Origin of the sequence: Dictyobacter arantiisoli, assembly GCF_008326305.1 — a bacterium.
Classification (GTDB): Bacteria; Chloroflexota; Ktedonobacteria; order Ktedonobacterales; family Ktedonobacteraceae; genus Dictyobacter; species Dictyobacter arantiisoli.
The window spans coordinates 12,246-69,916 of record NZ_BIXY01000009.1 but is presented as its reverse complement, the minus strand read 5'-3'; the positions used below and the strand labels follow the sequence as shown (position 1 = coordinate 69,916).

Annotated in this window: 54 protein-coding genes (1 of these 54 only partly in view); 17 read left to right on the top strand and 37 right to left on the bottom strand. The window is 47.9% G+C overall.

The window, feature by feature from the left end:
• The 7 genes from F1593_RS04760 to F1593_RS04730 all read left to right on the top strand — a co-directional run.
• Nucleotides 1-283 carry the 3' portion of an FAD binding domain-containing protein gene (locus F1593_RS04760; RefSeq protein WP_149400403.1) on the top strand. It extends 584 nt beyond the left edge of the window, so the window shows 283 of its 867 coding nt (coding positions 585-867); its start codon lies off the left edge, out of view; its stop codon occupies nt 281-283.
• A 205-nt stretch (nt 284-488) separates the two neighbouring features.
• A complete protein-coding gene (locus F1593_RS04755) occupies nt 489-1,592 on the top strand; it encodes an aminopeptidase (RefSeq protein WP_149400402.1) in 1,104 nt (367 codons plus the stop codon).
• A 96-nt stretch (nt 1,593-1,688) separates the two neighbouring features.
• On the top strand, nt 1,689-2,624 hold the full coding sequence (locus F1593_RS04750) for an AAA family ATPase (protein WP_216368778.1): 936 nt from the start codon (nt 1,689-1,691) through the stop codon (nt 2,622-2,624).
• Nucleotides 2,624-3,982, top strand: a complete 1,359-nt coding sequence (locus F1593_RS04745) for a vWA domain-containing protein (RefSeq protein ID WP_149400401.1) — start codon at nt 2,624-2,626, stop codon at nt 3,980-3,982. Before F1593_RS04750 ends, F1593_RS04745 begins: the two co-directional genes overlap by 1 nt.
• Before the next feature lie 89 nt (nt 3,983-4,071).
• Nucleotides 4,072-4,389 (top strand): XdhC family protein, encoded by a 318-nt coding sequence (locus F1593_RS04740; protein WP_149400400.1) that lies wholly within the window; start codon nt 4,072-4,074, stop codon nt 4,387-4,389.
• 51 nt (nt 4,390-4,440) lie between these two features.
• The gene (locus F1593_RS04735; RefSeq protein ID WP_149400399.1) at nt 4,441-5,187 is read left to right on the top strand and encodes an XdhC family protein; all 747 of its coding nucleotides are present in this window, start codon (nt 4,441-4,443) and stop codon (nt 5,185-5,187) included.
• 284 nt (nt 5,188-5,471) lie between these two features.
• Nucleotides 5,472-6,860 (top strand): LCP family protein, encoded by a 1,389-nt coding sequence (locus F1593_RS04730; RefSeq protein WP_149400398.1) that lies wholly within the window; start codon nt 5,472-5,474, stop codon nt 6,858-6,860.
• 224 nt (nt 6,861-7,084) lie between these two features.
• Here F1593_RS04730 and F1593_RS04725 read toward each other — a convergent pair whose 3' ends face one another.
• Nucleotides 7,085-8,290, bottom strand: coding sequence for a S53 family peptidase (locus F1593_RS04725; RefSeq protein WP_149400397.1), 1,206 nt, complete (start codon nt 8,288-8,290; stop codon nt 7,085-7,087).
• A gap of 493 nt (nt 8,291-8,783) precedes the next feature.
• On the opposite strand from F1593_RS04725, the gene F1593_RS04720 reads away from it, so the two are divergent.
• On the top strand, nt 8,784-9,107 hold the full coding sequence (locus tag F1593_RS04720) for a ferritin family protein (protein WP_149400396.1): 324 nt from the start codon (nt 8,784-8,786) through the stop codon (nt 9,105-9,107).
• A gap of 59 nt (nt 9,108-9,166) precedes the next feature.
• On the opposite strand, the gene F1593_RS04715 is transcribed toward F1593_RS04720, so the two are convergent.
• Nucleotides 9,167-10,210, bottom strand: a complete 1,044-nt coding sequence (locus tag F1593_RS04715; protein ID WP_149400395.1) for a homoserine dehydrogenase — start codon at nt 10,208-10,210, stop codon at nt 9,167-9,169.
• A gap of 13 nt (nt 10,211-10,223) precedes the next feature.
• Nucleotides 10,224-12,581 (bottom strand): murein biosynthesis integral membrane protein MurJ, encoded by a 2,358-nt coding sequence (murJ, locus tag F1593_RS04710; protein WP_149400394.1) that lies wholly within the window; start codon nt 12,579-12,581, stop codon nt 10,224-10,226.
• A 508-nt stretch (nt 12,582-13,089) separates the two neighbouring features.
• On the opposite strand from murJ, the gene F1593_RS04705 reads away from it, so the two are divergent.
• From F1593_RS04705 to F1593_RS04690, 4 genes are all read left to right on the top strand, one after another.
• Nucleotides 13,090-14,145: a mannose-1-phosphate guanylyltransferase gene (locus F1593_RS04705; protein WP_172631860.1), complete on the top strand. Its 1,056-nt coding sequence runs from the start codon at nt 13,090-13,092 to the stop codon at nt 14,143-14,145.
• A gap of 808 nt (nt 14,146-14,953) precedes the next feature.
• A complete protein-coding gene (locus F1593_RS04700) occupies nt 14,954-15,946 on the top strand; it encodes a glycosyltransferase family 2 protein (RefSeq protein ID WP_149400392.1) in 993 nt (330 codons plus the stop codon).
• Between the two features lie 476 nt (nt 15,947-16,422).
• A complete protein-coding gene (gene pepF / locus F1593_RS04695) occupies nt 16,423-18,219 on the top strand; it encodes an oligoendopeptidase F (RefSeq protein ID WP_149400391.1) in 1,797 nt (598 codons plus the stop codon).
• 250 nt (nt 18,220-18,469) lie between these two features.
• On the top strand, nt 18,470-18,700 hold the full coding sequence (locus tag F1593_RS04690; protein ID WP_149400390.1) for a CsbD family protein: 231 nt from the start codon (nt 18,470-18,472) through the stop codon (nt 18,698-18,700).
• Between the two features lie 101 nt (nt 18,701-18,801).
• Here F1593_RS04690 and zwf read toward each other — a convergent pair whose 3' ends face one another.
• The 4 genes from zwf to F1593_RS04670 form a co-directional block, all read right to left on the bottom strand.
• A complete protein-coding gene (gene zwf, locus F1593_RS04685; RefSeq protein ID WP_149400389.1) occupies nt 18,802-20,382 on the bottom strand; it encodes a glucose-6-phosphate dehydrogenase in 1,581 nt (526 codons plus the stop codon).
• A gap of 203 nt (nt 20,383-20,585) precedes the next feature.
• A complete protein-coding gene (locus F1593_RS04680; protein WP_149400388.1) occupies nt 20,586-21,683 on the bottom strand; it encodes a hypothetical protein in 1,098 nt (365 codons plus the stop codon).
• Nucleotides 21,684-22,000: 317 nt separating this feature from the next.
• On the bottom strand, nt 22,001-23,056 hold the full coding sequence (locus F1593_RS04675) for an alpha/beta hydrolase (protein ID WP_149400387.1): 1,056 nt from the start codon (nt 23,054-23,056) through the stop codon (nt 22,001-22,003).
• A gap of 212 nt (nt 23,057-23,268) precedes the next feature.
• Complete coding sequence (locus F1593_RS04670; protein ID WP_149400386.1) at nt 23,269-24,786, bottom strand: phytoene desaturase; 1,518 nt, start codon at nt 24,784-24,786, stop codon at nt 23,269-23,271.
• A 452-nt stretch (nt 24,787-25,238) separates the two neighbouring features.
• On the opposite strand from F1593_RS04670, the gene F1593_RS04665 reads away from it, so the two are divergent.
• Nucleotides 25,239-26,645, top strand: a complete 1,407-nt coding sequence (locus F1593_RS04665) for a nicotinate phosphoribosyltransferase (protein WP_149400385.1) — start codon at nt 25,239-25,241, stop codon at nt 26,643-26,645.
• 187 nt (nt 26,646-26,832) lie between these two features.
• On the top strand, nt 26,833-27,609 hold the full coding sequence (locus F1593_RS04660; protein ID WP_149400384.1) for a hypothetical protein: 777 nt from the start codon (nt 26,833-26,835) through the stop codon (nt 27,607-27,609).
• A 69-nt stretch (nt 27,610-27,678) separates the two neighbouring features.
• Here F1593_RS04660 and F1593_RS04655 read toward each other — a convergent pair whose 3' ends face one another.
• The 18 genes from F1593_RS04655 to F1593_RS04575 form a co-directional block, all read right to left on the bottom strand.
• Complete coding sequence (locus F1593_RS04655; RefSeq protein ID WP_172631858.1) at nt 27,679-28,449, bottom strand: CPBP family intramembrane glutamic endopeptidase; 771 nt, start codon at nt 28,447-28,449, stop codon at nt 27,679-27,681.
• Nucleotides 28,450-28,663: 214 nt separating this feature from the next.
• Nucleotides 28,664-29,830 (bottom strand): site-specific integrase, encoded by a 1,167-nt coding sequence (locus F1593_RS04650; protein WP_172631857.1) that lies wholly within the window; start codon nt 29,828-29,830, stop codon nt 28,664-28,666.
• 16 nt (nt 29,831-29,846) lie between these two features.
• On the bottom strand, nt 29,847-30,284 hold the full coding sequence (locus F1593_RS28870; RefSeq protein WP_216368777.1) for a helix-turn-helix domain-containing protein: 438 nt from the start codon (nt 30,282-30,284) through the stop codon (nt 29,847-29,849).
• Complete coding sequence (locus tag F1593_RS04640) at nt 30,248-31,198, bottom strand: TOTE conflict system archaeo-eukaryotic primase domain-containing protein (RefSeq protein WP_149400381.1); 951 nt, start codon at nt 31,196-31,198, stop codon at nt 30,248-30,250. Before F1593_RS04640 ends, F1593_RS28870 begins: the two co-directional genes overlap by 37 nt.
• A gap of 304 nt (nt 31,199-31,502) precedes the next feature.
• On the bottom strand, nt 31,503-32,840 hold the full coding sequence (locus tag F1593_RS04635; RefSeq protein ID WP_235932487.1) for a hypothetical protein: 1,338 nt from the start codon (nt 32,838-32,840) through the stop codon (nt 31,503-31,505).
• Nucleotides 32,841-32,991: 151 nt separating this feature from the next.
• Entirely contained in the window at nt 32,992-34,167 is a 1,176-nt protein-coding gene (locus tag F1593_RS04630; protein ID WP_149400380.1) for a tyrosine-type recombinase/integrase, read from the bottom strand.
• 246 nt (nt 34,168-34,413) lie between these two features.
• Entirely contained in the window at nt 34,414-34,659 is a 246-nt protein-coding gene (locus tag F1593_RS04625) for a helix-turn-helix domain-containing protein (protein ID WP_149400379.1), read from the bottom strand.
• A 660-nt stretch (nt 34,660-35,319) separates the two neighbouring features.
• Entirely contained in the window at nt 35,320-35,517 is a 198-nt protein-coding gene (locus F1593_RS04620; protein ID WP_149400378.1) for an MptD family putative ECF transporter S component, read from the bottom strand.
• A 641-nt stretch (nt 35,518-36,158) separates the two neighbouring features.
• Complete coding sequence (locus F1593_RS04615) at nt 36,159-36,413, bottom strand: hypothetical protein (protein ID WP_149400377.1); 255 nt, start codon at nt 36,411-36,413, stop codon at nt 36,159-36,161.
• A 45-nt stretch (nt 36,414-36,458) separates the two neighbouring features.
• Nucleotides 36,459-36,896 carry an ASCH domain-containing protein gene (locus F1593_RS04610; RefSeq protein ID WP_149400376.1) on the bottom strand — a complete coding sequence of 146 codons (438 nt, stop codon included), beginning with the start codon at nt 36,894-36,896 and terminating at the stop codon, nt 36,459-36,461.
• Nucleotide 36,897: 1 nt separating this feature from the next.
• Complete coding sequence (locus F1593_RS04605) at nt 36,898-37,086, bottom strand: hypothetical protein (RefSeq protein WP_149400375.1); 189 nt, start codon at nt 37,084-37,086, stop codon at nt 36,898-36,900.
• On the bottom strand, nt 37,086-37,727 hold the full coding sequence (locus F1593_RS04600; RefSeq protein ID WP_149400374.1) for a glucosaminidase domain-containing protein: 642 nt from the start codon (nt 37,725-37,727) through the stop codon (nt 37,086-37,088). The genes F1593_RS04605 and F1593_RS04600 overlap by 1 nt, the downstream gene beginning before the upstream one ends.
• Nucleotides 37,728-38,135: 408 nt before the next feature.
• A complete protein-coding gene (locus tag F1593_RS04595) occupies nt 38,136-38,372 on the bottom strand; it encodes a hypothetical protein (protein WP_149400373.1) in 237 nt (78 codons plus the stop codon).
• A 201-nt stretch (nt 38,373-38,573) separates the two neighbouring features.
• A complete protein-coding gene (locus F1593_RS04590; protein ID WP_149400372.1) occupies nt 38,574-38,756 on the bottom strand; it encodes a hypothetical protein in 183 nt (60 codons plus the stop codon).
• A 20-nt stretch (nt 38,757-38,776) separates the two neighbouring features.
• Nucleotides 38,777-39,019, bottom strand: a complete 243-nt coding sequence (locus tag F1593_RS04585) for a hypothetical protein (protein ID WP_149400371.1) — start codon at nt 39,017-39,019, stop codon at nt 38,777-38,779.
• A 164-nt stretch (nt 39,020-39,183) separates the two neighbouring features.
• Nucleotides 39,184-39,336, bottom strand: a complete 153-nt coding sequence (locus tag F1593_RS28180) for a hypothetical protein (RefSeq protein WP_172631856.1) — start codon at nt 39,334-39,336, stop codon at nt 39,184-39,186.
• Between the two features lie 96 nt (nt 39,337-39,432).
• A complete protein-coding gene (locus tag F1593_RS04580) occupies nt 39,433-39,654 on the bottom strand; it encodes a hypothetical protein (protein WP_149400370.1) in 222 nt (73 codons plus the stop codon).
• Between the two features lie 84 nt (nt 39,655-39,738).
• On the bottom strand, nt 39,739-40,545 hold the full coding sequence (locus tag F1593_RS04575) for a 3'-5' exonuclease (RefSeq protein ID WP_149400369.1): 807 nt from the start codon (nt 40,543-40,545) through the stop codon (nt 39,739-39,741).
• A 329-nt stretch (nt 40,546-40,874) separates the two neighbouring features.
• On the opposite strand from F1593_RS04575, the gene F1593_RS04570 reads away from it, so the two are divergent.
• Entirely contained in the window at nt 40,875-41,750 is an 876-nt protein-coding gene (locus F1593_RS04570) for a hypothetical protein (RefSeq protein ID WP_149400368.1), read from the top strand.
• Nucleotides 41,751-41,863: 113 nt separating this feature from the next.
• On the opposite strand, the gene F1593_RS28175 is transcribed toward F1593_RS04570, so the two are convergent.
• From F1593_RS28175 to F1593_RS04515, 12 genes are all read right to left on the bottom strand, one after another.
• Nucleotides 41,864-42,037: a hypothetical protein gene (locus F1593_RS28175; RefSeq protein ID WP_172631855.1), complete on the bottom strand. Its 174-nt coding sequence runs from the start codon at nt 42,035-42,037 to the stop codon at nt 41,864-41,866.
• Nucleotides 42,038-42,049: 12 nt separating this feature from the next.
• Nucleotides 42,050-42,775 (bottom strand): hypothetical protein, encoded by a 726-nt coding sequence (locus F1593_RS04565; RefSeq protein WP_149400367.1) that lies wholly within the window; start codon nt 42,773-42,775, stop codon nt 42,050-42,052.
• Nucleotides 42,775-43,968, bottom strand: coding sequence for an MFS transporter (locus F1593_RS04560; RefSeq protein WP_149400366.1), 1,194 nt, complete (start codon nt 43,966-43,968; stop codon nt 42,775-42,777). Before F1593_RS04560 ends, F1593_RS04565 begins: the two co-directional genes overlap by 1 nt.
• A gap of 192 nt (nt 43,969-44,160) precedes the next feature.
• On the bottom strand, nt 44,161-44,487 hold the full coding sequence (locus F1593_RS04555; RefSeq protein ID WP_149400365.1) for a hypothetical protein: 327 nt from the start codon (nt 44,485-44,487) through the stop codon (nt 44,161-44,163).
• A gap of 142 nt (nt 44,488-44,629) precedes the next feature.
• Nucleotides 44,630-46,831: a DNA polymerase gene (locus F1593_RS04550; RefSeq protein WP_149400364.1), complete on the bottom strand. Its 2,202-nt coding sequence runs from the start codon at nt 46,829-46,831 to the stop codon at nt 44,630-44,632.
• A complete protein-coding gene (locus F1593_RS04545) occupies nt 46,828-49,647 on the bottom strand; it encodes a bifunctional DNA primase/polymerase (RefSeq protein WP_149400363.1) in 2,820 nt (939 codons plus the stop codon). The genes F1593_RS04550 and F1593_RS04545 overlap by 4 nt, the downstream gene beginning before the upstream one ends.
• Nucleotides 49,644-51,050, bottom strand: a complete 1,407-nt coding sequence (locus F1593_RS04540) for a DNA cytosine methyltransferase (protein ID WP_149400362.1) — start codon at nt 51,048-51,050, stop codon at nt 49,644-49,646. The genes F1593_RS04545 and F1593_RS04540 overlap by 4 nt, the downstream gene beginning before the upstream one ends.
• Nucleotides 51,047-53,311, bottom strand: coding sequence for a DNA methyltransferase (locus tag F1593_RS04535; protein ID WP_149400361.1), 2,265 nt, complete (start codon nt 53,309-53,311; stop codon nt 51,047-51,049). The genes F1593_RS04540 and F1593_RS04535 overlap by 4 nt, the downstream gene beginning before the upstream one ends.
• Complete coding sequence (locus F1593_RS04530; RefSeq protein WP_149400360.1) at nt 53,308-53,793, bottom strand: DUF488 domain-containing protein; 486 nt, start codon at nt 53,791-53,793, stop codon at nt 53,308-53,310. The genes F1593_RS04535 and F1593_RS04530 overlap by 4 nt, the downstream gene beginning before the upstream one ends.
• Nucleotides 53,790-54,158: a hypothetical protein gene (locus F1593_RS04525; RefSeq protein ID WP_149400359.1), complete on the bottom strand. Its 369-nt coding sequence runs from the start codon at nt 54,156-54,158 to the stop codon at nt 53,790-53,792. The genes F1593_RS04530 and F1593_RS04525 overlap by 4 nt, the downstream gene beginning before the upstream one ends.
• Nucleotides 54,158-55,855: a DEAD/DEAH box helicase gene (locus F1593_RS04520; RefSeq protein ID WP_268907012.1), complete on the bottom strand. Its 1,698-nt coding sequence runs from the start codon at nt 55,853-55,855 to the stop codon at nt 54,158-54,160. The genes F1593_RS04525 and F1593_RS04520 overlap by 1 nt, the downstream gene beginning before the upstream one ends.
• Entirely contained in the window at nt 55,849-56,550 is a 702-nt protein-coding gene (locus F1593_RS04515; protein ID WP_149400357.1) for an RNA polymerase sigma factor, read from the bottom strand. The genes F1593_RS04520 and F1593_RS04515 overlap by 7 nt, the downstream gene beginning before the upstream one ends.
• A 376-nt stretch (nt 56,551-56,926) precedes the next feature.
• Between F1593_RS04515 and F1593_RS04510 the strand changes: the two genes are divergently transcribed.
• Together F1593_RS04510 and F1593_RS04505 are read left to right on the top strand one after the other, a co-directional pair.
• Nucleotides 56,927-57,325: a creatininase family protein gene (locus tag F1593_RS04510; protein ID WP_149400356.1), complete on the top strand. Its 399-nt coding sequence runs from the start codon at nt 56,927-56,929 to the stop codon at nt 57,323-57,325.
• 129 nt (nt 57,326-57,454) lie between these two features.
• Nucleotides 57,455-57,671 (top strand): creatininase family protein (locus F1593_RS04505; RefSeq protein ID WP_216368776.1); only part of this gene is annotated, 217 nt, incomplete at its 3' end.

Sequence of the window (57,671 nt, the reverse complement as noted above, 5' to 3'; positions counted from 1 at the left end):
CATCGCTGGCTGCGCAGCAGTGCTGACCATCAACAAAAAAGGTCTTTGTACAAGCGCCAGTATCGCAATCACCGGAGCCAGTACGCGCATCATACGTGCCAGTGAAGTCGAAGCAGCCCTTATCAGTAAAAAACTCGACGACGCAACGATTACGAGCGCCAGCAGCCATGCAGTCGCGAATGCAGACCTTATCTCCGATATTCATGGCTCAGCAGAATATCGTCAGCAGATGGCCGCCGTTATCACCAGAAGGGTTATCATGCACGCCCTTGAGCGCGCCTGATCTGGTGATTGAAAAGGGAAAAGGGATAGAAGAACGATAGCAGGCCCTCACCTTTTCCCTTTTGCAACCAAAACTATGTATAATAGAAGGTAAAATCGATAGTACAAACAAAAATAGAGTTGCATATACAATCGATAAAAGGAACCTTTAACGACAGGGATGGTTCGCGACCCGACCTACCCACAACTAGAAAGATAGAACGAGCATGAAGGATATTCGTATTGAGCGCTGGGCTCACACATTGGTTCACTACTGTCTGTACCTCAAACCAGGAGATATTCTCTCCATCCAGGCGACGCCGCTGGCTGCCCCGTTAATCGAGGCGGTATACCGCGAAGCGCTGCATGTCGGGGCACATCCAGTTCCATTGATTGAACTGGAGGGTCTCAATGAAATCCTGTTACGTGAGGGAAATGATAGCCAGTTGATGACACCATCACCGCTCGCCCTGACATTAGCCGAAAAGGCCAATGCACGCCTGAGCATTCAGTCCAGCAGCAATCCGAAAGCGCTCAGCACTGTTCCACCATCTCAGGGAGCCAAACGCCGTCAGGCCAATCATGCCATTGCGACACGTTTTCGCCAGCGCGAGCAGGCCGGAGATTTCCGTTGGTGCGGGACACTTTATCCCACGACTGGCTATGCCCAGGATGCCAACATGTCGTTGAAAGAGTTTGAGGAATTTGTCTTTAATGTCTGCTTCCTCAACGATGAAGATCCAATTGCCAGTTGGAAAGAATTAGCCCGCAAGCAACAACACTATGTCGATTGGCTGGTTGGTAAGAAAAAAGTGCATGTGCTGGGCACAGGTACTGATCTGACACTTTCCATTGAAGATCGTATCTTTATCAATAGCGATGGCAAACGCAACTTCCCGAGTGGTGAATTCTTTACAGGCCCGGTCGAAAATAGTGCCAATGGAGTGGTCCAATTTGATATTCCCGCCATCTACGATGGTCGCTCGGTAGAAGGTGTTCGCCTCGTATTCAAAGAAGGCAAGGTTGTCGAAGCCACTGCTCGCCAGGGAGAAGATTATCTGCATCAGATGCTGAATCTGGATGCCGGGTCGCGCTATCTCGGTGAATTTGCATTTGGAAATAACAAGGGAGTGATCCATCCCACTAAACAGATCCTCTTTGATGAGAAAATGGGTGGCACAGTACATATGGCTCTGGGAGAAAGCTATCCGGAAACCGGTGGCATCAATCATTCCGCACTGCACTGGGATATGATCTGTGATCTACGTACCAACGGTGAAGTATGGATTGATGATACCCTCTTCCTCAAAGACGGAGCCATTCTGATATAATCGATAAAACGCCGCATGAAATGCCCAATGAAGATGTGTTATTTTTAAAAAACACCTTTTGTATAGATTAACTATCTAGCCATAGGGAGGCTTACGTTGGAGCAAACAGCATCAAGGAATATTCATCTGAACAATCTCAGCAGTTTAGCCACGATTGAAGATGTCCAACGCTCACTGTTAGCGCAACAATATATTGCCGACCGCAGTCTGGCAACAACGATCTATCTCGCGCTCAAACGACGTAAGCCTCTCCTGTTAGAGGGGGAGCCAGGAGTTGGCAAAACAGAGATTGCCAAAGTGTTGGCAACCCTTCTTAATACCCGTTTAATTCGCCTGCAATGCTATGAAGGCATCGATATCAATACCGCCGTCTATGAGTGGAACTATACCCGTCAGATGCTACACATTCGCCTCCTGGAAACCACGGCAGGCAAACCACAAGATGCCATGCATGATATCTTTGGCCCTGAGTTTCTTATGCAGCGTCCCCTCCTCCAGGCCATTGATCCAACCAATCCCACAGCGCCGGTACTACTCATCGATGAGCTAGATCGGAGCGACGAGGAATTTGAAGCTTATCTGCTTGAATTGCTCTCCGACTTCCAGATCACTATTCCTGAAATTGGCACTATTCAAGCCAAGGAACCACCATTTGTCATTATTACCTCAAATCGCACCCGCGAAATACACGACGCGCTTCGCCGCCGTTGCCTCTACTATTGGATCGATTTTCCAGGCCTGGAAAAAGAATATCAAATTATCCTGACGCGCATGCCAGGGGCTCCTGAGCATTTAGCCAGACAGGTCACTCATTTTGTTCATGAACTACGCAATCAGGAATTGTATAAAGCCCCTGGTATCTCAGAAACATTGGATTGGATGAGTTCGTTGCTCGCCCTCGATCAACAAGAACTGACTGAAGGAGCTGTACGCGATTCACTGGGCGCATTGCTTAAATATCAAGATGACATTCTGAAGGTCGGAGGACTCGATATCGGAAAAATCATTCAAAAACTCCGAGGTGTCTCCTGATGAATAATCCTCTACCAGCAGATGAACAGACAGCGTTACCACAGACCAAACCTGAGATTGAGCATGGTGAACGTTTGCTCTATCGCCTGACCGAGTTTGGCCGCTTGCTCTGGGAATCAGGACTCAATGTCGGACCACATCAGATTATCGATCTGGCAGAGACGCTTAACATCATCGATGTGACCAATAAAGATGATTTTCATGCCGCGCTCAAATGCAGCCTGCTCACCCGCCATGAACAGGAACCCATCTTCGAGCAGATATTTCAGTATTATTGGTTCACGCGCGCGCAATTGAACAATCAGACAGAGCAAACAGCAAATACTGGACTCAAACAAAAAGGGAAGCCATTGCGTTTGCCACCCTCCGAGCGCAAACGTCTGGCCGAGCATTTGCAAATGAGCGAGACACATCAAGAGTTCCATGGAGAAAAGCAAGCACCCGAACGCAGTAAAGCCTTGCAAGACGATCAAGACGATCCTCAAAACGATACAGGCGCTCCCATGGAAATGGCCTATAGCGCGCTTGAACAGCTACGCAAGAAAGACTTTGAAAACTATAGCTGGGAAGAGCTTCAGGAAGCCAAACGTTTGATGGCCGAAATGCATTGGAATCTGGGCCAGAAAATGACACGGCGCAAGGCACCAGCATCCCATGGTGCGTATCCTGATATGCGTCGCATTATTAGACGTAATCTGAAGTATGGCGCGGAGATGATAGAATTGACCTGGCGCAAGACAAAACAAAAACCACGCCCCCTGGTCATTATCTGTGATATCAGCGGCTCTATGAGCCTGTATTCGCGTCTGCTGCTCCACTTTATCCATACCATATCTAACGGTTTGCTAAATGTCGAGGCCTTTGTCTTCGGGACACGGCTCACACGCGTCACACGACAACTCAGACGGCGCGATGTGGATGATGCGATACACGATGTCTCGAAAACAGTACAGGATTGGTCTGGTGGCACGCGTATTGGTGATGCGCTCCACTACTTCAATTATCACTGGGCCCGTCGTGTCCTGGGTCATGGTGCGGTCGTGCTGATCATCAGCGACGGCTGGGATCGTGGAGAGGCAGGCATCCTGCAGGAAGAGATGGGGCGTCTACAGCGCAGTTGTCACCGCCTCATCTGGCTTAATCCATTGCTGGGCTCACCCGACTATCGACCACTTACGGTAGGCATGAAAACATCGCTGCCGTTTATTGACGACTTCCTGCCATCTCATAATCTGGATAGCCTGCTTAGCCTTGGCTATCTCCTGGCAGCCATTGACGATAGTCGACCAGATCGCAGCGAAGCGACACGCCGCAAAGCAATTAAAAACTGGAGTAAAACAACTGTACGACGTTATTAGAATTGCCCTGGATGCTTTATGCTACAGGTGCGTTCGCATCCAACAAAGTAACAATCCCTGTTCTGTTGTTGAGGAAGAGGAAAGAGACTATGCGAGACATATTACCCGATATCGAAAAGTGGCGCACGCGTGGCGAAAAGATAGCTATCGCCACGGTTGTGAGTATGCAAGGATCGGCCCCACGCCAGCCAGGAGCCAAACTCGCGGTTAGCGAAAAGGGCGAGCTAGCGGGCTCTGTCAGTGGAGGATGCGTTGAACCAGCCGTCGTCCAAACAGCTCTAGAAGTTATCAAACATGGGCGGCCTCAGATGCTTGAGTTTGGTATCAGCGAGGCTGAAAATATTGAAAAAATCGGCCTGGCCTGTGGAGGCACTATCCATGTATTCGTGGAGCGCCTGGACTGGTAATCAAGACAGGATGTCAATATTCATAGGCGCTACGAAAGAGGAGAGTGGATCATGAGCGGACTCTATGAAGAATTACGTACAGCCCTGAATCAAGAGCAAGCAATCGCCATAGCAACCCTGCTACGTGGTACAGACCATGTAGGGGCCAAATTGCTCATCTATCCAGATGCGGTAACCCATGGCACGCTTGGTGATCCAGAACTGGATCAACGCGTGAGCAGCGATGCTGAACAAGCAATCTGGAGTGGCAAGGCAGCAATCCATAGCTATACGCTTGAGAACACAGCAATGGCACAGGAACAGATAGACGTTTTTATTGAAGGCTTCCCACCGCCACCAGAATTGATCATCGTAGGGGCCGGACATATCGCTATTCCACTCACAACCTTCGCCAGGGCGCTCAACTACCGCGTAGTGATCATTGATGCCCGCTCCGCTTTTGCGACCCCTGAACGCTTTCCACACGCCAATGAATTGATTGTTGCCTGGCCGGATGAAGTGCTGCAACAAAGAACTCTCTATCCATCCACATCGGTAGCAGTATTGACACACGATCCCAAATTTGACGAGCCAACCTTAAAAGTTATTCTAACCCGGCGTGTGGGATATGTTGGGGCAATTGGCAGTCGCAAAACCAGCGCGGAGCGAGCGGAGCGCCTGCTTCAACAGGGACTCACGGAGGAGCAGATCAAATGCATCCACGGCCCGATTGGCCTGGATATTGGAGCCAGAACGCCTGAAGAGATCGCTCTGTCCATTATGGCAGAGATTGTCGCTCAACGGCATGGCAAAATCTAACCAGCATACAGTAAATTTAATCCAATTAGTACTTCAATGGGATACACTATGACCACGATCAAGTCGATGAAACTTCTCTCTGCTTCATTCGTCTTTATGTAAGAGGCAATAACTTTTTTTCAGCATATATTCCCTGTAAACAAGCATAGTACATAGTATTTTCATCAATTGGATGCTATGTAGGTCTTTAAAGCCCGTCCGCTCATTGTGGGAGCGAGGTTTTCTGACTGCAGAGGAACGACATGCCATCATATAACTTATAAATTCAAAGTAAAGGATAAAAGATGTCAGATAATTATTATCGGCCAGATGAATCTGCGGATGCACCTCCTCCCTATCCACCACAGGAACAAGGGCCGCAAGGAAAATTAGTTCTTGGCAGCTTTCATCAACCACAACCGCCCCGGGCACCCAGGCAGCCTGCACCTCCTCAGGGAGGTGGGCGACCGCCATATCCACCAACACCCAATGCGCGGCAGTCGTATCCACAACAGTCGCCAGTGCAGCCACCATATCAAAATCCCGGGCCAGCATACAATGCGAATCAACGGGCATATACGCCACCGACAGAGACGCCTGCGGGATATCCCTCGCATCAACCAGGACAGCATCAGCCGGGGCCGGGCAATCAGGGCCCACGATCAGCCAAACCGCGTAAGAAACGTAACAAGCGCAAAATTGGCTGCCTGAGTGTACTGGTCATCTTTATCGTGCTGGCAGTGATTGGATTTACCACCATACAGCGCGTGCTAGCCTTTGGCTCAGCCATCTCTACCCAGGGACCGCTCACAACAACAACCGGTTATATGAGTACCAGTGACCGCACGAATTTGTTGATTTTAGGCTATGGTGGTGGAAGCCACGATGGCGCGAATCTCACAGACTCTATCGTCGTCGTCAGTATGATTCCATCCTCCCAGCACACCTCGTTAGTCTCCGTGCCGCGTGACCTCTGGGTACGAAATCCACCCAATTCCAATGCCTATACGAAGATCAATGAAGTCTATCAAACAGCCTCAAACAATAGTCAGAATCGCGTCGCGGGTGGCGATGCCATGGCTACAAAAGTCTCGCTGGTAACGGGCATGAACGTGAAGAATTGGATGCTCATCGACTTCAATGGTTTTAAAAGTTTCATTGATTCTATCGGTGGCGTTGATGTCTACGTTCCCGATTCCTTCAATGCTTGCTATCCAAAAAATGATGATGCGAACAAAGATGCCAGTTGGATCAAAGTTCAATTTAATAAGGGCACACAACATATGGATGGAGCAACCGCCATTGAATATGCACGTGCTCGCGAACCAGTAGAGGTTTGCGGCATGGGCACCTCCATCAATCAGGCAGAATTGACCGATTTTGGCCGTTCCGCCCGTCAACAATTGATTATCAAAGCCGCCCTGGGAAAAATACGCAATATTACTACCTGGCCGAGCTTGATCAATGCCATGAACGCGTTGCAAAAAACGATTTATACCAATATGTCATTTGCCGATCTGGGACTCTTCTCACAAAAAATGGATCTGAATGATCCCAAAACCGCACATATTGGCCTGAGTACCAGTAATGTCATGGATATCTCAACCGCCAGCGATGGTGAGTCGATTGTCATTCCCAAAGGAGAAAACTGGCCCCTCATTTCTGAATATATTCAGAGCAAGCTCTACAACTAAGTAGTCTATTCAGGCCGAGCAATTGTTACGCTCGATCTGAATATCGAAGGGTAGCAATTGAGACATTCATAATAGAAAGTTTCAATTGCTACCCTTCTTTAATCTTTATACTCCTGACTCTTTCTGACTCTTCCTACCTCTACTCCGATGAAATATCGATCCTCTCATAAAACGAAATGACGGGCTAGAATGCTCTAGCCCGTTCATATTCACTCTCAGAGAGGCTATTTCATGGCGTTGACATTGGCTACAAAGTTCTTGGGAGTACCCAGGCCGGTGACATAGTCATAACCGGGATGCGCGGTGCATACAAACCCACAGGAGCCATTGGAGCCAGAGGTAATGTCATTGAAAGAGTCAGGCTGACTCTTGGCCAGGGTATAGAGCAAATCATCGGTGATTGGCTTGTTTACCAGCGCCGCAATACCAGTCCAGATAGGAGCAGCAACACTTGTGCCAGTTTCACTGGCCCATTTGCCCATTTCATAGGTAACGACCTCAGTGCCTGCCACCGCTGCCACATCGGGATTACCACGTAGCCCGTGCGATTGAGGAATATTATATGTCTTTTGATAGTCAGGCTCTGCATACAGAGAGCTACGTCCACCGCCAGAACCACTCCAGGCTGATTCTGTTGAACCACTCACCACGGTACCACCAACCGCAATCACCTCTGGATAAATGGAGGGTGGGGTAATCTGACCAGAACCATCATCACCCGAGGCCGCAAAGAGAGCCACATGATTGGGATTATTGGCATACAAGGATTCAAATTGCTTGCCAGTTCCATCAAAACCATAACTCATATTGATTGATTTCAATCCAGGAGTTTGCATGATATCGGCAGGGCCCCTGGCGATTGAGGTGTTATCAGAGTTCATAATGTAGAGCAAGATTTTTGCCTGTGGAGCAACAGCATGCATAAGCTCAACATCTAGAATACCTTCAGCAGGATCATAGCCTTTAGCAATCTTTTTGCCGCCCTGATACTTGATGGTCAAACAACCACTGGCAACATTACATGCTGGCAAACCAAACCGCTGGCTATAGGCATTCAAATCTGATTCCATCGATGGAATACCACCATCAATAACCTCTGCAATTGTTTGCCCGGCACCTCCATTAATGCCCGGTAAATTATACATTTTCCATAAATCTTGTGGCGTGAGACCAGAAATAGCACCAGGCTTGGCCGCAGCATGGGTATGTGTGATGTGCGTTCTCAGTGGCACCAGACGGGCCGGACCATTAAGTACGTGAGGATTTGCACCAGTTGCTGAAATAAAAGCTGTAGTAAGAAGTACGAAAGTAAGTATGATAGACCCGATAAAGATGCCGTTTGAGCGCTTGTAATTCCGTTCAGTACTTTCTCCCATAGCTACACTGCCATTTACATGCGAGGAAATACTATGCATACCATAACTATTCATCCAGTTGTCCTTACGTTAACTTGACATGTTAACATGTTCAACAGAGGTTAAATAAGGCCAATTCCGCTGTAATACATTGATAACAAGCTGATGACAATCTAGCGATAGCGAGCTGAAGTCAATTGCGCAACAGGAAATTTGGCAACAATAATGTAGTTCAGAACATATCGTGATCTTTTACGTTGCCAGATAAGACCAACAGTTTCTGAATCTTTTTACAAAAAGAGGAAGGCTTTTTGTATATTTATTGTTGTGAATATATTAACATGGATGAACTTGAAACAACTTGGATCACCATAACATGTAGCACAAATAGGCTACCAGCCAGTAAAAAACGGAGATAGCCACCTGGCTAGCTGTTAGTAGAAGTAAAAAAATGTGGAAACGAGCATCTGAAAATCCTGCTATATCGTGCTAATAGTAGCTCGCATGAAAAAAATACCAAGCCTGACTGAATAGGCGATCCAATTGTGGAAAGGATACAATGCATTCAATGGGTACCAATCAATATCATGAACCGGCCGAAGAACTTTCAACCGAGACACGCACTTTTGCTCGCATCATCACCTCTCTTCAAGAAGAATGCGAGGCGATTAACTGGTATCAGCAACGTATTTCAATTGAACTAGATCCTGATGCGAAAAAGATCATGGCCCATGCACAGGAAGAGGAATTCCTGCATTTCTCAATGGATCTAGAATTTCTCTTGCGTCGTACGCCAAAATGGCGTGTAGCAGCCAAAAATATTCTATTTCATGACGGGGATATTGTGGACAATGCGGAAAAAGGTGAGGAAGAGGAAGAGAAACTAGATTAAATGACAAAGGCGGGTGTGCTTGTGCACCCCGCCTCGTTTGAATAGATTCAGTATTATATTTAGCATGTACGTGCAATTGCAATCAAGTCTGCGAGCAATCCTTGGCCCGTCTGCAAACGACCGGCACCGGGACCACTGATCGTCACTGAGGGGAGCGAGTCACCCTCAAATGTAATCGCATTCATCACGCCATCAACCCTGGCTAATGCATCCGTCAAAGGTAAAGCTATAGGCTCCACGCGAGCAAGCAGAGGAGCAGAGGTATTATCCGCTGTGCGCGTCAATGAAGCCACCAGTTTGATGCGCTGATCCTTCTGTAAGGCCTGGTGTACCTGAGCTTTAGTAATCCCAGAAATACCTTGTCGATAGACCTCATCTGGTTTCAATGTCACGCCAAAAACCAGGGCTGCCAGAATGACGGTTTTAGCAACCACATCATAGCCTTCGACATCAGCGGTAGGATCTACCTCCGCATATCCCTGCGCCTGCGCCTCTGCCAGCACCTCGGCATAGTCTCGTCCCTGAGCCATCGCACTCAGGATATAATTTGTTGTTCCATTCAAGATGCCACGTACAGCGTGTATCGTCACGCCTGCCATTCCCTCGCGTACCGTACTCACCACAGGCGTCCCGGCCATCACTGTTGATTCCATGCGCAATTGCACGCCATGCTGTTGCGCTAACACAAACAACTCATGAGCGGCCAGAGCAGCTGGACCTTTGTTTGCCGTTACTACATGCATACCATGGGAGAGCGCAGTACGGATGTGGCTGATACCTGGTTCAGCATCCCGCAAATTCGTCCATGTAGCCTCAGCCAATATATCTGCGCCGGTGGCCTGCAAACCCTCCAGAGGACTCTGCCAATGCTGTACATCGGGATGCAACGTCAACGGCTGGCGCTGCTCCGCTAAAGAGAGTAGTGTCGGTATATCCAATCCTTCAGCGCGATAGATAAAGCCATGGCGTCCATTCGCGACACTTACGAGCGAAATATCGAGCGCGAAATCTTGACGCAATATTTCACGTTTGGTATGGATCAGCTCGGCCAGACCCTGACCAACCACCCCAAAGCCAATAATTGAAAGACGTATATGTTTCATCTGCAACAACCACCTATATCCATGATAATTTAAGACGATCCAGAATGCGCTTAAACGATCCTAGCTCTTGAACCCCTATACGCCGTGAAACACGTATGTACACGAACAGGGCCACAAAAACCTCAATACCCAGTTTAATGATAACCTCAATCGTTCCCAGGACACCTGTAGATTGTCTGTTAGTGGTATTCAACACAAAATCCAATACTTCACGGACCACAAACACAGCCACAGCCATCACCAGCGATGCCAGCAACACGCGCCCAATAAACACTAATAATGCTTTTGGTTGCATATCACCAATGCGCTGATCCAATAGCCAGAACAGGACGACCGCCTCTAGAATATTAGCAGCCGAAGTTGAGAAGGCCAGGCCAGCCAGTCCCCACCGTGTTCCCCATACAGCCGCATTCACCAGGATCAAGCTCAACGCGATCTTAAAAATGAATTGAGCAATACTCACAATAACCGGCGTCTTCGTATCACGCATGGCGTAGAATGAACGGGTCAAAAGTTCCACAACGCACAATCCAGCCAGACCAATCGAAAAAGCTGCCAGTGGAAAATACGTGGACTGAGCACTCTCGAAATTATAGTGACCATGCTGCAAAAGTACTTGAATTACAGGCAAACCAAGAATGATCAACCCGATACTTGACGGAATGGTAGTATACAAAATGCTACGCAGCGTATCCAAAATAGTGCTGCGAACCCGGTCAAAGCGACCTTTCGAAATATTCTCAGCCAGAGTAGGGAAAACCGCGGTAGCTGGCGACAAACCAAAAATACCATAAGGCAACAGAACCAATTGGAAAGCCTGATAATACTGCGTCACACCACCACCCGCAGTACCCACCACCAGCATAATCAAATCACGATCCACAAAGGTGGATAAATACACCATGGCCGAATTTCCAATGCGCGGCCCCATCTGTTTCGCAATCTGAATAATGCCTGGATCTTTCCAATCGAACGAACGGGTATATTTCATGCCAACTTTAAACATACCTGGAACTTGCACGCCAACCTGCACTAACGCGCCAATAACCACACCCCAGGTCGCTGCATAGACCGCAAAGATCGTATTATTCTGTCCGGTCAGGTAAAAGAACAAACCTGGAAGCAAGCCACCGATCAATCCAACATTGTAGAGTACAGATCCAATCGCCGAAAGCTTGAAATCCTGTTGCGCATTCAGAATCGAAGTAACAATCACGCCACTACCCAGAATCACTGATTGCAATAACATGATGCGTGTCAATGAAGCGATCAAATCCAGCTGTGCAGATGTTGCGCCCGCATTATATAAGGGAACCAGTTGACGCGCGAAAATGATACCCAGGGCAGCAAATATCGTCATCATGGCAATTGCCAGGTTCAATGCGGAACTAGCAATACGCCAGGCTTTACTTTGATCATTTTCACTGACCATATAGTTGGTAAAGACTGGAATAAAAGCTGAGCTTAGCGCACCACCTGACACAATGTTAAAAATCAAGTCAGGAACAAGAAAGGCCTGCAGATAGGCATCCGAGATGTTACTGGTGCCAAAGACAATGGCAAACATCGAGGAACGAAGAATACCGAGCACGCGACTGGCGACAAAGGCAATCGTCAGGATGGACATAGCCCGTCCTACACGGACTTTTTGCAACATGCCAGTATCTTGTGCCGACGCGGCCGCAGGCTGTAAAGCCGCTCCTGTTGCAACCTCACGCTTTGGCAGTTGCAACCCCTGAGGGCGCATGGTCGATGAGCGGACCGGCACGATTTCCTTCGCTTCATCTATAGGTTGTCCGGGCAATGAGATACGGGGCGAAAATTGCGGCGGTGAGGAAGGACTAAAAGGCGCCATCGGGGCCTCTTGACTTCCAGAACGTACACTCCCCTGTGGAGTGGGTGGCTGAGTATCAGGCTTGCCATCCTTCCAGGGAAACATCGCCGTCACATCTCCACCACGGATACGGCGCTGTTGTCGACGCATACGTTCCTCGCGTAATTGCTGTAAACGCTCCTGCCGTAGTTGTGCCATCGGCTGAGAAGGCTGTGGAACCTCAAAATATTGATATTCTGTTCCCTGACCAAAACCCAGCGTCATACCCATATCTTGTATAGGCTGTTGCGACTTCTGTTGATAGTGTTGCTGATATTTAGAAGAGCCCTTATCCTGCGGTGACTGAGGATTCTGAGCTCTTGGTGGCAAGCGATTTGACTGGGACCCTGGCGGAGAGGAGAACGACCGCGGAGGAGTACCAGAAGGAGACGGTGGCCTCACTTCTGTTGCATCCTGGTCATACTGCCAGCCGTAATATCCTTGCTGTTCTGATGGCCCCCGATCAGGCAGAGACCCTTGTTGTCCTTCGTTTTCCATGTTCTTCTCTATCGATAAATCGCGACGAGTACAACAACTCAGTCTAATTACATTTCTGTCTAGTATTGTGCGTCAAGCATACCATACGGACCTAACTTCTGACTAGAGGAATCGACGAATGGTACTTGCGCTTCACACAAGAAGCAGTCGCCCTTCAACCCGAGCAGAAAACCTGTGACAGGCGGAGTCTCTCCCCTGACAGATGTCTCATTCTTCCCAGGAATACACGGCGCGGCACTCTGAATACAGGAGATTATAGTGATACATTTGAAATACGTCAAAATTATGATATTTTCAGTCCTTCTGGTTCGTCTGGAATGGCAGAGGCAAACATGGGCATCGGGCGATATCAATACAATCAGTACCTGGTAGGTAGTTAGTTCTACAATTTGACACAATCGGAAAACACCTATACAATCCGACCATACACTACATGCGGAACAAGGGTATTCCGCTAGCAGTCAGAGAAAGACACAGGATTTGCTGTGAGGAGGCGTCATTTTTCATTATGAAGCATCTTAACGCCGTCATTTTAGCGGGTGGTAGTGGCACGCGCTTATGGCCCTTGAGTACACCGAGCTTTCCAAAACAATTTCTGCCACTTCCGAGTGGTCAAAGTATGATACAAGAAACCTTGGAACGTGTAGCTCCACTCGTAACCCCCCAGCAATCCTGGGTAGTTACAGGGGCAAACATGGCGGGCCTCGTACATGAACATTTGCCAACCATCCCCGAAACTCATATTCTGCGCGAACCGCTGGGACGTAACTCTGCTCCTGCCATTGTCTGGGCAGCCGAAACCATTGCCAGACAAGATCCCGATGCAGTTATGGCTATTTTTAGTGCTGATGCCGTTATTTTAGAAGTGGAGAATCTCAGGCAAACACTTCAACTGGCCTATCAACTAGCCGAGCAAGGGAAACTTGTGACAATTGGCATCCAGCCCACAAAGCCGGAGACAGGTTATGGCTACATTCGCTATGCGGAAGAGTTCAGCCAGGACTATGGCTATACAGCATTCCAGGTAGAACGTTTTGTTGAAAAACCCAATTTAGAGACCGCACAAAACTATATCCAGGATGGCCATTATGTATGGAATGCGGGTATTTTTATTTGGAGCGTAAAAGCTATTCTGGCCGAATTCCGCGATCATTTGCCTGAAATGGTGAAACATATCCAGGATATTGTAAGTGCAGGCCCCGATGAGAAGACACTACAGGAGCGTTGGCCTTCCTTACAATCAATATCAATTGATTATGGCATTCTAGAGAAGACCCAGAATCTGGTCGTGATACCTGCTCAGCTTGGTTGGAACGATGTTGGCAACTGGGAACAATATGGAGCACTCTTCCCTGCTGACGAACAGGGCATTCGCGCCGTTGGAGCACATATCGGTCTGGGAAGTCAAAATGTGATTGTCTATAATAATACCGCGCGACGCATTTATACGATTGGAATAGAAGATGTAATTGTTGTAGAGATGGAAGATATGACCGTCATCTGCCACAAAACACATGTTCAACGTGTCAAAGAATTAGCTGAACAACATCATAAAAAGGCCTGATGCACTATCACTCTTTTTCGTCCCCAGAAATAGCCAGGGATCTTCATTTCATTTCAGGAACAGAGAAATGAAATGAAGATCCCTGGCTATTTCTGTGTCTTGAAATTGCAATTGTCATGTTCCTTATACAAACACAAACATTCCAAAAACCTCAAGCATACTCAGAAACAAAGCATATGCTATAATTGTTGACAGATTGGTAGTGACTCGTCAGGAAGGGAGTTTGCCATGATGATCTCCAACTATACATTGTGCAATAACGCGCAACATGCCATTTACACAATTCCCCCTCAAAAGCGGACAAAAGCCTGCAGCCGATTGGAGCTCCGGATGTATAACGAATGATCCGGGATCTGTTCGTCTTCTAGAAGGCTATCTCATCAAGAAACAACTAGAAGCGGATAGCTATAGAGGCTACACCATGCAGATTGTAGCAACATACATATACAATCATAGATTACTATGATAGACTTTGTGCGCTACGTCCAACTGGTCACAGCGACAGAACAGTAACACAGCAGGCATGTCCCGTTAAGACAGCAGATGATACCCGACTATGTACGGGGGAGAAAACGCTTCAGCAACGCCCGCTTTGATTACAAGCAAACGCGTCCACGTATTCATATGCTGACGCTTCATTGTCACCCCTGTTCGCACTGTTCAATGGGAGGATGGAATGGGATCAAACAGATACAAATGTCATCAATACCAACAGAGCTATTTTCAGTGGGCTGCCAACCCGTGGAACTACATCGGGCAGGTAGGAATGTTTGTGGATAGAATGTAACGTAGCAAGGAAGGAAAAAATATGACTACCCGTCCATATCGTCAAGGTATCCCCGAGGAGATTCTCGCACTTTCTCATGAACGTGATCTCCTGCGACGCAAAGGACAATATGACCGTGCCGATATTCTCAAACAACAACTTGAGGAGGCTGGCTACGCGGTAAAAGATAATCCTCATGGCGCTCACCTGGTTATTCTTCCAAGTATCCTGGTGGATGGAACCCAATATCGCACCGCACGTCAGTTGCCCTCATTACTCAATGAGCCAGATCTCTGCACCTTTTCGATCAATATTCTGGCACAGAATGGGAATGAGCAGGCACGCCGCTGTGTCGAGAGCGTCCTACAGTTTGCGGGCACAACCTCGCTAGAGATCATGCTCATCGATAACTCATCACAAGATGGATTTGATAGCTGGGCAGAAAGGCTCCATGAGCGCGATGCCCGAGTTCATGTGGTGAGTACCACGCGCAAGGTAGGTATGGCTGAAGCATATAATCTCGGCTTCCAACAAAGCCGTGGGCATTATATTCTCCTGCTCGATACAAATGCCGAGCTGACAGGCGACATCTTTACAGCACTTGAACAGGTGCTCTCAGATCCAGAGGTGGGGCTGGCAGGTCCTCGTGGCTTACGCACCGAGGATATGCGCCACTTCGAGGAGACAACTGAAGATGAGGCCGAGGTGATTGATGGGCGCTGTATGGCCTTTCCGCGCGCCTTGCTGAAAAAAGCCGGTTTGCTCGATGAAGGATACCGCTATCCTGATTTCATGGATGTTGACTTTAGCTTTGCAATTCGCGATGCTGAGCTCAATGTGCTTCGCGTCCCTGATCTCCCTATCATCTTCCATCCCGCTTCGATCTATGCCGGCCTCTCTGACGCCGAACATACTCGGATCACCAAACGGAATTTTTATCGGTATCTCTCAAAATGGGGAGACCGTGACGATCTCTTACTCGGTGAATACGACGAAGATGAGGAAGATGAAGATGACGACGAGGATGAAGAATAACTGCTCTCGTCAAAACTTGTTGAGCTGCTGAAACTGCTGGGAGCGAATAACATATATTCGCTCCCTTTTTATTCTCTCATTCCAGGTACAACCCATACAGCTTTTCTTCTACGTCCCAAATCTTTGGGATCTCTGCCACGTATTCCAGGGAAGTCATTCCAACAAAGCTGATGCTATATATGCACATGAATACATATTTTTACGCTTTACTAAATTCTACAAGCCTGATACTTGTCTGCGTTGAAACAGACCACCCTTTCAGAACATTTCATCCTGCCGCCGTATAGCCAGACAACCTTTTGAAGGCAACTCCAGACAAATCCTAATCCTTCTTACAAAACATTCGCAAATCAAACAAATTCCATTGTTCTATCTTAGAGACAACATTCCTTCGCCGGCTAGAGGCATATGATATTATGTGAGTACATCCAGAAACAGGCCCATTTTCACAACCATGAAGAAAGGTCGTATCGACATTGCAAACGTATAAGAAACGTGAAGAAATTTCAACTCCCTACACCTGGAACCTTGAAAGCATCTATCCCACAAACAACGACTGGGAGCGGGATTTTCAAGCGGTGCAACAACGCCTACCCGAGTTTGAAGGACTCAAAGGAACGATCGCCAATGGCGGATCAGCCTTGCTAAAAGTCCTGCAAACACGGGATGAAATTTACGAAATACTCGAAAAGGTTTATGTCTATTCATCGATGCGCAAAGATGAAGATACTACGAATAGTAAGTATCTCGCCTTTGAAGATCGCGCGACGCAATTATTTGTACGCACGTCGACAGCGGCATCCTTCATCGAACCGGAAATTCTGGCCCTCTCACAGGAAACACTGGATCAATATATCCAGCAAACACCTGGCTTAGAGCTCTATAATATTCAGCTACAGGATCTCAATCGCAAGCGACCACACGTCCGTTCCTCGGAAGTTGAAGCGGTTCTGGCTGCGGCTGGTGAACTGGCAAGCGCACCAGATGCGATTTTCTCCATGATCGATAATGCCGATCTCAAATTGCCTTCCATTAGTAATGAAGAAGGCAAACAAGTAGAGCTCACACCGGGCAACTATACCACCTATCTGCGTAGCGCTGATCGCCGCGTACGTCAGGAAGCTTTTGAGGGCTTGCACAATACCTTCTTTAAGCAACGAAATACGCTGGCAGCAACGCTTGCTTCACAGGTAAAATCACACATCTTCTATGCGCGTCAGCGCAAGTATAGCTCAAGTCGTCAGAGCGCTCTGTCAGGCAATAATATTCCAGAAAGCGTCTATGACAATCTGATCATCGCAGTTGCTGAGAATATTCCGCTACTCAATCGCTATATGAAATTGCGCAAGCGCATGCTGAAGCTCGATGAACTGCATATGTATGATCTCTATACGCCCATTGTCGAAGAAATCAATGACACTGTGACGTATGAGCAGGCTCGTAACACTGTCTTAGAGGCCCTGGCTCCCCTGGGAGAAAACTATCTCTCAATTCTCAAGCAAGGCTTTGAACAACGTTGGATCGATGTCTACGAGACACCTGGGAAGCGCAGTGGTGCTTACAGTGGTGGTGCCTATGGAACACAACCTTTTATCCTGCTCAACTTCCAGGAGAAACGCGACAGCATGTTCACCCTGGCACATGAGTTAGGACATTCGATGCATTCCTATTTCACGCGCACCAACCAGCCCTATCAATATGGCGATTACACCATTTTTGTGGCTGAAGTAGCATCCACACTCAATGAAAATCTGCTCACCGAATATCTACTTAAAAATACTAACGATAAAGCGGTACAAATCGCTATCCTGAATCATTCGTTGGAAGATATTCGTGCGACCCTCTTCAGACAGACAATGTTTGCCGAGTTTGAGCAACAGATTCATAGTAATGCCGAACACGGAGAGTCCTTAACGGCCGATACCCTGACAGAGATGTATACGACACTCAACAAAAAGTATTATGGCGGCGAGGCTGTCATCGACGATCTGATTGGGATTGAGTGGGCTCGTATCCCTCACTTCTACTACAACTTCTATGTCTATCAGTACGCCACAGGTATCTCTGCCTCCGCAGCGTTGGCCCAGCAGATTCTGACTGAAGGACAACCAGCAGTCGAGCGCTATCTGAAATTCCTCAGCTCTGGCTCATCAGACTATAGCATTGAATTGTTGAAAAAAGCTGGTGTAGATATGACGACACCAGAACCAGTACATCAAGCCTTCAAACTCTTTGAAGCCCACCTCGATCAGTTAGAACAACTTCTGGGCTAACTTGTTCCTTTCCAATAGAGAGCATACAATCTGGCTGATTGTATGCTCTCTATTTTCCTCTACGACGACAGCTCAACCGATCATTTCTCCCTGCTTCATTTCACAAACTGCTAATCTCGTCATCCACCAGGGCGTTTGACGCTATATGTATCCTTTTTTAGCTCTCAAGAGTATTAAAAGAGGGGGTGGCGCTGAAGAGCGCTTCCTAGCTGTACAATACGAATTACCTTCAGTCAAAGGAGATTAAAATATGAGCAATGAGTATGAGAACAAAGACCTTGGAACCAAAGGTGATGAGAATACTTTAAAAGGCAAGGCAAAAGAGGCAGCAGGTAAGATACAGAGTGCCCTCGGTAAAGCAACAGACAATCCCAAGATCGAAGGCAAGGGCGATGCCAGGCAGGTTGAAGGAAAAACGCAGAAGACAGTCGGTCATACTGAGCGCAAGATCGACAACGCTCTTGATCCAGAAAAACCCTAACCGTCCATATCGGCCAAGGACCCGAACTTCGGAGACACGAAGACAAAGAGAAACGCAACCATTTTGAGTGGTTGCGTTTCTCTTTGTCTGGCAGAAGATTGTCAGGCTGGATTTAACCATTTACGACCATCTTCAGTAATTAAGGTTTCAGCTTCCCTGGGTCCCCACGTTCCAGCAGCATAGGGATACACCGTCTCAGATCCCATTTGCTTCCAGGCAGAGGTAATACTATCAATGATACGCCAGGAACATTCAATCTCATCACGGCGAATAAACAAGGTAGAATCACCAATAATACAGTCAGCAATCAAGCGTTCATAGGCATCTGGCAACTCAATATCAAAAGCGCTGTTGTAAGAGGCCGCCAGATCAATTGTAGTCAGTTGATTCGATGCACCTGGCACCTTGGCCCCGATCTTGAGGGAAATGCCTTCATCCGGCTGAATACGTAATATGAGTGTATTTGGTGTCAGAGAGGTTATCTCAGATGGCGTATAGAGTTGATGAGGTACGCGTTTGAATTGAATTGTTACCTCAGTACTACGTACAGGAAGATGCTTACCGGTCCGAATATAGAATGGCACGTCAGCCCAGCGCCAGTTCTCAATAAACAGCTTCAACGCCACATAGGTTTCTGTCGTCGAGGTTGGGCTTACACCTTTTTCATCTTTATAGCCCACGACTGGCTTACCATCCTGCATACCAGCGGTATATTGACCACGTACCGTCTGCTTTGCAACCTGCTCAGGTGTCAGCGGACGAATAGCGCGCAACACTTTCACTTTCTCATCGCGAATATCATCAGCAGAATATTCCGCGGGTGATTCCATCGCAATCAGAGAAAGGATCTGCATCACATGGTTCTGTACAATATCCTTAATTGCCCCGGCGGTTTCATAATACTCGGCACGGCTTTCGATACCCAGACTTTCAGCCACCACTATCTGCACATGATCAATATATTTTTGATTCCAGAGCGGCTCAAAAATACCATTGGCAAAACGGAACGCAATAATATTTTGCACCGTCTCTTTACCCATGTAATGATCGATACGGAAGACTTGCCCCTCATGGAACACCCGGGCAATCTCTTGATTCAATTTCTGGGCAGACTCCAAATCGTGTCCAAAGGGTTTCTCCGTAATAAGGCGAACCCAGTGCTGTTTGCCATTGGCATCGGCTGGCATTGGTTTAGCCAGACCAGCCTCACCCATATGAGCGATAATCTCTAAGTCAGTATCGGGAGGCGTCGCCAGATAAAAGAGCCGATTACCACTTGTGCCTTGCTCTTGATCTAATTTAGCAAGGAACTGGCCCAGACGTTTATATCCTTCACTGTCATCAAAATTCGACTGACAATAAAAGAGGTGTTGTGCAAAGGCTGTCTTACCGGCATCATCCAACTTATCATCGGCTGGCATATATTTATCAAGTGAGGTAAGAACCATAGAGCGCCAGGCATCATCATCCAGGGGACGACGTGCAAAAGCAACAATGCATATCTTTTCAGGTTGGGGATGATCATGAATAAGATGTGCTAACGTTGGTAAAATCTTCCGTTGCGCCAGGTCACCTGTGGCTCCAAACAAAACAATCACACACGGATCAGGTGTGCGCCCATCTTGCCAGATAATATGCTTCTTCAATTTATGGGCATTCTGTATTTCCGCTTGTTGAGTCATAAACATTGCTCCTAATCAGATTTTGCTAAATCGCCTCTATGATATATACGCAGCAACCAGACTACTCTTGGACACTTTTTCAAGTAATCAGAGAAACAGGCAAGATATAAGCGATACATCCATCATCATTCCTCGCGCTCACATCAAATAAGCAAAGAGAAAGGGTATCCTTTATTGGACACCCCTCAGTTCATCAATCACAGCTAGCGGATTTTCTTTTTACGGGGAGCACTTTCCTTCACATGTCTCGCAAACTGGAATGGTGGGCTGGCCAATATCAATGCGATGAGGACACAGAACACAATAGGAGCCAGGATCGCCAGAGTAACAGGCGCGGCAAGCGAGGCGTGAAACAATCCCAGACATGCAAACTGTAATATGACCAGCAGGGCTAATAAACCAACTGAGGTAAGAACGGTTATGGTCTGCCAGCGCGAACGGGAACGCGTTTCAAGCACTTTCTGTCGCAATGCCGCCTGATCGCTCACGCTCTGTTGGAACTTCATCAGGCGTTGCCGCTCCTCATCTAATTGTTGGCGCTCATGGCCCAGAATTTCCGCCATACGACCCACTTCCCGTTTCAAGCGCAACGCCTCAGCCAGGAAGCGGTCCCCTTCGGCCTTAGCCTTGACTTCAACCGCTTTCACAAATATCTGAAGCGGCGCAGGTATCTCTGTTGAGGATAGATCAGTAATAGTTGCCAATTCACACAACTGCCGTTGTACTTCCATATCCACGCGCGCGGTAAAGCTCTGTGAGAAAGCTTGATACCTCTGCTCCAGGGACACATACTCCTCCTGAAGATGGTTGCGCTCCTCCATCAGCTCGAGCAGATGAGCTTGATAATGCGCAATCTCTTGCTGATGACCACGATGAATAATAGCCACATCATTATCAAAACCCGACTGCAAGGTGCTCTTTTCAGTATGGAGCTGTTGCAATTCCACGCGCAACTCATCTACTGCTGCCAGTAAATGACGATTTCCCTCACGCAACAAGTCTATTTGCCGCCAGGCCAATGTATCAGTTGTGGATTCACCGCCCAGGGAAAGTAAGACATCTTTCTGTGTCTGTTGCACAATTTGCTGCTGATGTTCATTTGAAGCACTATGGTATTCAAATGTATGGGGAAGCCGTTCCAGCGCCTCTGTTGTTTGTGAAATCACTTCCAGAGCCTCGGTGGTTTGGGGACCTGCTTCTAACGTTTCCGTTGTTTGTGAAATCACTTTCAGCACCTCGGTGGTTTGGAGAATTGCTCCAAGCTCCTCCGTCGTTTGTGAAACCTCTTCAGGTGAGAACATCGTACCTTTTACCTCCATCATGAGCAGCAAAAACGATTAGATGATTGTACATAGAATGCAACTACATTATTGAATGCTGCTTGTAATAGATTATGCACGGTCGTTCGCAATTATTCAAGGGCTTGTATTACAAAAGATAGTACAAAGTGGCTTAAATGCAGCATTGCCAATTGAAGATTCTGCAGCAAGCGATGAGTATTAGAACAAATGTAGCAACAACAGGAATGCAAATGTTCCTCTTATTAAAGACAGAAAGAGACAGACCGATTTCTCTCGCAAAGGACATTTGCATCCAGTACAACCAGAACAGATTCACACTAGCGAGCTTGATGACGTTGAGGAAGAGCGTCTTGCAGATGTTTGGCCATAAATGTTTGAATTACATGATCATATTGGAGAGGATTCCAACCATAAGCACCACAATGAATATTTGTGTCGACAAAGTATGTCTCTAATGGCGCTCCCTGGGCTGCTGCTTCAGCAGCCAGATGTTGAGCGTGCGCAAACGGGATCAGATTATCACCTGAAGAGTGAATTAATAAAATGGGAATAGAATGTTGCTGTAATATTTTTTTAGAGCGTTGCTTCCAACGCTTAAAGCTGGTATCAGGGCGAGCAATGACCGTAAAGCCATAGCGGATACGAAAATCAATGCGACTGATCGCAACAATAAACCAGGATGCTATTGTCACAAGAACTTGAGGCAACAGAATATGGGGATAGCGACCAGCCCACTCCTCTACCAGACGGAAAGCCACCAGACGGCGCAGAATATCGTCCGAACGTGCGTATGGACTATCCGCAATAATGGCCAGCACATCGGGATGCGGGGGCGTTAATAAAGCCACAGCAGCACCCATTGAAAAGCCATGAATGATGATCTTACCTGGCAAGGTTTCTGGTTGATGTCCAGCCACAAAAATGGCCGCCTCCATATCACGCACTTCAGCATTGCCAGCAGTTGTCATAACACTCTCGCTATCCCCATGTCCGCGAAAGTCGAAAAAGAGCACATTATAGCCACAGGCATACTCTAGTTGTGCTACAGGTCGCAAATGTGAGCGGGTAATACGATACCCATGACAGAGGATGATCGTTGGCGCTGGTACAGGTTGTGCCCAGAAGTCACCACAGAGCAGGGTGCCATCCACCGTCTTAAACAACAAAGGACGTTGTGCTAGCAGAGGTGGATCATCTGATAACATCTGAGGCATACCCCATTCCAGATCAGAGTCAGGTAATACCATATGCGGACGAGAGAACTCCTCAACAAAGAAATGCGCTACAAGAGCCAGACCACTTGTGACCGTAAGTCCCAGAATACTTGCTGTACTTGTTGCGATACCGACAGCCCAGCGATGTTGCCCAGCCATAGCAATCAACTCCTTTCAGGTGAAAAACGCGCTGGATCACCGACCACCATACGATTGCCGACCAAACAGAAGGATGTGTGGCGAAGCTAAAAGCAATGGTCTACAAACTGAACAGATACCTTTAACTTCACGACAGAAATATCAGGCGCTGACCCAATATACACAACAGTACAGGTCATTCTAAAAACATCTACGTTTCTAACTGCTCACGGTTAAATTTCTGTCATGGACATATTTTGTACCTTGCTGCTGGAAGGATCCCCTCCAATCATATCTGCTACTATTTTACCTGAACTCATGACCCCGGGTAAACCCGCACCGGGATGAGTTCCAGCTCCCGCGAAATATAAGTTGGAAATATCTTCACTGACATTATGTGGTCGGAACCAGGCAGACTGCGTCAAAATGGGTTCAACCGAGAATGCACTCCCCAGATAGCTATTCAAGGTCCCCTGGAAGTGGAGTGGATCAATGGAATGCTCAGTCACAATGTGTTTAGAGAGATCGGGCATATAACGCTCTTCGAGATACTTCACAATAGAATCGCGATATGGTTTCGCCATCGTCCGCCAATCCGTCCCACTTCCCAGATGAGGAACAGGTGAAAGCACATACCACGCATCATGGCCCGCCGGAGCCAGAGATGGATCGGTTGCCGTGGGACGGTGAAGATACAACGAAAAGTCTTTTGCCAGCACTTTACGCTTGAAGATATCATTTAACAGCTCTTTATAACGCGATCCCATCAGAATCTCGTGGTGCGCAATATTTTCATACTTACGATCAGTTCCAAAGTAGAGTACAAAAAGCGACATAGAATATTGCTTACTCTTAATTTTACGATCTGTGCTTTTCTGACGAAAACACGCTGGAACCATATTCAAATACGTATACGCAACGTCCGCATTACTGACTACCGTTCGCGCCAGATAAAATGTGCCATCACCGACACGGACTCCCTCAGCACGCTTCGTTTGCTCATTAATCACAATTTCCGACACCTCTTGATTGAGCAGGAGGCGTCCACCCATATCCTCAAATAACTGTGCCAGTGCGCGCACCAGTGCGCCAGTTCCACCCATGGCAAACCAGACACCAAAACGCTGTTCCAGATGATGAATTAAAGCATATATCGAAGTACTTTGATAAGGATTTCCACCAATTAAGAGCGCATGGAAGCTGAAGACCTGTCGTAAACGCTCCTCTTTAATATATTGATTGACAAAGCTGGCTACCGATTTCTGAGCCTGCAAACGCACAAGATCTGGTAAGAACTTCGCCATAGAAGCAAAGGTTGTAAATGGCTGATCAATCAACTCAAAACCAACTTTATAAATCTCCTCGACGGCATGGGCAAAACGTAAATAGCCATCCACATCCTTAGAATCCGGACTGAACTCGCGAATCTGTCGCAGCACGTTCTCGCGGTCCGCATTATAATGAAAGATAGAACCATCCTCAAAACGAATATTATAGAAAGGATCAACCGGAACAAGTTTCACGTAATCCTCTGTCTTTTTGCCACACAACGCAAAAAGATCATGAATCAACCAGGGAGCTGTAATGATTGTTGGACCACCATCAAAAACAAAACCATCCTGCTCATAGACATAGGCCCGACCGCCCGGCTTATCACGCTTCTCAAGTAACGTCACATGATGTCCCTGCGCCTGTAAACGAATCGCCGCAGTCAACCCACCGAAACCACTTCCAATAACAACGATATCCATTATTCACCTCAAATAATTATAAATATAGCCCTGCCCCTGCATGGAAGCTATAAACTGTAGTTTTCACAGACAAAAATTGTTGACTGTATCATGTTATAAGAAAACAACACTTGCGGCACCTGCCCGGACACTTCCAGGTAGCAACGTAACACATGTATATTGTATATGCGTCCGATATGAAACGTTCCATCTCATCGATAAGTACACTATACAGACGCCCTCAGACTCTTAAGAGGGTACGCGGGACAGCAACGTTTTAAGGTGAAAAAATGACACTGACAGATAGTATATACTTAATGGATTGACCAACAAATTTGCTCAAGAACAGCACAATAGTGCGCACTACCAATCCTACTATACCTTGCGCCGTATGGTACAATGATACACATCTAGAGATATTGTAATAAATACACTAAGTCAGAGTGGAGCGCTACTGACAAAAGGGAGATTGTATGTACCGCCGAACCCCTAGCTTGCACCCAGGGTTAATGACAGATATGTACCATCCAGACTCAGCATATGTTTCATGGCGAACTGGACAAAACGGGCTTACGACATTTGATCTTTATACGAGAAAAGCCCCCTTTGGTGGTGCATATCTACTCGTGGCCGGTCTCGAGTCCGCTCTGGAATTCGCAAACACCTTTCATTATACTGCGGAAGAGTTGAATTTCCTGGCCCATATCCGTGATTATGATTCAGCATTTCTTGATGAACTCGCAAATTTACGTTTTACTGGCGAAATCTTAGCGGTCCCCGAGGGAAGTATAGTTTTTCCCAATGAGCCTATTTTGCGCGTTACAGCCCCATTTCGTGAGGCAATCCTGCTTGAGGCTGGTCTTCTGCAAGCCATAGGACTCTCGACATTAATTGCCACGAAAGCCTCACGCATCGTTTATGCAGCCAATCAGGGCCAACAACGCCGCGTTTCTGAATTTGCCTTCCGACGCGCCCAGGAACCCATGACAGTTGCCAGAGCCTCATATATTGGAGGCTGTTCCAGCACTTCTTTATTGAACGCCGCCTACGAATATCGCCTGCCTGCAACTGGTACGGTTCCTCACGCATTGATAGAAATGTATGCTACAGAGAAAGAGGCCTTTGAGGCCGTCGCTCAAGCCTATAATCGCTATACCCTGCTACTCGATACCTATGATGTGCGACGCGCTATCCATACGGCCATCGAAGTGGGCCTGCGCTCACAAGAATCATTAGGCCATACATTGGCCGCAGTACGCCTGGATAGTGGGGACCTGGTAGCCGATTCCAACTATATCCGTGAACAATTGGATCAAGCTGGATTACACTATGTACGCATCTTAGCCAGTGGCGATCTGGATGAATGGAAAATCCAGGAGATTCTGGAGGCGGGCGCCGCCATCGATTCTTTTGGCGTGGGAACAACCCTCGGCAGTGGAGCTGGCTCGGTTGAGCGTGGAATAGAAGGTGGCTCACTCGGAACCGTCTACAAAGAAACATGGTATGTTGACGAAGAGGGGAACGAACATCCAAAGATTAAGATCGCAGGAGAAAAGAGCACCTGGCCGGGCAAAAAAGAGATTTATCGCCATCCAGAATGGAGTAAAGATATTGTGCAACTTGCCAGTGAGCCACGCCCGGATAGCTATCATCGGCTCCTTAAGCCAGTCATGCGCAACGGAGAGATTATCCCTGGTAGCTTGCCTCCCCTGACAGAAATCCGCGAGCTGGCACAGTATAATCTGACGCTCTTACCAGAACGCTATCGTCAACTCACAGCAACAGAGCCTTATCCTGTCCATTTCAGTGCAGAACTGCAAGCACTGCGCAAGAAAGCTACCCATCAACAGTTGGGACGTACCCACGAAGATCAACCTTAACCACATTTCCATGGAACCTCAAAGTTGTTTCGATTCGAGTACAAGATAACTATAGGAAATTTGGTAGTAGTTACAGGATAAATGTGCCCGATAGCGGACATGCTTCGTTAGAACAATCGGGAACGAAAAATTTAGAGATAGGGCGATTTTTGTGTCAGATACAACTAGAGATATTTCAGAAATAAGCATGACATCTGAAATTCAGATAGATCGGATTGATCCAATGGAAGACAGCACCAGGATCATTTGGACTCCGGCATTCATGCTGCTCTTCGCAACACTGTTGGGCGCTGGATTAAGTATTGCCAGTCTGGTGACACATATCTGGTTCAATGGCCATCTGTATTCGGTTAATCACATTGGGATGGTGTATGGGATTGTATTGCTGGGGATATGGCTGATTGTGACCACCAAAGCACACGCTGCCTGGATACGTCTCGGTGCTCTATTTGGCTGTCTATGGGCACTTTTCACCATTGCACAGTACTGGACAGGACCACATGCTATAAATACGCAGGTCTCCAGTATGACCCAGTTACAGGCTGCTAGCAATAGTGCCATGCTCGCAAGCTCTCTCTGCCTCTCAGTAGGCCGTATACAACTACGCCGTTGGGATACATGGCTACTCTGGATACTCCCGGTCGCATTTTGTGCCTATCTGGGATATAGCTATCTTAAAGCACCCGTGGATACACGATCTTTGCTTCTGATCGAAGGGAAAATTGCCTCCCTCACCATCTATCTAACCATTATCATCTGGTGGTTCCGCCCTCAATGCTGGAGAGAACAACCTGGACCAGCTTCTTTGTTTGGCCTGGCTCCTATTATCCTTTTGCTCTTAAATAAAGTCGGAGCAATCAATAGCGAGGCGACTGTATTCTTCTTCCAGATCTTTTTCCTCTGCATCTTCTTAGGAACGGTGCGCATATTACAAGCAGAGCGACATACACAACCGCAAGCGTAAGCATGGGAAATGCCGCGTACTGTTGCGTACTTGCCCATGCCTGCGCAGGCTTAAGCACCGCTGTCATGACTAAATAGTGATACCGTGGATAGCCAGAATCACCAGCACAGCACTCAAACCATTATTCAACAGATGGAGCATAAAACCGGGCCAATAAGAACCAGTTACAAGACGAAGACCAGCCAGAGCCAGACCAATACAGACCAGGATAGGAAATGATCCAGGATCACCGTGTGCAACAGCAAAGATCAACGCGCTCATTACAACTGCTACCCCTAAGCGCATGCCGTTTTTTAATCCCATAAAAGTAAAGCTACGGAAGAAAATTTCTTCGCAAAAAGGAGCAATCAAAACTGCCACAAAAAGGGATACATAAGTTGTAATAGGTGCAATTTTTGCATTTTGCAAAATAACCTGATCATTGGTTTGCAAATGTAAATGAAAGGTTTGAATCAAAAAAGCATAACTCTGATTAAGGACGATAATAACCACCAGAGCAGCCAGTACCAATAAAACAGAGAAACCAACATTAAAACGTCTGAAGCCTAATAATTGCCAGACCGAACGCGAATCAGAGATGGGAGCCCGTTGCGAGCGGCGTGCGTAGAGGAACGGAGCAATCAAAAAGATACAATAGATTACAAGCGAGAAAATCAGTGAAGTGATGGCATTTGTCACATCGACCTGGGGGCTCAGTGGTTTAGCTGAAGCAGGATTGGTACTGGTAGTAAAAAGCGAATTCACAACAATGAAAGCAATCCAGGGGACCAGAGTAAAAAATACTCCATTAAAAGTTTGCTTGATGGTCCATGGAACGCTATCAAACTTCTGTTTAAGCAAGAGGTTACTCCAAATTTTTCATCTCCTAGTATACCATTACTACCCCCTTCTTGTCTGTAGTGACGCCACTATTGCCACGAAGCAGATATGGTATACTAGGTTTGTTTCTTAAGTACATTTTACCTCGCATGATAAAGGCAGTACACACCCACATTTAACCACCATTCTCTATTGGACGCAACCACCATTGACAGCATGATTGACAGCATAAGGGCTATTCTTGCTCCCTTTCTTGCTCCCTAAAGAGGATATCTAACTTGTCCGTTGCTTCTTGCTGCATTGATGGTAGAACATGAGAATAAGTATCCATTGTCATACTGATCTGACTATGCCCTAAACGCTCCTGCACTACCTTTGGATGTATTCCCAATGCAAGCAAAATAGTTGCAGCACTATGCCGCAAATCGTGAAAGCGCATATGTGGTATCTCTGCCTCTATGAGGACCTGGTTAAAAACCTTATACATCACAGTAAGGCTGAAGTAATTTCCATGCTTGTTACTGAATACCAGGTCATTATCTTGCCATTTAGACCCAGCTTTCAAACGTACTTCTAACTGCTTTGACCGATGCTGCTTGAGTAAGTCAATAACCAGCTGAGGAAGTGGTATTGCTCTATTCCCAGAAGAAGTTTTAGGATCATCTTCAACATAGCCATATCCAGTCACATAGGCAACGTTACGATGAATATTTAAACATCCGGTCGCAAAGTCTACATGCGCCCACCTTAGAGCTAACAACTCACCTCGCCTCATTCCCGTCATTAAAGCCAGCGTGATAAAAACTTCTAATTGACTCCCTTTAGATACCTCCATCAGTCTTTTTGCTTGTGCCATCGTAAGAGGATGAATATTGTGTTTGCTGTAACGAGGAATAGATACATCTGCACAAACATTGCGAGGTATAAGTTTCCAGCGTACGGCCTGGTTAAGAGCTTTACGGAGTACTGCATGTACCATTTTGATAGTTCGAGGTGAAATACCTTCTTTTACCAATTTGGCATAGAAGGTTTGAATGTGTTGGGCTGCCAGCTTCTGCAATGATAGATGCCCTAAAGCAGGGATAAGATTTTTATCAAGAACAACCTGATATCTTTTGTAAGTGCTTATGCGAAGCGTTACCTTATGAACATCCAACCATCTGGTTAGATAATCGCCTACTTTCTCTTTAGCACCAGTCGCCAACATCCCTTGTTTCTGATCTTGTAGCGCATTCTGCAGCTTCTCATATGCCTCTTGCTGTGTCTTGCCATACAGATATTTACGCTTACCAGTCTCCTCTACAATAAAGCTGCCTACCCATCTGCCATCATCCCTACGGTAGACAGAGCCAGCACCACGTATCCCGCGGTGCTTTGCTCTTGCTTTCTTTTTCTCTACCATGATCATCTCACTTTCACTATGCTAATTTTGTCGTCTTATGCTGTTCAATCCAATTTTTCAAGTCCAGTAGAGGAATGCGTGTTGAACTGCCAATTTTCGTTGTTGGTAGCCCTTCTCTTTTAATAAGATCGTATACTTTTGAACGTCCTAGACTGAGCAACGCCATTGTTTGTGTAATTGTAAGTTGTTGTAAATCGGTAGGTTGCAGAAGGGGAGTATAAACACTCTCATTCTGCTTTAATTGTTGATTCTTCTTTCGCGGCATATACATATCCTCTCTATCTGCAACACGTATAATTTTTCCTCGGTTCGACCGGTTTGAAACCTGCAAACCTGCGACCCGCTCCACAGGCGGCTTCACAGATAGGGCAAACCTGCAAGAAACCTGCAAATTGGCCTTTTTTTCTTTATAGTTGGTTAGGATTGGATCTCCTCTGAACGAATGCGTTCCCATAATTCCTGTGTGTCCAGGTGGTAGTAATACCGTAGAAAGTCGAAAAGAGAACCACCTTTTTGCCAGGTGTAGCAGTACCAACAATAGCCACCAGGTACACCAGGATTGTAGACTTTGAAGGATGCCTTTGTATCGGAGCCATTGGTGTGATGATCACCAAAAGGACATTGCCCAACACCATTGTTATTGAGCGAGACATAGCGACCAATCACCTCGTAGTGATCTTGTTCAGCATTCCATTGACGAATGGGTGATGGTCCTTGTGCCGCTCGTTGTGGGGGAGAGGAAAACAATGTGTGTGATGTCGAGGCGGCCGGTGCTGGTGTCGTTACCAGCTGGGGAACCTCCATCCGTTTGATTGAGGAGAACCAGGCTATCCGTTGCTCATCCGTCAGAGTCAACGCGACCAGGCCGGTTGAACCACGTTCCACAAATGGGTAGCGTTGTCCACTCTTGCGATGCACACCTAAGGGGAGCCGGATCAGCGAGCCGTAACCTTTGCCTTCATCTTGTTTCGGGTAGAACTCCATGTCGGATGGACAATAGCGCAAGAGCCAGGCGCGCACCTGTGAGGCCGGAACCGGATCAGTGAAGAACACCCAGAGATGACCGCCACGCCTGGAGCGTTCCACAGAGGAGACAATCCCGTGTGTCGCCAGCTGCTCCTGGATGCTCCAGAGTCGGTCTAAACCATCATCGGTATCAGCATCGATCACGGCAAAGCGACAGCGGCCTGCAGCATCCATGATATAGGTGCCATAAGTACGGACTCCAAGCAGATGATCATGGATATCATGCTTTGTCAGGGGTTGCTTTGCCCGCCGGTAGCGGCCGTTACTCAGTTGGATCGCATAGTCATCGTGACGGCCCACAAACAAATCCATATAGGTGGAGAGGTAGGTTGTGATTGCCATAGTTACCTTCTTTCTCTTTGTGGTGAATGCGTTGCAGGTTTGCAGGTTTGCAGGTTTGAAATTGATCAGAGTGAGGTTGCATATTCCAAAAAAATACCCTCTCGTTTCGCTTCTCAAGCGCTCGGAGAGGGTATTTATTCGTACTTTTTCTTTCTTTTAGGGGATAGAAGCCTGTGAAACCTGCAAACCTGCGTTTTTTTCTTTTTTTGGGAAGAAGGAAAACAATTGTTGTGCACACCCACATCGTTTTCCTTCAAAAATCACGCGATAGCGTGTGCCTTTCCTTTCAGGTGTCCGTGTGTTTCTACATTACCGTTTCAACAGTCTCAGGGAGGGCAACGGACCAGTAAACAGCGCCGCTTCTTTTATCAGGTTCGCCTTTGACCAGGTGAATCCCTGTATCATCAAACTGTGTTCCAACCCGATAGGAAAGGGCTTTGCCTAAGCGCCGCTTAAAGTCTCCTTTGTGGATGTCTGTCAGATCGTCTGGTAACGCATTGTAGAGATCAGCGAGTGTATTGTTTTCCTCTTCATCGCTCACTGATCCTGCCTTCAGGTCCTTTGCCAGCAGGGAAGATAATAATTGATTGCTCTTGTAGTGTGCCTGCCAGGCATGAAGGAAGGCCGCCCACTGTAAGGCGTCGTCATCTTGCTGTAACGCTTGCGTATTCTCTAAGAAGCCTTCGACAAAGCAGCGCTCTAGAATGCCGCCAATGGTATTGACCCAGGATTGAAAGCTACCCATCTTGATGGCGACATTCGTTGGTGGTTGGCCTGCATCATACCAGGCGCGCACGAGTGTGAGGAGCGCGGCAATTAATGCGCCGCGGTGCTCAGGGACCCATGTTTCCAGGTCATGCTTGAAACCGCCACGTGTCCAGGGTTTGGCGGTTCGGGCATCCATGCGTATCCAGTAGCACCGCCGGGGAAGGTCTCCACCGACCTGGATATTATTTCCTGTTGCCATCCAGGTAGCCCGCTGCGCATAGACACCGTTGCGACTCTCCCCCAGGATACGCTCCTTGACGGTGTGGGATGTTAAAGCAGAGTCCAGACTTGCTGCCTGGAGCCGCGCTTTGATGTTATCAATGGTGATAATCGTTGCCCCTTCTGCCAGGGTAGAGGCAATGCGCTTGCGCCACTCATCATCATCATAGGGAGCCGTCATCATCGTAGCTTTGCGGCCGGTTGCAATCAAAGCCACGGTTTCTGCTAATAAGCTTTTGCCAGTGCCTGGCCGGGTCGCATCGATAAGGGCAAGCGGGACATGCCCATCAATGGCTTGACGGATGAGCGGGGTAAGTAAGAGGGCAATCGTGTTGGCCTGACTGGCCTGGTTCTCATAGGGGAACTGACCAATTACTTCATCGATCAAGGCAAGGGCTGCAATAATGTCTTCATCCGTTGGATGTTCAGGAATGGGTGGTACCTGAAGCGTGGGCACAGGAGCGTAGTACAGTCGTGTCATTGCGTCATAGCCTGCTGTGGTAATGAGAGTTCCATCTGGACGGATGACCGGGAACTCCACAATGCTATCCAGTGGTGGGAACGGCCAACTGCCCAGGGTCAGGATGTCTTTTACCATGGCATCAGGTGGTGGGCAATGCGTCGCGCCTTTGACTGTGACCTTGACAAAGTTCATAGTTCGTGCGAGCATGCCCTTTAAGGTGGTTTCCGTGAGTGTATAAAGTACAGCGTAACTCCTATTTTGTCTAGATCACAACCCTCTTATAGAGAGGCTTTAGCCCATATCTACGCCTCTAAAGCCTCTAAATGACAGTTAGTTTGACAGTTTAATCTCCTGAAAGTGGCTCTTTCAGGAGTCGATTCATCTTTTCGGCGGCTTGTGTTTGCATCTCAGGAAGGACATGTGAATACACGTTAGCAGTCATATCCATATTGCTATGCCCTAGTATTTCCTGTATCACTTTGAGATCTATACCCATACTCCGCATCAGCGTTGAGGCAGTATGTCGTAGGTCATGGATATGGATACGTGGGAGATTGGCTTTTTCGAGTAGAAGGTAAAACGATTTTCGGGCATTCGCGTGATTAAGAAACCCTCCGTTTCGGGTATTGCAACACACTAGACCTATGTCATTCCATTCCCCTCTGGCTTTTAATCGCATCTCTTTTTGACGGGATTGATACCGCTTGAGTTCATCGCAAAGTTTGTGCGAAATGGGGATAATACGCTCTCCTGCCTCAGTCTTTGGGTCCCCTTCGATAAACCTGCCCTTTCCCCAATACCTGCCGGTACGATGAACATAGATACTGGCATTTTCAAAATTGATATCCTCCCAGCGTAAAGTCACAAGCTCACCATGTCTCATACCTGTGAAGAGTGCCAATGTGATCAACATTTCTAAGTGGCTTCCTTGAGCCGCCTGGATTAAGTGTCTTGACTGCTCAAGTGTGAACGGTTTCACCTTCCGCTTCGTGCGTTTCGGAAGCACAATGTTGTCGCTTGGATTATAGGCAATTAGGCGGACTTGGGTGGCATATTTTAATGCTTGATGTAATACTGTATGCATTATGTGAACCGACCCGGAAGATGGATGCTCTTTTGTCTTATTCTGATGCTCTTTTGCCTTGTTGTTATAGAAAGCTTGGATGGTTTGCGTGGTCAATTTGTGCAGAGGGATATTCCCTAGTTTGGGATTAATATGCGTGTCTATCATGATTCGGTAACTTTGATAGGTGGATTCTCGTAGCTTCTGACGTTTGACCTCTTCGAGCCAATAGTTGAGATGATCTCCTAGTTTTTGCTTTGGACCAGTGGCGAGAATGCCTTGCCTCTGCTCTTGTAGGGCCTTCTGTAGCTTCTCGTTGGCCTCTTTCTCTGTGGCTGCATAGAGTTGTTTCGTCTTCCCGGTTCCTTCGACGAGAAATTGTGCAACCCATCGCCCATCTTTACGCTGGAAGACGGAGCCATTGCCCTTGATCCCCTTTTTTCTTTGCCGTGGCATCGTAGTTTCTCCTTATTTCAAGCCTCAATGCTAACTTTAGTATCGTTCGGAGAGGTGCAAGAAGTGCCTCTTCTCGTTTCTCATAGGAAAAACTACTTGCACGTTACTTAAGGGCTTCTATGAGGCTTACAATAGTAAATTTGATAGTTAATAGGCATATTGATAGCAGTGCCTCAAAAAGAGATAAAGCAAAAGCCTCATGCCGCAAGGGGTGACACGAGGCTTTTCAGTAAAGTGCAACCGCTCTTACTCTCTTTTTGTCGTTTTACGCTGCTCAATCCATGTCTTTAGTTCCGCAAGGGGTATCCGCGTTGAGCCCCCGATCTTTGCCGTAGGCAGTGCCTCGCGATTGATGAGGTCATATACCTTTGTGCGGCCGAGGTTGAGGAGCTTCATTGTCTGTGTGATTGATAATAATTGAAGATCGGAAGGTGAGAGTGTAATTGCCTCTTGTAATTTGGACGGATTTCGTTTCTTTTCTCGTGTCGTCATGGCTGTATCCTCTCTTTTCAACTCAGTACTGGAAGATTATTCATTGCCTTTGATAGATCTAGACATAATTTGCACATGCAGAGGTATGCAAGGAATGAAGCACACCCAGATATGCAGAATATTGTCAGAGCGTTTCAAAAAGGCCCCAACCCACAAATCTACGATTTTGAATTCGAACTGCGCTTTCAATGCATGTCCTCCTCACGAGCACACTTCACTAAAGGTGATGCATACAATGGATCATTGCGAACACTTCAGGAGCGTGTATAGCCCTTCACTACTACCCTCTACGTGCACATAAAGTACAGAAAGCTCTCTGCAAAGGCTACAAGGGCTGACGGTGTTATCTAGGTTCTCGACCACTTTTCAAACAAAGACTTTTTAAACAAGGATAGAGCGCGTCGATTCTCTCTTTTCACTGCTTCCATGCATCTCGGATTTGTACAGGAAACAAAGTTTCCCGCGAGATCGTTTGGGTTTCCTACGTGATGAGAACAAATGGCCTGACCACAACATCTACAGGTTGTTACCCAACGAACCAACGTATTGCCACAAATGTAACATTTGTACTCTTTTTTTTCACCAGACATTGTTCACCTCGCAAAAGAAAAGTCCCTACAGCAGCTGCTATAAGGGTTGATTATGTTTTCATGATAGCTATCAACGTCGAGGTCTTCTATCGTAGTGATCATCATCTAGATAGCGAGTAGGACCCTGCGGATATGTCAAAGGCTGCGGTTGTGCCGCTTTCTCATGTCGTTGAAGCAATGATGAACCAACATACGTCCCAATAATTAGACCCGCGATCACACCGACAAGACAAGCAATAATCAACCATGGCAGCATTTGGGAAAACATTACAACTCCTTGTCTACTGCTGATTCTATTGAACTCATTCATGATCGTCGTTTAAATCTGCGCCGATCCAAAACCAACATATAACCAGTCTCTTGGATCGACCGACTATCGGGATTGTTTGATTTCCACTGGTCGGTCAATGAGTGCCCATGTGACCCATATTGCAAAAAATATCAGGGCAAAAATAACGCAAATTGTTCCCATAATCACGCCTGTACTATCTTTATGTCCAAATGCATACCAGGACGCACAAATGAAGAAGAGTATAGCGAATGGACATATGATAGTGCGAGCACGTGCGTTCGATCTTCTAACCTGATCTTCTATCGGTTTGTATTTCTTCTCGATCTCATTGAGATTATGGAGAAGCACTCGTGCAGATTGCTCTTCATAGTCCTCTCGCGCCCCTTTCGATATGCGTCTAGACATCGCGCGATCAAGGATAGGGCTAGGTTCTAAATTAGCCTTCTGTAAACCATCCGCATAGGTTTTTACAGCTCGCTCCAGGTAATTGTTAAAATGCTCTTGTGGGTCTGGATACTGTTTCACTTGGTGGATCTCACTTTCTTTCTTTATCAGGTCCGACTATCGGGCCTCTGCTGCACACAGGATGACCCATGTGCAGTGACGACCGACACTCTTTAATGCAGGTGAGCTTGCGATGCACTGGCCACCGCCTCGCAGATCCAACGTTCGATCATGGATACCTTGATCTGACCCGATGCCATGTACTGTGAGAGTGAAGTATGGGCGAGATAGGCGACGGCGCGCTGCTCGTCTTTAGCCACCTCTAAGAGCTTGCCTTGCGCTGCCTGGTCTTCGACATACTCTTGTGTGGCAGTACGTGCCATATAGATTGCTATATTGCCAGCGTCAAATGGATGTGTCGTTTTCATCGAGTGTCCTTGCCTTTCTTTCTGCCTTGTGCTAGGTTGATTTGATCAAACATAATATTTTGCATCCTCCAGATCGATATCCAGTGTGACAGGAAAGAACCCGAGCTTACCCTTGCAAGGGATAGGCTCTTTCAGTGCATGGATGTTCGTGAAGAGAAATCCATAATTCCCCACAAACCACTTGTCAGTACTCCACAGAAGACAGTCGGTAAGCTTTGCGACACCTACAAGAGTGCCCAGGGCGTAGTCTTCTTTGTTTTGCCCGGTGACTTCGTGTAAGCGCGGAAACACACAATTCCAATGAGGCAATGCCATGTCCTCAAAAGTTTTTGATGCGTGAATGAGGACGAGCCCGCGATATGACGTAGGCCAGTCACGGTTTTCAATATCCTTCACTGGAACCTCAACTGATTGAAGTTTTTCAGGATTGCAGATCCAATCTGCATAAGGCTGTCGAACGGATAAAGCTCTATATGTTGGCATGTTATTTGCCTTTCTTTGGTTGCAGTGCAGTCTGATCTACTGTCTGAAGCCAGCCTGAAATGGTGTATCCTGATTGTCGAAGTTGCTGTATCTTGGCCGATGCCTCCTCGTCGGTATTGGCCTCGGTCTCATATTCTTGCGGTGTGGTGTAAAGCTCGTCCTGGCGGTAAGATGTGATCTTATGTTTCATCAGATCACCACCTTTCCCGATCTCCAGGCGTCAATGGAGTAGATCAAGGCGTTAATATACGCTTGCTCATCATTGTTATCGGCCGTAGGCGCATAGACGGGGATAATCTGCTGTATCGTCGTGAGGCCAGCACCTTTATAGACAGGGCCGGTCAGTAAATCAAACCAGTGCTGATAGCCATCTTGCCAGCTGGTGAACTGTGCGTATCCGCCCCTACTCTGATCAATACAAGGCCGGTCAGTGATGCAGCGCTCATTGCCTAATGCTAGTGTTGCGGTGGCCTCACCTTGCGTCCCTAGAATGCTCTCATGCATGAAGAAGGCTACCGGGACAACGGGGTCTATGCCATATTGCAGAGCAGAGTTGTAGAGATACGATCCTGTACCTGCCGCGGGGGAGTGGTAGGCAGCAAGGATCTTGTCGATCTGGCTGGTACTAATAGTAGGTGATCCGTAAATAGACATTGTGCCCGCCGATGTAACATTCTGCTGTGATGATGTCTGTACTGCTTGAGCAGGATGCGCAGTAGGCTTCGTAGTATTTAGCATGCTATATGCGACGACGCATAGGATGACCACAACAACAATCCAAGCTAGACCAAAGTTTGAAGAAGATGTCGCAACCTTCTCTTTGATTTCCATGCCAGTACTCCTTTACCAGGAGTCCAGGTCGCATCGCTATGGTATACTAAGCATAGCTACGCCTGGTACTCCATATCGTGTGTAGTCGTTGGCGGCGCTCGCCTCGAAAACTAGCGCCGCTAACTCAAAAGAACTATTTCGATGCTCCCAAGATGAGCATGAGCAAGAATACAACCAACCCCGCGAGAAAAACACATCCCTGGATAACACCGATAAAACCATAGTGATCGAAACTGTAGATAGCCATTGTGAAGACCAGCGCGGCGATTGGTCCGCGCGTCCATAATCGAAACTTCTGTGACTTGTTCCTCTTGTGGTATTCTTTCTTTAGATGCCCGGCCAGGACTGCCTAGAACTAAGCCAAGCATCGAATGTTTCAATGTGGTGGCTCGCAAGAGCTACCATTTTTTATGTGTCGTCGCGAACGTATCCACGAGCAGTCATAAACGTGCTGTACTCTTCATCGGTCATATTAGTAGCGAAACCACCGCCAGTGCTCCAAGCAGAGAAGCCAGCAGCACGCATGTCAGTAACCATGCTGGATACGCTGTCAACCTGCACAAATGAGCCCGCCTCCGAGCATGATAGGCAATGAACGCCATCTGGTGAGAAGTCCAGAGGACCCCCGCAAGTGCAATAATCCATATCGATATCCTTTCAAAAACTATTTGTCCTCGCCGTCGTAGGTGCCAGCGTGCTTTTCGCGGCACTTCCAACACATGCCATCTCATTCCTTGCCTTGTTCTTCGTTGAGCGCATCATTGCACTCTCCACAGAAAGGTTAGTCGCAGCTGGCGCAGGTGGTTGGCGGCCAACCTTAGCAGTTAACACACGTTTGTTTGTCCATTAATTGATCCCTTCAGTGGCCCGCCACTGGTTCAACCGTTCTTTATCCTGAAATTGGCGCGCCAGTCTTAACAAATCCAATGGTACCGTGAAGGGCTCAACTTCAATACGAACTTCTTCGCCCCGGTCCAGTGCAGCTTGTGCATCTTCGAAATTTTTATAGATGGGCGTATCCTTCTCCATGAGTTGCCTTTCTGATATTTTTAGATGATGAACACACAGGCGACGACGAGCAGGATAGCCACGGCATAGCTAGCGGCGCGCGCTCCGCCATGCTTCGTGCTGAATGACGCCAGCAGAATCCCACCGGCGATCAGGAAGAGAATAATAGGTAAGTAGGTCAGGTGGTGGAAGTTCGCGTACATGGCGTGCTCAAATCCAATCATGGTCTGCGCGAATGCGTTGTGAGCAGCGGATACTGTGCTCTTTGGAAATGTCTGTTTCATAGGATTATCCCCTTCTTGTTTCTGTAAATTTGGCCTGCCAATATGATTGTCGATAGTATGTGATCCAATTAGATGCGCGTCGCTAAGACGATAAGAGTGGTCATGGCGACAACGATAAGCACGACGACGATGCAAAAGAGTAAGAATTTCATGTGCAGCTCTTTCTAAATGTGCGTGGTGATCAGAAGAATGCTGACAGCAGTAATCAGGATGCAGAGCACTACGAGAATGAAGTACAGTGCGAACTGTGCCGGATGGACTGGCTTCAGTTTTATCTCACTCAAGCCACGCCCTTGCGTTTTATGCAGTGTTGCCAAATGCGTAACCCCTATCCTGTTGAAATTTCGGCTATTCGCAAAAGTGCGTGGAATCGTGTAAAACTTTCACACATCACGCCGTAACATTTGCTACAATTATTCTGGTTCGCACTCGCATACGTAACCAGTGAATATGCTGAAAAGGATGGGGCACTCGCAGTCAGGACAGACAGGCGGGGATACTTGATAATTGGCTCCGCTGTGATTGCGTTGTGCATGTCGCTGTAATTTCTTCTGAATGGACATTGCTTCAAATGGCGATCCGTGTTGATAGACTGGCTGATTGCCGTTCTTGATAACTTGGTAGGTTCCGTTCATTTTTCGTATCCTCCGTTACAAATTAGCGTGTGAACATCTTGTATAATTCCCACGCACTTTTGCGAATAGCCGAAATTTCAGAGGCTAAAACGGATGCTCATCTAAGTCGTCATCATTATTGTCAATATCCACCGGGGGAGTTGTTGCCGGTTGCGCCGTTGTGACCGCATTCGCGATGGCATGTATGAGTGCAATCTGCCCTTTCGCTCGGTCAATCGATATCTGGCCGGGCTGTGCAGGCAATGGCTTTCCAATTTGCTGGCAGACAGTTTCTAACCGTGGATACCGCTGCGTAACGAAGTAGCGCGTAGCCTGTAGCATCAAGTCTTCCCCAATAAAGTGGGTTGGCTCAATTTCGAGGCGAGCTGCTGCCTCTTGAAGTTTCTCAGTATCAAAATCGAGATTGTATGACAAGACATATTTCCCTGTGAGTACCTCTTGCAGCTGCCCTAGCACAGAGATGATATCTTGGCCTTTCGACTGGAGATCTTGATTCGTAATCCCTGTGATACGCTCAATATTTTGAGGAATGGGGTTAGAGGTCCTTGCAAAGAGATCGAGAAGACATGCGCCGACGCCGTCCAATACGGTCACTCGGATGATCTTTGCTTCTTGATAAAGTCCCGTTGTATCCAGCTCTAAGAAAACGAGATTGGGCATGCAAAGCACCGTTTGTGCCCAGCGTACGACATCTAGTGGTGGAAGGTCTGAGAGGCGACGCTGCTTGCGACGTAGGCTATAGGTAGTCTCCTCAATGCTTCCAATACATGTATCTAGTCGAGCACGCGCTTTCAACGATGCCAGTAACTCTTCTACTCCACCCGCACCTCGATATGAGATCTCTCGATCAAGCATACTATCCACTTCTGCTACAGCTTTGTTTAGATCCATGCGTTTCTCCTTTAGTTTTCTGTTTATAAGTATTCGTATGTAGATAAACTCCTTCATAATTACCCTTGATATGCACATAAATAAAAAAGCATCTTTCCCAGTCAATATGAATAATGGAAAAGATGCTTTTATCCTGTATCTAGCGTGATACTGCGAGCAATAGCTTTCGTTTTCAAGGTCATTTGTTGTTTCTTGACTTCAAGCTGTATATCTGTATACTTAAATATATACAATATTGCCACTCTAATGATATATACTTGTATTGCGCTTTGTACGGTGTCTTGAGTAATAAGAAGCTAATAGATGTTGAGCAGGGAAGGGTAAACTAGATGCCACAACTGAGTGAAGTAATTCAAACGGAAAACAGTCTTTATTCCGTCCGTAGTGATGGATCATCGATGTTTGCGTTGAAAGTACGAGATCCATATCCCACTCTTGCACCCGCACATTCACTCTGGATGTATGTTCGTACGGATCCCAACAAACAGATTAGGTCAGACCAATGGGGTTTTTTGAAGCTGGATGGAAAGGATACCGTATCGCTTCCAATGGTCACTACAGATGAATTAACACGCAAAGCACATGCGGCTGATTTTCTTGAATGGCACGGTAGTTTAATTGCACCACTCCAGAGCGAGAATGACCTTCTTTTAAACAAGCGTATAGAAACGTTCTTTTCTGATCTGGAGGAGCACCAGCAAAAGTTACAGACAGCTCAGACAGCTATTGAATCTACAGTAGAGAAATCGTTCCAGCGTATTCAAGGTGAAGCGTCACGAGTCGTAGCGCTCACGGAGGATGTATCCAAGTTGGTCGCAAAGGAAACCAAAGAAATATCCAAACATAACCAAACATTGCTAGATGTTTTCGCAAGGAAAGAACAGACTTTATCTGCTATTGTGGAGACAAAAACGCAAGATTTAGAGGTGAAAGTGGCGACACTTCAATCTGATTTGGTCGCTCAGAAACCGCTCAGTATGGAGAAACATCGCCAAGACGTGACACTAAAATCATTTATCCTGGCGCTGTGTTTGTTTCTTTTAATGATTATTTTTGGAATTGTAATCCTGTATGCTCCTCGCATCTCTAGCACAAATGGCATTCTTGTTGATGTAATTAGTGGGGTTGTTATCGTGCTTTCGCTTATTTTTGGGTGCATATTCGTTTGTGCAACCTTCTTCTTTTCTCGATTGAAGACGGTTTGATATGCCTTTACGTAGAGAGAGGTGTCCCAAAGACCACCACTCTCTACACCTGGAAAAGGGAACCTCAGCTTAGCGTGCGACAAACCTAAACTTGGGGTAACTGTTTACACTGCTCAGCGTTTGAACACATACACGATGCGCTGCCAGATTGTCTTCTTCATGCTGGATGCGACCGCATTTTGTATACGAGTTTGTGTTGCAACGGATTGGAGCTGCTCTATAGCTTCGTTGAGCAGTTTGTTTTCAAGAGCCTTCTCTTGCTCTGGTGTGTAGTTCTGTTCTGACATTGGAACTGCTCTTTATGATGATCGACGTTTTGCATAATAGAGTTTCAATCCCTGACTGATTTTGGCTCCCACTTCTTTGCGCTCAAGCTCGGTCATGAATGCCAGGTGACGACCTCGATATTGAGCCTCTTGCATTGCATCCACTTCAGCACGGATACGCCAGTATGTGCGCTCTTGGCGCTTCTTTAGAGCCTCTAAAAATGCCTTGGCTATCTTATCCCCGTTGTGGAGTGCTCCAAGTAAGATAGAATGCCCTACTTGCGTCTTACGTGCATGCTCAAAAACAGGAGAGGAGATGTCTATGCTTGTCTCGCGAGCAGCATAGCGCTTATTGTTTCTCAGCTCCCAGACGGGTAGCTGGAGATAACTATCATGGATGCCACATATCACTAAACCGAAAACTCCCATATCCTCTTTGTCGTCGAGATGGTAGTGGTAGTAGTCAGAAGAACGCGCTAGCACTACGGCATGCTTCGATCGCTTGAGCAGGTCCGCCACCTCCGGATCGTTGGGTTCATCCGCATCACTCTGATTAAAAAAAGCATCGCATTGATCAGCATGCTCGTACAACTTACGGGTAATCTCCTGTACTTTTTCGGCTGGCTCGCGACGTATCACTGCAATGCTATTGTTCGTCCTGCTATGCGGGATAAGCACATAGCCAGCATTGATGTGCTGGCTATAGAGTGCTGCCCATGATTTTTCTCGTGTATATCGACTAAATGGGCGCTCTGTCATTAGACATCATCCTCTTGTCTCATAGGACCGTTAATCACGCGAAGAGGGCTAGTGTCTGGACTCTCGTTTGGACGATCTTTAAGGGATTTAACTTCGCTCAAGATGTAGTGGAGTGTTGATTTGACCTCCTTATCCTTCTCAGACTCGCCAACGAGGCTTTTTGCCGCCTCCGCTAATTGTGCTTGTTGCTGGCGCATAAAAGCGACTTGTAGCCTCGACCATTCAGCCTCTCCCTCGTACTGAGCTTTTGCCTTTGCTATCCTGTTTTGATTTTCAAGACGAGCTAACTCTTGCTCAGTACGTAGTACATCCATTTCCATAGCCGCTTTTTGTTCCGTTCGTTTCTGATTGATCGTAGCGGCTTGTGCGCGCTCTTGAACGTTGATAGACTCCGCGTTGATGACGGTTATTTTTCTTCCCTCCCCTTGCAGAAGCTTCTCTGCAAACTGAGTCTTTTGTTCTTTAATCTCTAGTGCCCTCTCGGAGTCGTCCGGTCTTTCATCAGCAATATAGGCGGTATAATAATCAGCAACCATTGATACTGCTGCTCGCACTATCGCTATAGTCACAAGCACGGTTATCGATGCTTTCGTCGTATCGGATTGAGTGACAATAAAGAACACTTGCGTCGTTGCAATGAAGATAGAAAGCAAGTACCAGACGTTCTTGATCGTAGCAAGCTTTATCTTCTCCTCACGGGTCATACCTCCGTTGCGCTTCGCCGCTCGTGAGCGGATCATGTGAGCGGCGAAAGAGACCGTTACAAGTGTCATCTCTGCAATAATCGATACAGCCAGCAACGTCGCTGCGTAAAAGACATTATGGTCTCGCATAAATGACCATAAGACAAGGAATATCTCCATGACCGTCGCGACCGCAAACAGAAGAGGACCAATTAAAGCCCAGTTCTGATTGAGCGTAGCCATGATTTTATGCTGACGAGACTCTCCGAAAAGAATATCTGCACTTTCATCTTCAACTTGCTGGAGCGCTTGTTCAGGTGTGTGTGTTACCAGCGATACATTGCCAGCCTGGACTCTATTTAAGTTACCAGCTGCCGCCGATTGTTGACTTGCCTGGGACTGTTGACTCGTAGTTGGCTGGTTTGTCTGAGGCGGGCTTGCAGTCTGGACTTGCTGTTTATTTCCAGATTGCCGCCCCTTAAATGGGTTGACTTTATCAAATAATCCCATTGGGTTTTCACTCCTAATTTTGCTCGTAAATTTGTAAAAATCGCGCTGGTTAAATCAGGTAATACTCAGGTAATGGGGGTGTAGAAAAGCGAGCTTAAAAACCTACGATCGTGACATCGGTATGTCGGAAGACTGTCACGATTTTACTTTGTTTTTAGCTCGCTTTTTGATCGCATTATTTGAGGTGCAAATTTATGCTGATTTTTCAGACTTACCAGGCGTGTGTGCAGGGGCATCTTTAGAAGTGCCGGACTTCATCTTTTCCTGAAGTTTGGTCAGGCGTGCCTGCTGACGCTGGATGCGCTCTTGTTCTTGAGTCGCTCGTTGCTCTTTCTTCGCTTTGTCCAAGGCACGTTTGCCGTCCTCAACTGCGATGAAGTCTGCATGTGCTTTGATGACTGCGCGAAAATGCGACGCGGCACGGGGGCTTGCGTCTTTGTCGTCTGCAAAGGCTTTGAGGGTGGACATGTTGTCTTTGATGCTTTTGTATTCAGCGTCGGTCAATAATGTTACTGCCATCGAGCTGTCCCTTTCATTTGTAGATTTGATCACACTAGTAAATAGTAAAAAAAGGTTCTACTATTTACCTCTATACGCACATAAATTTCTTACGCAGGTATGCCACCCCATGCAGAAGGGGTGGCTATCAGCATCTCTCGTTTTACTCTTTTCTCCAACATGTATCTATCAATACATCTGGCTCCGGAATATGAACGACTGGGAGATAGTCTCGGCAAGCCTGCACCATTGCACCTTGTAAGATGCGTGTTGCCTCTTCGACGAGATCACTTGGACACTCCAATACAATCTCATCGTGCACTGTCAGCGTAATATGCACAACCTCTGGAAGTGTGGTATACAGCAATGCGAGAGCACGTTTGAGTACATCCGCATTGGTACCCTGGATCGGGTGGTTCTTGGCTGAGCGTTCAATGCGTCCACGCTCGCTCTGGCTTTGAATCGATGCCGTTGGAAATGACCTTTTTCGCCCTGATGCTGTTGTCGCATAGCCCTTCCGCAATGCGCTCGCCGCCGATTGTTTGAGGAACCGTGCAACTCCTGCATAGGTGTCGAAGTACTTGCGCATTAGAGAACGTGCCTCGTCGAGACTCACTCCCGTTCGCCCTGCAAGCCCAGATGCCCCCATGCCATACGCGAGGCCAAAGTTGATCGTTTTCGCAATACTGCGTACCGCTACGCCTTTGTACAGGTGTTTCTTGGTATTGGTCTCCTCTGGTAACCCAAACATTAGCTTGGCTGTCTCCGCGTGCAAGTCTTTCCCTTCCGCAAAGAAACGAAGCATTGCCTTGTCCCGTGCAAAATCAGCTAAGATACGCAACTCTATGTTACTGAGATCCGCCGTGAGTAACACGTTACCTGGCGCTGCCACAAAGCATTGGCGGAGATCCACATCATCGCTTTCCTCTTCTGCTTTCTTGGGAATCTGTTGTAAGTTGGGTTTGTTGCAGATTATCCGGCCGGACACTGCCCCAATCTGGCGAAAATCGGCGTGAATGCGTCCATCTATCTGGATATGTGCTAGAAGATTTTCCCCAAATGCATCGCAAAAATGTTGCAGTTTGCGCCATTCCAGCAACGGTTTGATGATCGATGCATGGGCTTTGTGCACCTCTAGCGCTTCCTCACGGGTACTTTCCACGTGGATACCTGCTACCGCGAGCGCTTCTTTCAGGTCATCCGCAGATGAAAGGTTGATGGGTTTCCAAGGATCAACTGGGCAACTTGGTCGAACCTTGGAAGGAGAACTCCAGATGTTGCGAACAGCTTGCTGATACTCTTGATATGTTGCTGCGCGAGCGTCTCGCAGAGGCTGTATAAGTCCCTCTTGCAGCACAGGCTCTAACTCTGCCTGTCGTTCACGCTTGGCTTGAAGCACCTTTTTCCATCGCGCAACATCGATGAGCGCCCCATGAACTTCCATTGCTGCCAATGCAGGGAGCGCGCTATTCTCTAACGCGACAACCTGTGTAAGTTGCCCTGCCTCGATAGACGCGCGCTGTTTTCGAAACACGTGGTAGGCTTGCACAACATCTTGCCGCATATAGGTGCATTGGCCTGCAGGGAAGGCGGCACTCCAATCTCCCGGCCGGCGGTCCAGATCGATGAACCAGGAGCGCTCTTCCTTGTGCATCTCTCCTAGCTGGTAGTGCGCCACCGTCGCTTTGAGAGATATCTCCCGATGTTCGAGCAGCTGCTCTGCAAGCATCGTATCGTAGACACTGCGCAAGCCGATGCCGAAATGGACTGCCAGGAACTGCCAGTCAAATTTCAGGTTGTGCCCGATCCAACAAATCTGGGACTGATGAAAGAATTGCTGAAGCGCGTTCCGATAGGTCCATTGTTCCATTTCCGACCAGTGATAGTACGGACGCGTGTCGATGATCACGGTCTTCTCCGGAGTCCCAACTGTGATACTAACGACCTTGCAGGTACGTGCATTCAACCCCGTAGTTTCCAGGTCTATCGCAAGCTCTGTGTGATCATGGAAGCACTGTTTAAGCAGCGCAAGGGATTGGCTTGACGTGAGTGGCTGATCTAGCTGACGTTCCCAACAGGGTATGCAGTAGCATGCACCCGACGGAGTATAACAAAAATCTCGATCTTCGGCGTCGATTGGTGTCTGACAGGTAGCGCAGGTATCTGGCGCGGATGCAAGGGATGCTTTTGCTTCTTGCGCCAATGTCATGAGCAGCTCGGCTTTCCGTTCCTGGAGTTGTGTCTTCAGTTCGGGAGTACAAACGCCCTTTGGGGCATGAATGTGCAGTTTCCCCTCACTGCTCGTCACCTCGATGCGTCTCTGTCGTAGCTCCGCAAGAAAGTCCAACGTTGTGATATCTTTCATAGCTCAATATCCTCCCATTCGGTTGCACTTGCGAGGGGTTGACCCTCAATTTGGGGCGTTTGTACCCTTTCTTGTGACATTGAAGATGGGTCAAGCCCGCTTGGAAAGCCAACTCGCGTATTTTTCGCCTCGCTGAGAGTGGGCATTTGCGAGGGGTTGCGGAGGTTGTAGCTGTCGTCTGTATACGCATTTTCCTCAAGGAGATTTTTTTTCTCACACGTGACTGGTACAACCTCCGCAACCCCTCGCAAAACTCTCCACAGACTCAAATTGCGGTGTTTCTCGCGCATCTTTTCTAGATGAATATTTTCCGAACCGAAACATTCATCAACCCGCCTATCAAGCGCCTTTCCGAGGCGTACTTTGAAGCTATTGGGCTTGTCTTTGAGGGCAATTTGGAGGTTCGCAGGCAACGATTCTGCCAGGTCAGAGTCGCATTTTTCATCACCATCCCCTGCAATGTCATTACCACCCCTCGCAACGGTAATATACTGGAAAAGATTGGCGCTCGTGACCCACTCCTCGCCAATGGTTTCGAGCCACGATTGGAAAAAGCCTTCCCATTGCGCATTGTCTTCGTCGGCTTCACCATAGAGGGTGTCCAGATTAGAAAGGAATCCGGTTACCCCGGCATACTCTAAGATCCCGCCCACGGTTTTGCTCCATCCGGTAAAGGTGCCCAATGCGGGGATATGATCATACTGGGGGCTCCCTGCCACAAACCAGGCACGCGCCAACGTGAGCAGGGCGGAAATCAAAGCCGGGCGGCGCTCTGCAATCCAAGTGATGAGATCGCTATGTGTAAACCCCACTCGCATCCATGGTCGAGAAACTTTGGGGTCCAAGCGGATACGATAACAACGGCGTGCTAGATCACCGCCAATTTTGATATTATTCCCGGTTGCCAACCACGTCGCGCGTTGGGGGACGTTTGTCATTTTGGATTGTCCTAGAATGCGCCCTCGCCACATATCGGCGGTGAGCACTGCTTCAAGATGGCTTGATTGGAGACGACCAGCAATATTATCAATCGTGATAATAGTCGTGCCTTCAATGAGAAGTGATGTGATTGCTTTTTGCATCTCTTCCGCGCTGTCTGACATCGTAAGAATTACTGCGCTATTTCCCGTGGCAATTGTCGAAACGCCATCGCTGAGCAGGCCTTTGCCAGAGCCCGGCTTGGGAGCGTCAATAATCGCGAGCGGAACGTGGCGTTTCACCGCCGGCCGAATCAAGGGTGTCAGATAGAGACCGAGCGCGTTGGCTTTATCAGCATCGCCCACATACGAGAATTCACCAATGGCGTCCCAGATCAGTTTCAATGCCGCCTCGCGCTCTGCCAGCGTTGGTGTGGATGGAATCGCGCATGCCTCCATTCCTTCCTGTGGAGCATAGTAGAGTCGGGTTTTCTTGTCATAGCCAGGCTGATCCACAATCGTGCCATCCGGACGCAGGACCGGTGTTTCGACGATCCCAACGAGCGGGGGGAACGGCAAATAGGGCTTTTGCGTCTGTCGTGCGAGGATCTGCTCTGCCACCTCCTTTGGTGGCGAGACCGCGATTTTGATATAGTCCTGTTCCGCACCAGGAACCTTTTTGAGTCGGTAGTAGTTTGCGGAATGTGTGAGTGCTTCTTTGATTTCATTGATACCCATCTGGGCAATCCAGGGACGCTTCGTCTCATTCCAAGTGATGCGGACGAGGCGCGCTGATTGTAAGAAGAGCGTGGGGTTTTTTCGCTCTTGTCGCAAAATGGCTGCAATGGCTTGATTCGTCACATCACGGAGTTGATCACCACCAATGATAATATCGGGCAAGTCTTGGGGCGCAGGAGTAGCTACACCGACGTGTGTCCCTGTGTCTGCGCCACCCCTGCCACCGTCATTGGGGGCAGGTTGTGTTCGTGGTGCAGATGGTTCCCAGGGGCTGCGTGCCCTTTCTGCGAAGGCACTACGCACGCTGGCGTGCGCCTCCTCCAGAGTATAGGGTTCATGATGCCCTTTGCTATTGGTCGATGGAACCCGTTGGACATAGTCTTGAAGAACCACCTTCGCGGATTCCAGGGGGAACGCATTATCTCGCAGTTGGCAGGCCAACCAAAAGCCAGCATCATTGCGACCGGTCCCGGCTGCAATTGCAGACAGGGCACGCTCCAGCAGTATCCTTTCGAGATTCCCATGGGGTTCCGATGGGGAAACAGGCTCATCTTGTGGCCTCATCTCCGGAGCTGCAAGGAGTCCTAGGAAGGTACGAAGGTTATGCGGAAGAATATCTACCGTTTCCAGTATCGGTTCGCGTACCCAGATATACGGTCCATTGGTATTCCCGCCACAGAATGCGCCATAGCCCCCATCAGCGCGGATATCTAGACCGGGCCAGCGGTCCCCCAACTCTTTTTTCGAGATGCTATTGAGGGTGGGAACATGCCAACCGGGATGTTTGAAGTAGACATGGTAGCCACCGGACCCGGTATGAACATGCGGATTCAATCCAAGCTGCTGGCACGTCTCTTTGCCCTCCTTCCGATCAAAATCAAGAAGGAGAACCCCACTTATTGCACCGGTGACAACAGCCCAAGCAAAAGGCGTGTAAATTTTTTGCCAATTCAGAATCTCTTGCGGAGAGGCACATCGACTCTGGAATCGCTTCCAAGACAACCGTTTCGGTGTACCATCTTGATGGAATCCCCCGACTTTGGGTGGTCGCTTTTCCTCGTCGAGAGGGATGATAGACCAATGAAGCCGTTGACTCGCTTCAAGCGCAATTTGAACTGGGACCGGCTCTGTCCAAATGTTTGGTGATGCTAGAGTGGTCATTGTAATCCTCCCGATACACCGCCTGCCAGTGAGGCAAGCACACGCTCCATTAATAACTTCATGACCGGCGGTGTTACCGCATTTCCCAGTTGCTTGACCTGCTCACGATGGGTTCCCGTCACAACATAGTTTTCAGGGAAGGCCATTGCTGCTTGAATCTCTTTGGGTATCAGCATCCGAAAGCCACAATCCTCTATATCTGGGGCCGCATTCTCCGTCGTAACGAGGGCATGCCGTTCAAGCGTTGTCACCGTTGGCGCGGCTTCATGCACAGGAAGGAGCTGTCCATGATTGTAGTAGGTCATCAAGTACGCCTGTGCCTGCGGGGGGAGGATGATGCTGTGATGGTTTCCAGCTGCACACACAGTGGAAAGGGGCCTGGTGATACTTCGTGGGCGATATTCCCCCAGATGATCAAGAATAAAAGGTGAAGGCACACACAAGGCCATATCCTGTCGCGTGGTTTGAGTAGGAAAGGGGACCTCAGAGGCCGATGTCACATAACTTGCATGCCCACAGACACCATGAGAGGTCTGAAGCAAAAAAGGATGGTTCTCTCTCGTAAACTTTTCCAATCCATACTTGATGCGGTTCTGTGTCTTCTCCTTCAATGGTTTTTTTCGAGCACCAATGCGCGGTGCAGGCACAGACCAATCAATTGCCGTCGCGGCCGCATAGTAGTATGGTATTACCTCCTGTGCACAGCGTGGGCAACAATAGACATATTGCTGTTTGTATTTGCCATAGCGGCGTGTTGGATTTTTCCAGCATTGAATGGATGCAACATCTTTGGCACATGGGCCACAATGAGCAGCTGGTGTGATTTTGAGGTTCGGGCGTCGGTTACCACGTTTCCAGGCTACAAAGTACATCCGATCTCGACTCTGAGGCGTTGGATGGGCGTGCATTGAATTGAGGTACACCACCTCGAAATCGTAGTCGAGGCTACGCCACGCCTGTAACCATGCTTGAAAAGGTCTCCAAAGATGGACATCCACCACATTTTCGAGAATAACGGCTTGGTAGTTGTGGCACTCCGCCCAATCCAATGGTGTCCACATAGTACAGCGACTGCGTTCCTCTGCCGCTGTTGCCAGATCTGAAGCGCCTGTGTCCCACAGTTCTAATTGGCCTTGCCCCGTGCGTTTTCGCCCTTTGGCGAGGGTATGCTCGGTACATTCAGGACTCCCCTCTAGGATGGTCGATCCAGGGAAGCGGCGTGGATTCGCCATGTGCAAGTCAGTCAAGGCATGTGTGACCTCAGGATAATTCGTGTTGTGGGTCTCAATAGCCCGTGCCCAATGATTAATCGCGAGATTGACCCGTGCTCCTGCCTGAATGGCACCGGTGGTACTCCCACCGGCTCCACAAAACATATCAGTGACCGTAATATCAAGCGTCATGCGAGCACCTCACTCTCTGCAAACTCATCGAACAACGTCCTTTGCGTTTTCTTCTGAAGTATCCGCTCTAGGTTCTTCCGTGCAGCTTTCACGTAGCTTTCCTTGAGTTCAACCCCAATGAAGTGCCGTCCTAAGCGCAGTGCCTCATAGCCTTCGGAACCAATGCCGGTGAAGGGAGAGAAGATCGTCTCACCAGGATTGCTCCAGAGCTGAAGCGCGCGCTCAATCACATCTAATTGCAAGGGGCAGATATGCTTCTCATCCGGGCTTTCCCGTGCCTGCTCAACGTTGAGCACATGTGTTTGCCGAATATCAAACCAGACGGGGGACGCATAGCGTTGCCAGATCTCTAGAGGAAAATCCTCTGTGGTGTGAGTAACCGGTTCGATCTGTGCCTCTTCCTCTTCAGTGTGTGCCCATTTGCGGAAAATCAAGAGATATTCCGCCAGGCCTTGCCGCGAAAAGGTGCTATCCGCACGCAATTGCTTATAGAGCAAGCCATGCGCTTTGGTGCGCTGCATCTCGATCACCGGGTCCTTCCAGATGGTCACTTTTGAGTGATATTGCCAGCCGGCCGTACTGAAGTGCCGAATGAGCTCTCCAGAGAAATCTCGAATGCCAGCTGCGCCATCGCGAGATTTGTAGTTGATCAGATCCTTACAATGCACTGCGCACAGGCGTCCCGGTCGAGTGATCCGGAGCAATTCAGGGATCAAGAAATCGAAATGGCGGAAGAACTCCTCATCACCTGCCGAGTTTCCCATGTCCTCAACGGCATCCGAATAGATGTAAAGATTACTAAAGGGTGGGCTAAAGATGCTGAAATGCACGCTTTCCGCTGGCAGCTGCTGGGTGACCGCCACACAATCACCATGATAGAGTTGCCACTGTTCTCCTTGCTCTACAGTGAATGTCTCGTGCCGTTGAAGATCCAACGCATCGTGTGCAGGCAGCGCAGCCGTCTGGGTGTTCATGGCATCGCTCATTTGGAGATGCGCCTGTACCTTCCGCTCTAAGGCACTCACGAGTGGGCCTTCGGTCTCTGCTGCGACGATGATCACCTCGACGGGATGCATTTGGCCGAAGCGATAGAAACGCCGAACCGCTTGATAGAAGTCCTCAAAGGAGTAGGATAGCCCAACGAATGCGGTATGATGGCAATGCTGCCAATTGAGTCCATATCCAGCAATGCCTGGCTTGGTGATGATCACACGTGCGTGACCCATTGTGAATGCGGTGAGTGTCCGCTCTTTGGCGTCGAGACTATCCGAACCGCGTACCTCTACCGCATCCGGAATACGTTTCGCCAGCTCGTCGGCTTCATAATTGGTGTTGCACCAAATTGCCCAGGTCTCTGTAGTTCCATTCACCAAATCGGCAACGGCCTGCGCTCTGTCTGGTGCAGTGAGGCGCATCTCTTTATGCAAGTTCGTCGCTGAGAGGACTGGAGCGCGGAAGAGTTGTCCTTGCTCCATACCGGTAGTGATGTCGGTATCAATGTAGTGATGCGTGATCCGCAGCTCTGGCAAGGTAAATCCTTCATCAGAGCACCCCAGATCAGAGGGCTTGCGTAGCGAGATAGCCCAGGAGGAGATCCACTGCCAGAAGTCGTGCGAGGCGTGCCCTTTCAGGCGATAGTGACCATTCTGCATGGTATCATTGATAAACCACCGCATGAGCATCTCGCTAGATGGCATAATGCCAAGGAACTCGCTGTGATTGCCAATCTCCATCACATCATTGGGTGCCGGGGTTGCCGTGCAGCAGAGACGATACGGCGTGCCAGCAAAGGCCTCCACCAACGCTCGTTTCGTCTTGCCCATGTACGATTTCAGAATACTGCTCTCGTCGAGCACGACACCAACAAAATGAGCAGGATCAAAGTGCGCAAGCATCTCATAGTTGGTGATGTTGATCCCGGGTTGCACGTCCGCCTGTGACCGACAGATGTGGACCGATAGGCCAAATTCCCCACCTTCCTTGACGGTTTGGCGTGCGACTGTGAGGGGGGCCAGTATGAGCACATCACGGTTGGTTCGTTGGTGAATCACGTGTGCCCAGATGAGTTGCATACCAGTCTTACCCAGGCCACAATCAGCAAAGATAGCGGCTTGTCCCTGGTGAAGTGCCCACTGAACGATTACTTGTTGGAATGGGAAAAGCCTGGGATGCAGTTCGGCGCACGAGATCTCGATCCCGGCGGGCCGTACACGCACTTGCTTCGTCTGTAAAAATGCCTGATAGGTTTCTCTTGTGCTCATGCGTGCACCTCCCCCTGTGAGGCAACGAGGGCCTCCATGACCAAGGTAAAGACAACTTTCCGATGGCAACGCTCATAATCTTTGCAGGCACAGAGCAGCTTCAAACTGATGCCTTGTCGGAGCAACTGCACGAGCTTCGCCACAGAGAGATCCGGATCAAGCAACTGAATAGGTGATCCAGGAGTTTTATAGTTGACGTTGCCTAAGGCCTTGATATGCGTGTAGCGCAGTCCATATACTGCTTGAAGTGCGGTGCTATTCCATTCCGGCCGCCAACGAGAGTAGGGCGTGTAGCGAATATCGATCAGAGCAGTACGTGGTTGAGCCAAGTACTGTGCAAGGTGCAATGCTGCATCCTGCTCTGTATAGCCAATCGTGGTCAGCGCGCCTTCTTCGGGTGCTCTGCCTGGCAGAAGCGAATTCACTGGATATTCTTGCTGCATATGAAAGGCCTGAAGAGATGCCAAACGTTCTGGTGTCATAATTGCACCTCACCTTCGATAAGCTTGCCCTCTGTTTTGAGTTGGTCGTAACAAACCTTGCAGCAGGAGTGGTAGTAACTTCCACTACTGTCATCCCCATACTCTGCAGTACACCCAATCTCTGCATAACGCTTGTGGCATTTTTTACAAAGGAAGGAATATTGCCACAAACTAGGGGGACCATAAACCATTGCAGTAAGCGATTCGAATGCTTCACGCAGTTGCGCACGGAATTCCTTTTCGTGCTCTTGCGTAAATTGCCCATACGACAAGAGATCGATATATTTCTCTTGCAGCAGACGTAAGGTATCAAGAGCCTCTTTACGGGGCATGCGTTTCGGCGTTCCTTTCAAATGTCGTCCCATTATCGTATGCCCCCCTTTATGAGCTTCTTAATGACTTTCTGAGCCTTCTTTGCCTTCGTCTCTGCTTTCGCTTTCGCGCCATCCTCTATTGCCCTGCCTATCAGATCAGAGGCTTCCCCCGATGTAATGGTTGGAGTATAGGCAATGTTGTATTTACGTAGCATGTAGATCTGGCCTTTAGTGACAGGGTTACTACGCCAGGGTGCATTATTATCAACAAGAACCAACTTTTTCTCGCTTGATTGAAGAAGTCGTGCTTTCATTTCTGCATGCTGTTGAGCCCACTCTAACGTGGAGTCTTTCAGCCATTGCTGCTTCTGGAAGTCTGGAGCAAGCTTTGCCCACACGGAATAGTAACCATCTTTCTCTTCCGAGGGGGTCAGGTAGATTTTATGCTGGTGTACGCCCACCTCTAGGACATATGCGCCGTTAGATTGACGTTTCCAAGGCATTCGGTCCAACATATTGAGAAGGAGATCCTGCGTGCGCCGTGAAACCTTTGTTGTCCGTTCCTCTTTTTCGTGTTCTTCTGCTTCCATTTCTGTGATCTCGCGCTTCTTGGCCTCGATCACACTCTCGCCGTCGAGAAGGGATAACTCTAATGCCTTGCTTAATGTCAGAGGTTGAATACGATGTTTGAGGCAATTGTCCGTGATATCCAGGATTACACAGTCGTTTTTTTCAGGGGCAAGGCGGGTTCCGCGCCCAACGATTTGGACAAAGAGTGCTCTTGACTTGGTAGGACGTGCGACGATAATACAAGAGGTTTGTGGAGAATCATACCCCTCGGTAAGCACGCCACAATTGCACAGTATCTGTATCTCACCGCGTTCATAATCATGGAGGAGACGTTTCCGTTGCTCTGGTGCAGTATCACCACTCACAACGGCCGCACGCACGCCAGATGCATTGAACGCATCCGCCAGATGTATTGCATGCTCCACAGTCACTGAAAAACAAAGAGCTTGGCGTCCTTCACAGTGCTGGAGATATGCTGCAACAATACGATTATTGCGGTCATCTGTATCAACAGCAACTTCTAATTCATCCAGTTTAAAATCCCCAGCTTGCGTATGGACGTTATCCAGTGATGTCGTAGTCGGGATTGCAATCGCACGCAGATCGCAGAGGTAGTGCTGCTCAACCATATCGATGATTGAAGCTGTAAAAACGGGCTCACCAAAGATGTTCTCAATATTCTGCTTGTCCAGACGGTCCGGGGTTGCAGTCACTCCAAGCACGAAGGCATCCGGAAGCGCGTCTAGAACTGCTTGATACCCATTTGCCGCACTATGGTGGCATTCGTCAATAACGACCAGCTGGTACCCAAACAGTTTCAAGTTCTTGAGGTGTTCAGGGCGACTAATTGTTTGAACTGATGCTACAGTTACCGGTGCCCCATACTCATGGCGTCCAGCTCCAACCTGCCCAATAATAGCCGTCGGATCAATCATTCGGAACTTATCAGCAGCTTGTTGAAGGAGTTCTTGACGATGGGCAATGATCAACGTGGTGAGGCCAAGACGTCGGGCCACTTCAGCAAACACCACCGTCTTTCCGCCTCCCGTTGCGAGAACCACTAAAGTCTTGCCACCAATAGGCTGGCGCTTATATGCTGCCATGATTTGATCAATGCATGCTTCCTGATACGGCCGTAACAGAATCGTTGAATGCTCTGCAATAGAAGACGCTAGCACTTGGCACCTCCAACACAGTAGGCAGCAGAGGCAGGAGTTAAAAGCGTACGCAGTGCGGACAGTGCCGTTTTGTTGTAATAATGGGCATTGGCAGGCCGGGGTGATTTCGGAGAAAGTAGACGACTCATTTCGTTGAGCGTGATGGGTGTATCACCTAAACCCAAGGTGTAGCATCGACGAATGATTGCTCGCTGCTTTTCCGGAAGGGTTTCAATAGCCTTGTAGAGGTCTGCATAGATTTCTTCTGGGGTCGGTGGAACCTCCAGGCGTAGTTCAGCAGTTTGCAATGCGGCACAAAACGTTTCGCTTGCTTCTAATTGGGTATCTAAGCTAAGGACGGGAATGGGGTCTTGATACTGATGGCACGTTCTAATCGTATCGGCGTCGCCATGCAGGTAATATTCAATCATGGTACGCTTTGCCGCTTTCATCAGATAGGCATAGGGGTCCTCTTTGGTTAATGCGACATCGAAGATTTCTATCACCGTAATGCTAGCTTGATTGGCGAGGTCCCCGCATTCAACGCTATGCTTGTTGTGGAAATGCGTAAAGATGAATTTGGAAGCCATTGCTTGCAAGCGTGGGAAAAGAGAGAGGATAATATCATCCTTTGCAGCCTTCTCTCCCGCTCGTGCTCGTGCTACTAAACAATCCTGCTGCTCGTGAGTAAGCTGGATATGAGGATGGTGTATCATGGCATCTTGCTCCTTTGGTTGCTTGACGCCAAGTCCTCTCTGCGAGTATGCTACACCGAGGACTTGACAACGCTTGGAATAGTGGTTTTAAAAGTTTCATGAGCCTGGTGGAGTGCGCTAACGCTCCTCAGGCTTTTTACGTCCCGAATGACGCATTTAGGAATGGGAGCCCTTCAAATTCAATGTGCTAACGCGTTCATTCTTGCCTTTTGGCATTCAACAATGTATTTCGAAGTTCACACTCTATATTTACCATGAAATTAGGTGCCTGTCAATGGTTTTTGGCGTTCAATTTACATTATAGGAAATTGTTATACATTCTGCTATAATTAAAATAGTAAAAGAGGGCTAAAGATGAAGTTTAGAGGAGGCTAAAATGTATGTAGACCAGCCCGCATCAAATTTATATGCGGAAAACAGAAGAGTTGTGATATTGCCAATAGGAAGCTGTGAGCAACATGGGCCACATTTACCAGTGGATACTGACCTACGTATTGCCCAGCTCATCGCAGAAAAGCTTACAAAATCATTCCCCAGTGGACAGGCGATATTGTTGCCTGCAATCCCTTTTAGCTGCTCTTGGGAGCATAAAGGATTAGGGACGTTAGCATTAAGCACCAGCACACTTTCGGCTATTCTCTATGACATTTTCAATGTGCTAACGCGTTCATTCTTGCCTTTTGGCATTCAACAATGTATTTCGAAGTTCACACTCTATATTTACCATGAAATTAGGTGCCTGTCAATGGTTTTTGGCGTTCAATTTACATTATAGGAAATTGTTATACATTCTGCTATAATTAAAATAGTAAAAGAGGGCTAAAGATGAAGTTTAGAGGAGGCTAAAATGTATGTAGACCAGCCCGCATCAAATTTATATGCGGAAAACAGAAGAGTTGTGATATTGCCAATAGGAAGCTGTGAGCAACATGGGCCACATTTACCAGTGGATACTGACCTACGTATTGCCCAGCTCATCGCAGAAAAGCTTACAAAATCATTCCCCAGTGGACAGGCGATATTGTTGCCTGCAATCCCTTTTAGCTGCTCTTGGGAGCATAAAGGATTAGGGACGTTAGCATTAAGCACCAGCACACTTTCGGCTATTCTCTATGACATTG

What these genes read in the sequence shown, in the direction of transcription:
- F1593_RS04755 (WP_149400402.1), top strand. Translation starts at nt 489, where the DNA reads ATGAAGGATATTCGTATTGAGCGCTGGGCTCACACATTGGTTCACTAC.
- F1593_RS04745 (WP_149400401.1), top strand. Translation starts at nt 2,624, where the DNA reads ATGAATAATCCTCTACCAGCAGATGAACAGACAGCGTTACCACAGACC.
- F1593_RS04740 (WP_149400400.1), top strand. Translation starts at nt 4,072, where the DNA reads ATGCGAGACATATTACCCGATATCGAAAAGTGGCGCACGCGTGGCGAA.
- F1593_RS04735 (WP_149400399.1), top strand. Translation starts at nt 4,441, where the DNA reads ATGAGCGGACTCTATGAAGAATTACGTACAGCCCTGAATCAAGAGCAA.
- F1593_RS04730 (WP_149400398.1), top strand. Translation starts at nt 5,472, where the DNA reads ATGTCAGATAATTATTATCGGCCAGATGAATCTGCGGATGCACCTCCT.
- F1593_RS04725 (WP_149400397.1), bottom strand. Translation starts at nt 8,290, where the DNA reads ATGAATAGTTATGGTATGCATAGTATTTCCTCGCATGTAAATGGCAGT.
- F1593_RS04720 (WP_149400396.1), top strand. Translation starts at nt 8,784, where the DNA reads ATGGGTACCAATCAATATCATGAACCGGCCGAAGAACTTTCAACCGAG.
- F1593_RS04715 (WP_149400395.1), bottom strand. Translation starts at nt 10,210, where the DNA reads ATGAAACATATACGTCTTTCAATTATTGGCTTTGGGGTGGTTGGTCAG.
- murJ (WP_149400394.1), bottom strand. Translation starts at nt 12,581, where the DNA reads ATGGAAAACGAAGGACAACAAGGGTCTCTGCCTGATCGGGGGCCATCA.
- F1593_RS04705 (WP_172631860.1), top strand. Translation starts at nt 13,090, where the DNA reads ATGAAGCATCTTAACGCCGTCATTTTAGCGGGTGGTAGTGGCACGCGC.
- F1593_RS04700 (WP_149400392.1), top strand. Translation starts at nt 14,954, where the DNA reads ATGACTACCCGTCCATATCGTCAAGGTATCCCCGAGGAGATTCTCGCA.
- F1593_RS04690 (WP_149400390.1), top strand. Translation starts at nt 18,470, where the DNA reads ATGAGCAATGAGTATGAGAACAAAGACCTTGGAACCAAAGGTGATGAG.
- zwf (WP_149400389.1), bottom strand. Translation starts at nt 20,382, where the DNA reads ATGACTCAACAAGCGGAAATACAGAATGCCCATAAATTGAAGAAGCAT.
- F1593_RS04680 (WP_149400388.1), bottom strand. Translation starts at nt 21,683, where the DNA reads ATGTTCTCACCTGAAGAGGTTTCACAAACGACGGAGGAGCTTGGAGCA.
- F1593_RS04675 (WP_149400387.1), bottom strand. Translation starts at nt 23,056, where the DNA reads ATGGCTGGGCAACATCGCTGGGCTGTCGGTATCGCAACAAGTACAGCA.
- F1593_RS04670 (WP_149400386.1), bottom strand. Translation starts at nt 24,786, where the DNA reads ATGGATATCGTTGTTATTGGAAGTGGTTTCGGTGGGTTGACTGCGGCG.
- F1593_RS04665 (WP_149400385.1), top strand. Translation starts at nt 25,239, where the DNA reads ATGTACCGCCGAACCCCTAGCTTGCACCCAGGGTTAATGACAGATATG.
- F1593_RS04660 (WP_149400384.1), top strand. Translation starts at nt 26,833, where the DNA reads ATGACATCTGAAATTCAGATAGATCGGATTGATCCAATGGAAGACAGC.
- F1593_RS04650 (WP_172631857.1), bottom strand. Translation starts at nt 29,830, where the DNA reads ATGGTAGAGAAAAAGAAAGCAAGAGCAAAGCACCGCGGGATACGTGGT.
- F1593_RS28870 (WP_216368777.1), bottom strand. Translation starts at nt 30,284, where the DNA reads ATGGGAACGCATTCGTTCAGAGGAGATCCAATCCTAACCAACTATAAA.
- F1593_RS04640 (WP_149400381.1), bottom strand. Translation starts at nt 31,198, where the DNA reads ATGGCAATCACAACCTACCTCTCCACCTATATGGATTTGTTTGTGGGC.
- F1593_RS04635 (WP_235932487.1), bottom strand. Translation starts at nt 32,840, where the DNA reads ATGAACTTTGTCAAGGTCACAGTCAAAGGCGCGACGCATTGCCCACCA.
- F1593_RS04630 (WP_149400380.1), bottom strand. Translation starts at nt 34,167, where the DNA reads ATGCCACGGCAAAGAAAAAAGGGGATCAAGGGCAATGGCTCCGTCTTC.
- F1593_RS04625 (WP_149400379.1), bottom strand. Translation starts at nt 34,659, where the DNA reads ATGACGACACGAGAAAAGAAACGAAATCCGTCCAAATTACAAGAGGCA.
- F1593_RS04620 (WP_149400378.1), bottom strand. Translation starts at nt 35,517, where the DNA reads ATGTTTTCCCAAATGCTGCCATGGTTGATTATTGCTTGTCTTGTCGGT.
- F1593_RS04615 (WP_149400377.1), bottom strand. Translation starts at nt 36,413, where the DNA reads ATGAAAACGACACATCCATTTGACGCTGGCAATATAGCAATCTATATG.
- F1593_RS04610 (WP_149400376.1), bottom strand. Translation starts at nt 36,896, where the DNA reads ATGCCAACATATAGAGCTTTATCCGTTCGACAGCCTTATGCAGATTGG.
- F1593_RS04605 (WP_149400375.1), bottom strand. Translation starts at nt 37,086, where the DNA reads ATGAAACATAAGATCACATCTTACCGCCAGGACGAGCTTTACACCACA.
- F1593_RS04600 (WP_149400374.1), bottom strand. Translation starts at nt 37,727, where the DNA reads ATGGAAATCAAAGAGAAGGTTGCGACATCTTCTTCAAACTTTGGTCTA.
- F1593_RS04595 (WP_149400373.1), bottom strand. Translation starts at nt 38,372, where the DNA reads ATGGATTATTGCACTTGCGGGGGTCCTCTGGACTTCTCACCAGATGGC.
- F1593_RS04590 (WP_149400372.1), bottom strand. Translation starts at nt 38,756, where the DNA reads ATGGAGAAGGATACGCCCATCTATAAAAATTTCGAAGATGCACAAGCT.
- F1593_RS04585 (WP_149400371.1), bottom strand. Translation starts at nt 39,019, where the DNA reads ATGAAACAGACATTTCCAAAGAGCACAGTATCCGCTGCTCACAACGCA.
- F1593_RS04580 (WP_149400370.1), bottom strand. Translation starts at nt 39,654, where the DNA reads ATGAACGGAACCTACCAAGTTATCAAGAACGGCAATCAGCCAGTCTAT.
- F1593_RS04575 (WP_149400369.1), bottom strand. Translation starts at nt 40,545, where the DNA reads ATGGATCTAAACAAAGCTGTAGCAGAAGTGGATAGTATGCTTGATCGA.
- F1593_RS04570 (WP_149400368.1), top strand. Translation starts at nt 40,875, where the DNA reads ATGCCACAACTGAGTGAAGTAATTCAAACGGAAAACAGTCTTTATTCC.
- F1593_RS28175 (WP_172631855.1), bottom strand. Translation starts at nt 42,037, where the DNA reads ATGTCAGAACAGAACTACACACCAGAGCAAGAGAAGGCTCTTGAAAAC.
- F1593_RS04565 (WP_149400367.1), bottom strand. Translation starts at nt 42,775, where the DNA reads ATGACAGAGCGCCCATTTAGTCGATATACACGAGAAAAATCATGGGCA.
- F1593_RS04560 (WP_149400366.1), bottom strand. Translation starts at nt 43,968, where the DNA reads ATGGGATTATTTGATAAAGTCAACCCATTTAAGGGGCGGCAATCTGGA.
- F1593_RS04555 (WP_149400365.1), bottom strand. Translation starts at nt 44,487, where the DNA reads ATGGCAGTAACATTATTGACCGACGCTGAATACAAAAGCATCAAAGAC.
- F1593_RS04550 (WP_149400364.1), bottom strand. Translation starts at nt 46,831, where the DNA reads ATGAAAGATATCACAACGTTGGACTTTCTTGCGGAGCTACGACAGAGA.
- F1593_RS04545 (WP_149400363.1), bottom strand. Translation starts at nt 49,647, where the DNA reads ATGACCACTCTAGCATCACCAAACATTTGGACAGAGCCGGTCCCAGTT.
- F1593_RS04540 (WP_149400362.1), bottom strand. Translation starts at nt 51,050, where the DNA reads ATGACGCTTGATATTACGGTCACTGATATGTTTTGTGGAGCCGGTGGG.
- F1593_RS04535 (WP_149400361.1), bottom strand. Translation starts at nt 53,311, where the DNA reads ATGAGCACAAGAGAAACCTATCAGGCATTTTTACAGACGAAGCAAGTG.
- F1593_RS04530 (WP_149400360.1), bottom strand. Translation starts at nt 53,793, where the DNA reads ATGACACCAGAACGTTTGGCATCTCTTCAGGCCTTTCATATGCAGCAA.
- F1593_RS04525 (WP_149400359.1), bottom strand. Translation starts at nt 54,158, where the DNA reads ATGGGACGACATTTGAAAGGAACGCCGAAACGCATGCCCCGTAAAGAG.
- F1593_RS04515 (WP_149400357.1), bottom strand. Translation starts at nt 56,550, where the DNA reads ATGATACACCATCCTCATATCCAGCTTACTCACGAGCAGCAGGATTGT.
- F1593_RS04510 (WP_149400356.1), top strand. Translation starts at nt 56,927, where the DNA reads ATGTATGTAGACCAGCCCGCATCAAATTTATATGCGGAAAACAGAAGA.